We start from the raw sequence: 55,962 nt of genomic DNA, 5'->3' as shown, positions 1-55,962 counted from the left end.
CCTGGGCATCGGCGTGGGCACCCTGACCGCGCCCGCCCTGTCGGCCGCGTACGCCTGCCTGCTGCTGCTCCTGCTGCGCTCGGTGTGGGGGGAGCGCGTCCGGCGGCTGCTCGTCCCGGCGGGCCGCCTGGCGCTCACGAACTACCTGGGCCAGTCCCTGGTCATGACGTTCCTGGCCACGGCGTACGGCCTGTCCCTGTACGGGCGGCTGGGAGCGGCGGCGGTGCTGGCGCTGGCGTTCGCCGTCTACGGGCTGCAGCTCGCTGCCGGCACCGCGTGGACGCGGCGCTTCCGGCACGGGCCCGCCGAATGGCTGCTCCGCGTGATCACCCTGGCCGGACGCCCGGGCGGTACCGGCAGGGCCGGAGCGGCCGGACGCGAACCGGTCGCGCCTACTTGAGGCCGGCCTCCTGGCACGCCGTCTTGTACTTGCCCGCGCAGATGTCCGACACCGTGTAGATGTCGTCCGCGATGACCGTGTCCTTGATGTTCTCCTTGGTGAGCGCGACCACGGGCACGAGCTGGGCCGGGATGCCCTTGTGCGTCGGGCTGTCGACCTTCTCGCGGGTGAGGGCGGCGAACTGGATGTCCAGGCCCTGGACCTTCGCGATGGCCATCTCCGCGGCGTTCTCCGCCTCCTGCGGGTACGACTTGTAGACGCTCATGTACTGCTCGCCCGTGAGGATCCGCTGCACGGCGTCCAGCTCGGCGTCCTGGCCGGTGATCGGCGGCAGGTCGGTCACGCCCGCGGCCTGCAGGGCCCTGACGACGCCGCCCGCGATGCCGTCGTTGGCGGAGTAGACCGCGTCGATGTTGTCCTTGCCGATCCGCGCGATCGCCCGGGCCATGTTGGCCTCGGCGTTCTCCGGCTTCCAGTCCTTGGTGTCGAAGGACTCGGCGATCGTCACCTTGCCGTTCAGCTCGGACATCGCCCCGGCCTTGAACTGCTTGGCGTTCGGGTCCGTCGGCGAGCCGTTCATCATGACGATCTTGTTCGTCAGGCTCGGCTCCTCACTGATCGCCTCCAGCAGGGTGCGCCCCTGGACCTCGCCGACGAGTTCGTTGTCGAAGGAGATGTACGCCTCGATCGGACCCTCGGCCAGCCGGTCGTAGGCGATGACCGGGATGCCGGCCTCCTTGGCCTTCGTCACGCCGCCCGCGATCGCCCGCGAGTCGACCGCGTCCAGCAGGATCACGTCGACCCGGTCGTCGATCATCCGCTGCAGCTGGCTCGCCTGCTTGTCGGCGTCCGCCTCGGCGTTGGCGTACTCGACGCGGCCCTTGTCGTTGGTGAGGGACTCGACCTTCTGCTTGATGATCGGGTAGTCGAAGTTCTCGTAGCGCGTGTTCGCCTTCTCGGGCAGCAGCAGACCCACGGTGATGTCGTCGCCCTTGGTCGGGCTCGCGTCGTCACTGCTCCCGGTCGCGTTGAGCACGCCGCAGCCGGCGAGCGTGACGGACATCGTGGCAGCGGCCACGGATATGGAGAGACGACGACGCATGAGGGAGCTCACTTCGCGTGTGATTCGGACGTGGGCGCAGCTTTGGTGACCATGTGACTGAAAAGCCAACGCGGAGGGCACCACCGGCGTCAAGCCGAACCACTTAACGAGATGGCAACAGGACACTCCGCAGTGGTTGTGAAGGCTCTGCGGAACCGCCTTCAACTTTCGCACACCGCCCGGTCATCACCGGGACATCCGGCCACATCCCCCCCAGGGCGTACGAAAAGGGCCGGGAGCATCTCCCGGCCCTTCTGAGGCCCTTCACACGAGCCCGGACGCCGCTCGTCAGTCCGGCGCCTGCTGGCGCTTCGGCCGCCACACCACCAGCGCGCTGGTCTGCTGCACCTCCTGGTACGGCACCAGGTCCCGGCGGTACGACGCGTGCACCGCCGCCTCGCGCTGCCGCATGGCCGCCGCGGCACCGTCGAGCGCGTCCTCCAGCTCGGCGACCCGGGACTGCAGGGCCGCGACCTGGTTCTCCAGTTCGATGATGCGCTTGATTCCGGCCAGGTTGATGCCCTCGTCCTGCGACAACTGCTGCACCTGGCGGAGCAGTTCGATGTCGCGGGCCGAGTAGCGCCGGCCCCGGCCCGCGGTGCGGTCGGGCGACACCAGGCCCAGGCGGTCGTACTGGCGCAGGGTCTGCGGGTGCAGGCCGGAGAGCTGGGCAGCCACCGAGATGACGTAGACCGGGGTCTCCTCGGTCAGTTCATACGGGTTGCGTCGACGACCGTCCATCTGACTCATGCTCCCTTCGCGGCCTGGAACAGATCCGCCCGCGGATCCTCACCCGCGGTCGCCTCGCGATACGCCTCGAGCGCGTCACGAGCCTTCCCCGAAAGGTCCTTCGGAACACTCACCTCGACGGTGACCAGAAGGTCGCCGCGGGTGCCGTCCTTGCGGACCGCGCCCTTGCCGCGGGCGCGCATCGTACGGCCGTTCGGCGTGCCGGGGGGCAGCTTCAGCGTGACGGGCGGGCCGCCCAGCGTCGGCACCCGGACCTCACCGCCGAGGGCCGCCTCGGTGAACGTCACCGGGACGGTCACGGTGAGGTTGTCGTCCTTGCGGCCGAACACCGGGTGGGAGTCGACGTGCACGACCACGTACAGGTCGCCCGCCGGGCCGCCGCGCTCGCCCGGCGCCCCCTTGCCGCGCAGCCGGATCCGCTGGCCGTCGCTGACCCCCGCGGGGATGCGCACCTGCATCGTCCGCGAGGACTTGGCCCGGCCGCTGCCCTTGCAGACCTCGCAGGCGTTCTCCGCGATCAGGCCGCGGCCCTTGCAGTCCGGGCAGGGGTCGGTGAGGGAGAAGCCGCCGCCGCTGCCCCTTGCGACCTGCCCGGTGCCGACGCAGGTCGGGCACACGCGCGGGGTGCCGTTCTTGTCGCCGGTGCCCGAACAGGCCTTGCAGGGCGACTGGGACGACATCCGCAGCGGGACCGTCGCGCCCTCGATCGCCTCGGTGAAGCTGAGCGTGACCTCGGACTCGATGTCCTGGCCGCGCCGGGGCTGCGGGCGCGTCCCCGCGCCCGCGCCGCCGCGGTTGAACAGGCCCCCGAAGACGTCACCGAGTCCGCCGCCGAAGCCGCCGGCTCCCTGCCCGCCCTGGGTGCCGCCCCCGAAGAGGTCGCCCAGGTCGAAGTTGAAGGAGCCGCCGCCCGCGCCGCCGGGCCCCGGGCGGAAGCCGCCGCCCGCGAACAGGGCGCGGGCCTCGTCGTACTCCTTGCGCTTCTTGGGGTCACCGAGGATGTCGTTGGCCTCGGAGATCTCCTTGAAGCGCTCCTCCGCCTTGACGTTTCCCTTGTTGGCGTCCGGGTGGAACTCGCGGGCGAGCTTCCGGTACGCCTTCTTGATCTCGGCCTCGGTGGCGTCCTTGGGGACGCCGAGGACCTTGTAGTAGTCCTTCTCGATGAAGTCCTTGGTGCTCATCCCCGACGTCCCTCCTTCCGTTCCTGCGTCGTCACGTCAGCCCTCGTCCGGGCCACCGCTCTCCTTGTCGTCGGAGTCGGCCGACTCCTCCGACTTCACCGTCTGCGCCCCCGGCTGGGGTTCGGCCACCGCCACCCGCGCGGGGCGGATGGTGCGCTCGCCGATCCGGTAACCGGGCTGCAGGATCGCGACGCAGGTCGTCTCGGTGACGTCCGGCGCGTAGCTGTGCATGAGGGCTTCGTGGATCGTCGGGTCGAAGGGCTCGCCCTCCTTGCCGAACTGCTGCAGGCCCATCTTCGCCGCGGTGCTCTCCAGCGACTCGGCGACGGACTTGAAGCCGCCGACCAGTTCGCCGTGTTCGCGCGCGCGGCCGATGTCGTCGAGCACGGGCAGGAGCTCGGTCAGGAGGTTCGCGATGGCGATCTCCTTGACCGCGATCCGGTCGCGCTCGACCCGGCGGCGGTAGTTCTGGTACTCGGCCTGGAGGCGCTGGAGGTCCGCGGTGCGCTCACCGAGCGCGGTGCGCACCTGGTCCAGCTGGGCCACCAGACCGGCGTCCTGGCCCGTGTCCCCGGCCGGGGCCGCGCCCTCCTCGGAAGGAGAGGCGGCGGCCTTCGGCTCGGCGTCGTCGGAGGTGGCGCCGGAAGGGACGTCGGGCTGCTGCTCGTCGAAGCCCGGGGTCTCCTCCGTCACGCGGCACCGTCCTTCCGGTCCTCGTCGACGATCTCGGCGTCGACGACGTCGTCGTCCGCGGCCTTGGCACCGCCGGCGCCGGCAGCCGCGTCACCGGGGCCGCCGGCGGCCTGCGCGCCCTGGGCGTCGGCGTACATCGCCTGGCCGAGCTTCTGCGAGACGGCCGCGACCTTCTCCGTGGCGGTGCGGATCTCGGCCGTGTCCTCGCCCTTGAGCTTCTCCTTCAGCTCGGCGAGGGCCTCCTCGACGTCGGACTTGACGTCGCCGGGGACCTTGTCCTCGTTGTCCTTGAGGAACTTCTCGGTCTGGTAGACGAGCTGCTCGCCCTGGTTGCGGGACTCGGCGGCCTCGCGGCGCTTGTGGTCCTCCTCCGCGTAGCGCTCGGCCTCCTCCCGCATGCGGTCGACCTCGTCCTTCGGCAGCGAGGAGCCGCCGGTGACGGTCATCTTCTGCTCCTTGCCCGTGCCCAGGTCCTTCGCGGTCACGTGCATGATGCCGTTGGCGTCGATGTCGAAGGAGACCTCGATCTGCGGGACGCCGCGGGGCGCCGGGGGCAGACCGGTCAGCTCGAACATCCCGAGCTTCTTGTTGTACGCCGCGATCTCGCGCTCACCCTGGTAGACCTGGATCTGCACGGAGGGCTGGTTGTCCTCGGCGGTGGTGAAGATCTCGGACCGCTTGGTCGGGATCGTCGTGTTCCGCTCGATGAGCTTGGTCATGATGCCGCCCTTGGTCTCGATGCCGAGGGACAGCGGGGTGACGTCGAGGAGCAGGACGTCCTTGACCTCGCCCTTGAGGACACCGGCCTGGAGGGCGGCGCCGATGGCGACGACCTCGTCCGGGTTGACGCCCTTATTGGCGTCCTTGCCGCCGGTCAGCTCCTTGACGAGCTCGGCGACGGCGGGCATACGGGTCGAGCCGCCGACCAGGACGACGTGGTCGATCTCGCTGATGGAGATGCCGGCGTCCTTGATGACGTTGTGGAACGGCGTCTTGCAGCGCTCCAGCAGGTCCGCGGTCAGCTGCTGGAACTGGGCGCGGGTGAGCTTCTCGTCGAGGTGCAGGGGGCCCTCGGCGGAGGCGGTGATGTAGGGCAGGTTGATCGAGGTCTCGGTGGACGAGGACAGCTCGATCTTCGCCTTCTCGGCGGCCTCGCGCAGACGCTGCAGGGCCATCTTGTCCTTGCCCAGGTCCACGCCGTGGCCGGACTGGAACTGCTGGACCAGGTAGTCGACGACGCGCTGGTCCCAGTCGTCGCCACCGAGGTGGTTGTCGCCGTTGGTGGCCTTCACCTCGACGACGCCGTCGCCGATCTCCAGCAGCGAGACGTCGAACGTGCCGCCGCCGAGGTCGAAGACCAGGATGGTCTGGTCGTCCTTGTCGAGGCCGTACGCCAGCGCGGCCGCGGTGGGCTCGTTGACGATGCGCAGGACGTTCAGACCGGCGATCTCGCCGGCCTCCTTGGTGGCCTGGCGCTCGGAGTCGTTGAAGTACGCCGGGACGGTGATGACCGCGTCGGTCACCTTCTCGCCCAGGTAGGCCTCGGCGTCCCGCTTGAGCTTCTGGAGCACGAAGGCGCTGATCTGCTGCGGGTTGAAGGGCTTCCCGTCGAGCTCGATCTTCCAGTCGGTGCCCATGTGGCGCTTGACGGACCGGATGGTCCGGTCCACGTTGGTGACCGCCTGGCGCTTGGCCACCTCGCCGACCAGCACCTCGCCGTTCTTCGCGAAGGCGACGACGGACGGCGTGGTCCTGGCGCCCTCGGCGTTGGTGATGACGGTGGGCTCGCCGCCCTCCAGAACGCTGACGACGGAGTTAGTCGTGCCCAGGTCGATGCCGACCGCACGTGCCATGGTTGATTCCTCCAGCTGACTTGAGTGGAACGGACTCAAGTGTGCACGACCGCCCCCGCGTGGTCAACAGAGCTGAGTCGGGCAGGCTCAACTCTTATCCGCTCCTTACACGCAACGAGGCGCTGACCTGCTGCGACGCACTGCGTCGCGGCCCGTACACAGGAACACGGAAGAGGACGACCACTCCGGCCAGGGCCACCCCTGCCACCCACCACAGGGCGCCGCCCCCGATCCGGCCGGCGTGGGCGAGTACCCCGACGAGGGCGCCGGACGACGCGCCGATCCCCAGCAGCAGCGTCGCCCCGGGGGCGGTCAGACCGAGCCGCCGCAGCCGGTGCGCGAGGTGCTCGGGTCCGCCGCGGACGACCGGCCGACCGCCCAGCCGCCGCGCGAGCGGCACGAGGACGGCATCGGCACCCGCCAGGGCCGTCAGCGCGAAGAGCACCCCCGCGCTCTCCCCGATCCCGGACCCGGCGCGGACCTGCACGAGGCCGAGGGCGATCACGAACCCCGCGGACATGGACCCGCAGCTGCCCAGCCCCGCGCGCGCCGGATGCCAGTTGTGCAGCAGGAAGCCGGTCAGTGCCGCGGCCAGCACGCTCAGCAGCGCGGCGATCCCGTCCAGCACGTCGGCCGCCGCGCAGGCCGCCGCCCCGAAGGCGGCGACCACCGCGGCCGTCCCCGCGAGCCCGTCGCAGTGGTCGAGCCCCCGGAAGGCCAGCGTCACCCCCACGGCCCACCCGACGGCGAGCAGCCCGGTCCCCACCCCCGTCTCCCCGTACGGCACGGCACACGCGGCGGCCACGGCCGTACCGGCGGCCAGCACCCTGCGGCGCAGCCGCCACACGTCGTCGGCGAGCCCGAGCAGGGCGACGGCACCGCCGGCGACGAGCAGCCCGCCGGCCCCGCTCCCGGCCGAACCCCACTGCGCGAAACCGGCGACCGCCCCGGTGACGGCCACCACGGCCACCCCCCCGGACAGCGGCACCTCCCGCTGCCGCCGGCGTTCGACCAGCCGCAGCCGCAGCGCGGGCCGGCGGAGGGCGGCCGTGAGCAGGGCGGTGAGAAGGAGGGCGGTGGCGGCGGCGATGATCGCGGAGAGCACGGATATAAAGTAGGCGCCTCTATGACAATTAAGTATGAATAACACGACCGGATCGCGCGGGTCGCCCACCGGAATCCGGACCACCCCTGAGGCAAGCCTCAGCGATCCAGATCACCCCCCACCCGGCTACAGTGCGGCGGAAGATAGGGGTAGTCTCAGACGGACTGCATAAGTTACCGCTTAGTAATTTCGGGGTACCTGCGAGAACGCCAGGTCTTCCCGACGAAACCCCTCGCAGGCCCGAGGAGCCCCCATGCAACTCGCCGCGATCATCGTGTCGCTGGTACTGACCGTGGTCGGCGTCGCGCTGCTCGCACGCGCGATCGGCCAGTTCGTCCGGTACTTCAAGCTGGGCCAGCCGGTCCCGGCCGGAGCGCGGACCGACAACCCCTACCAGCGCAGCGTGACCCTGGTGAGGGAGTTCCTCGGCCACACGCGCATGAACCGGTGGGGCATCGTCGGCATCGCCCACTGGTTCGTCGCGATCGGCTTCCTGACGCTGCCGCCGACCCTCGCCCAGGCTTTCGGCCAGCTGTTCCAGGCCGACTGGGTGTTGCCGGTCATCGGCACCTTCCTGCCGTTCGAGATGTACATCGAGTTCATCGGCGTGATGACGGTCCTGGGCATCGCGGTGCTCATCGCCGTCCGCCTGCTGAACCTGCCGGGCCGGCCGGGCCGCAAGTCCCGCTTCGCCGGCTCGAAGATGGGCCAGGCGTACTTCGTCGAGTACGTCATCCTCACCATCGGCCTGGCGATCTACGTGCTGCGGGGCCTGGAGGGCGCGCTGCACGACGTGGACCACTACGAGGCCGCGTACTTCGCCTCGTACCCGCTGGTGCTCGCCTTCAAGGGGCTGAGCGTCACCGCGCTGCAGAACCTGGTCTACCTGGCCGCGATGATCAAGATCGGCACCTCGTTCGTCTGGATGATCGTGGTGTCGCTCAACACCAACATGGGCGTGGCCTGGCACCGCTTCCTGGCGTTCCCGAACATCTGGTTCAAGCGCGATGCCGACGGCGGGACCGCGCTGGGCGCCCTGCGGCCCATGACGTCCGGCGGCAAGCCGATCGACTTCGCCGACCCGGGCGACGACGACGTCTTCGGCGTCTCGCAGGTCGAGCAGTTCTCCTGGAAGGGCCTGCTGGACTTCTCCACGTGCACCGAGTGCGGCCGCTGCCAGTCGCAGTGCCCCGCCTGGAACACGGGCAAGCCGCTCTCCCCCAAGCTGCTGATCATGTCCCTGCGGGACCACGCGCACGCCAAGGCGCCGTACCTGCTGGCCGGCGGCGGCAAGACGATGGAGGGCGAGGAGAAGGCGTCCGAGGAGCAGCTGGCCGGCGTCCCCGCCGCGGCCCTCGCGGAGGCCGAGCGCCCGCTGATCGGCACCGCCGAGGAGAACGGCGTCATCGACCCGGACGTCCTGTGGTCCTGCACCACCTGCGGTGCCTGCGTCGAGCAGTGCCCGGTGGACATCGAGCACGTCGACCACATCGTCGACATGCGCCGCTACCAGGTGATGATCGAGTCGGCGTTCCCGTCCGAGGCGGGCACGATGCTCAAGAACCTGGAGAAGAAGGGCAACCCCTGGGGCCTGGCGAAGAAGCAGCGCCTGGAGTGGCTCAAGGAGGTCGACTTCGAGGTCCCGGTCGTCGGCAAGGACATCGAGGACCTGTCCGAGGTCGAGTACCTGTACTGGGTCGGCTGCGCCGGCGCCCTGGAGGACCGCGCCAAGAAGACCACGAAGGCCTTCGCGGAGCTGCTGCACATCGCGGGCGTCAAGTTCGCGATCATGGGCGGCGACGAGAAGTGCACCGGTGACTCCGCCCGCCGCCTGGGCAACGAGCCCCTGTTCCAGGAGCTCGGCATGGAGAACGTCATGGCGCTGAACACGGCGTTCGGAGAGGAGACGGACGACGAGGGCAAGGTCGTCCCCGAGTCGGCCAAGCCCAGGTCGGCGAAGAAGATCGTCGCCACCTGCCCGCACTGCCTGAACACGCTCGGCAACGAGTACCCGCAGCTCGGCGGCGACTACGAGGTCATCCACCACACGCAGCTGCTGCAGCACCTCGTCGACGAGGGCAAGCTGATCCCGGTCACGCCGGTCGAGGGCATCATCACGTACCACGACCCGTGCTACCTGGGCCGCCACAACAAGATCTACACGCCGCCGCGCGAGATCATCGCCGCCGTCCCCGGCGTCCGCAACGAGGAGATGCACCGCCACAAGGAGCGGGGTTTCTGCTGCGGCGCGGGTGGCGCGCGGATGTGGATGGAAGAGCGCATCGGCAAGCGCATCAACAACGAGCGCGTGGACGAGGCCCTGTCGGTCAACCCCGACATCGTCTCCACGGCATGTCCGTTCTGCCTGGTCATGCTGACCGACTCGGTCAACGGCAAGAAGAACGACGGCAAGGCCAAGGAGTCGATCCAGGTGGTCGACGTCGCCCAGCTGCTGCTGGACTCGGTCAAGACGCCGGTCCGGGCGGAGGACGAGGACGACGACGAGCCCCCGGCGGGCTCGACGGACTCGGAGAACGCGCCGGAGCCGGAGCCGGTGAAGTAGGCGGTTCCCGCGGCCCGTTCCGACCGTTTCGACGCCCCCTGTTCCGAGTCATCGGGACGGGGGGTGTCGGCATTCCAGGGCTGGTGCCGCGGGGGTGAAAGGGGCAGCCGCGGGCTGGAGCAGGATGCCGAGGGCAGGACGGGACATCTATTGCCTCTGCCCTGGCATTCCATAGAGGGCGACTTCAGTCGTTCCACTGTAGATGAAAGACAGACCGAAGCGCCTGTTCCAGGATTCCAGGTCCCCAGGTGTAGGCATTTTACCCACCTCGCCGGGCTCAGAAATAGTGTGCGCCACATACGGTTCGTCAGGATCGAGGACCCACCAGGTGGTGAGCACCCTGGGCTTTCGAGTGTAAGCCAAGACAGCGCTGCTCAACTTCATGCCGTAGGTTTGCCGTACAAACGGAAGCGGATATTCTGCAACCCATCGGGGGGCGTAATCAACTTCCTCCAGCTTCTCGTTCCATGAGTAGTGCGCCTCATTGACACGGATTGTAACCCTGTCTTTTCGGGCGATATCCGTCCAGACTGCTGCCGTCAGGGCATCGTAAGGCGCCCTCTTTGGCACTTCCACGATCTTGTCCTCGAAGAGGCTCTCTCCTGGCCCCAGGTAATTACCTTCCCGAGCGATCGGCCCGGATTCAATCACAGTGCGGCGGACGTCCGCCACGTTTCTGTGGATTTCAGTCCAACCATTCAGGAGATCACTCTTCCAGTCCGACTCCTCTCGCGGCTTCCCGGTCACAACCCCTCGCATTCCCTGCACGGAATAGAGACTGCGAACAAGATAGACGGAAACCTTGCCAGAATTCTTCAACCGGATACGCAAGGGAACGAGAGTATTTCCGTCATCACTCACTGACGGAGTACCGAAGGAAGCGGTCGAATCTATGCGAGGAAGAGCGGCATACGGCTGATAGATCTGCGAGTACGAAAAGTTGGCGACAGCCAGGAGGCCGGTCACGAAGACACCGATTGCAAAGTTCCGAGGGGATTTCAGAAATCGCCACACCTTTTCTTGATGCAGCATGACCCACAGAGCCCACACGGCCCAGAGAACCAGGATGATCCACACAGGCATATACGGCGTGAAGTCGCCCCCTTGAGCCTGAACTGCCAGCATCATGAGGTTGGCGACCAGCACAGTCAGACAACCCAGCATCACGACTGCACCGGAGAGTCGCAAGTGCGCTTCTCCCGCTTTTCCCCAGTAATTGATGACTGCGATCACGGATACCAGCGCCATCGCCGCAGCAGTGAGCATGAAGAAGCCGGTCAAACGACCCAGATAAGAGAGCGCACCGGCCGCATCCGCAAGGCCGATCCTGCCGATGACGCACCCGCCGACCAGAAATCCTGCGGCAATTCCGGCAACCTTGATTCGGTCTTTGACGGATCGAGGCCACCTCGTGTCATCAGAGGAGTCGTCCACGTAACAAGGAAAGATCTCTCCCACGGGGACATGCTCGTGGCTGTATCGCTGCGGAACCCGCTTTACTCCGCCCGTGGGCGGGTCTCGTGTAAACGCGCGACGTCAAAAAGATCATGGTGATCTTCTCTGACTCGGCAGGGCAGCGACTGACAACAGCCACATGTGCGCTTCCCAGTGCCGATACGGTGAGTGGCCTTATCGGCAGGTGTCAATTCGGGTGGCAGCACCGTACGTACAGCGATCGTCGCGCTCTTGTCGAAGGGGCTGGGCGCGCACGGCCGGCGCTTGGACCGCCGCCACCGGCAGCCCGGTGACCGCGCGGCGGTGGCGGCCGCCGAGGACGTCAGCGGCTTGCCCGCACGGCCTTCGGCGTCGCCGCGCGGAACGACTGGCGTCCTGTCGAAGTGCGCGCGGTACGTCCTCGATCATCCCCGCGCCATGGGCGGCGATGCTGCCCGCGGAGGGGATGCGTCAAGGCCGTGTGCCACGGCCGATGCCCTTCCAGCCCACGGTGGTGACAACGGTCGCGCCACCCCGCCTCAGCGTCCGGCAGGACGCCCATACTTCAGGCACCCTCCTCCTCGGGGACGCCCCCTTCCGACGTGTGTGTCGTGGACCGGCGTCCGCACCGGGGCGGGACTCGTGCAGGGCCTTGGCCATGCGCCTCGTCCACCGCCAGGAAGAGTCGCCGCTGCGCAGCCTCGGCGGCTGACCGGTCCTGCTCGTCCCCGCCATCAGCGGCACGACGCCGGTCTGGCGCACCCCACCTGGTCTGATCGGCGACAGCCGCATCAGCGACCGGGTCTCACACGAGGCGGATCCCCCGTGCCCTGCCCGGCTCGCGCGCGATGCTGCCCTTCGTCTCCAGCTCGCGCAGCTGGTAGTGCACCGACGAGGGGCGCAGCCCGACCGTCGCGGCGATCTCCGCGACGGTCGGCGCCTCGCCCCGGTCGGCGATGGCCGTGCGGATACAGCGCAGGATCTGCTCCTGCCGGTCCGTGAGGTACTCGACCCGATGCCTGGCCACCTCTCGATGGGATCACGTGTTCGAATATTGGTGCAAGCTGGAACCGTGACCGACCTGCCGCCCGACCTGCTCCGCCTGCGGACCCTGGAGACCTTCCTCGGGCTCCTCCTCGCCGAGGTGCGTCAGGCCATCGCGCGGGCCGAGCAGCGGCAGGCCGAGCAGCGGCACGGTGAGAAGCGCCGGCCCTCCGCGCCGGACTGGCTGCTGGAGCAGGGGCTGAACCGTGACGCCCCGCCCGTGCAGGTGCACACGGGCGGCTGCTGGAACAGGGGCAAGCGGTCCAGGGGCGTCAGCCGGGCCGAGGCACTGCGGGCCCTCACCGACGGTGTGAAGGCCTGCGGGGCGTGCAGACCGGACAGCGCGCTGGGCTATCTGGAGGGCTAGGGGTGCCCCCCGGGGCTCACGCGACGAGTTTCGGGGACCGGCCCGGCCCACCTCTCCGCATGGGTTATCCGAGCCCCGACCCCCGAGCCCCGAGCCCCGAGCCCCGCGCCCCGAGCCCCGAGCCCCGAGCACGAGGACATGCGATGACCTCCGTGGTGATGCGCAACGGCGTACCTGGCTCGGTCGGCTCCCAGCACCTCCTGGAGGACCCGCACGGTGATCCAGGGCGACCGCGTCCCGCATCTGCGCCACCGGGTCCGTCGTACGCAGCCGTGAGCACCCACGCACAGCCGTGGGCCGGAGAGAAGGGGCCGGTCATGAACGACATGCCACCACAGACCGCCGCCGGGAAGGTGCTCTGGCACTTCTCCATGTCCCCGGACGGCTTCGTGGCGGGGCCGAACCACGCGATGGACCGGGTGACGGCCGCGACCGACCACCCCGGACTCGTCGAGGCGTACACGGAGACCACCGGGGCCGTGCTGGGCGGCCGGACCGGCTGGGACGCCTTCCCCGACCCCGGCACGATCTACGGCGGCGCCTGGCAGGGTCCCCTCTTCGTGCTCACGCACCACCCGGAGGACGCCCACCCCACCCCCGGCGTGACGTTCCTGAACTGCGACGTCGCCGAAGCGGTCCGGATCGCGCTGAAGGCGGCCGGCCGCAAGAACGTCGAGGTCTTCTCGCCGACCATCGGCCGGCAGCTCCTGGAGCACGGGCTGCACGACGTGCCCGTGCTGCTCGGCGACGGCATCCGGCTCTTCCTCGGCGACGGCATCCGGCTCTTCGACGACCCCGGAGGCCTGCCCGTACCACTGGAGTTCCGCAACGGTGACGACCGGAGGGCCGCCGTGAACGTGCGCTACCGGCCGACACCGACCGGCTGAGGCCCCGGCGGCTCCCGGGCACCACCTCGGTGCGCCGTCCCGACCGCCCGCGAGACCAACCGAACTCGCGTACAACCCTTGCTCACCCACAGGGGTCTCCTGATCGCCGACCACCCGTGAACCACCGGACGACTCCCGGCGAACACGGACGGTCCGGCCCTCCGTCGACAAGACACGCACCTCACCCGCCTCACCCGCCTCACCTGCCTCACCTGCCTCACCCGCCTCACCCACACCCGCCTCACCCGCCTCACCCGCCTCACCCGCCTCACCCGCCTCACCCGCCAGGCTCTCGACACCCGGACGACGGGCCACCCGACGCTCCGCCCGCACCCCGGCGGCTGAACCACCCCGCCCCGCTGCCGGCCGCGGCCGAAGGTCCCGGCCCGCCTCCCCTTCCCACCCGGAGCCCTTCCTTGCGCAAGCGCACCCTCCTCCTGGCCACCGCCCTCACCACCGGCCTGCTTTCCGCGACCCTCGCCACCCCGACCGCCACCGCCGCCCCGTCCGGCCTCACCGGTGACTTCAACGGCGACGGGTACCGGGATGTCGCCATCGGCGCCATGAGCGCCGACGTCGGCACGGTGCAGAACGCCGGTGCCGTCGTCGTGCTCTACGGCTCGTCGACCGGCGTCTCGGCGGCCCGCAAGACCGTGATCACCCAGAACTCCGCCGGCGTTCCCGGCACCGCCGAGTACGGCGACCGCTTCGGCAGCAGCCTCGCCACCGCCGACCTGGACCGCGACGGCTACTCCGACCTGGTCGTGGGCGCGCCGCACGAGGCCATCGGCGACCGGGACGGCGTCGGCTCGGCCACCGTCATCTGGGGCGGCAGGTCCGGCCTGTACGGCGGCAAGGGGCTGCCCCAGCCGTCCGACCTGTCCGAGTGGGGCGGCTTCTCCTCCGGCGCCGCGACCGGCGACTTCGACGGCGACGGCGCCCCGGACGTGACCCTCACCGGCCAGTCCCGCACCCGCCTCTACAAGGGCCCCTTCACCCGCACCGGCGGCCCCGCCAGCCACACCAGCCTCGGGCTGTTCGGCTCGACGTACGAGGTGTTCGCCGGCGACCTCGACCGGGACGGCGACGCCGAGCGCGTCTACCCCTTCCTCGTCGACGGCGACGAGGGCGGCGAGATCAGCTACCACGGCTGGACCGGCACCAAGTACGCCGCCACCGGCATGCCCCTGGCCGACGGCGAGGAGGGCGCCGTCGCGGACGTCGACGGCGACGGCTACGGCGACCTGGTCCTCGGCGACCACCAGGACCCGCGCGCCGGGAAGCCCGGCGGCCACAAGGGCGGCCAGATCACCGTCTGGTACGGCGGCCCCTCCGGCCCCGACCCGGCGCAGACGCCCACCGTCATCCACCAGGACACCGAGGGCGTCCCCGGCGCCGGCGAGACCGACGACGTGTTCGGCTCGGCGCTCAGCGCGGGCGACGTCAACGGCGACGGCTACGCCGACATCGCCGTCGGCGCCTGGGGCGAGGACCTCGGCTCCGTGAAGGACGCCGGCTCGGTCACGATCCTCTTCGGCTCGGCGTCCGGGCTCACCGGCAGGAACGCCGAGTCCTACACCCAGGACACCGCCGGCGTCCCCGGCAGCAGCGAGACCATGGACGCCTTCGGCATGACCGTCCGCCTGGCCGACCTCGACAAGAACGGCAAGGCCGACCTGGTCACCGGCGCGGGCTACGAGAACGGCTACGGCGCGGTCACCGTCCTGCGCGGCACCTCCACCGGACTGACCACCTCCGGCGCGACGTTCGTCTCCGCCCGCGACGTCTCCCTCAAGGGCGGCGCCGACTTCGCCTGGGCCATCGCCCAGTGACCCCCCGACGACACCCCAGCGAGGCACCCACCGCCATGCGGACCCGTATCACCGCCGTCCTGCTCGCCACCGCCCTGACCCCGCTCACCCTCACCCTCACCGCCCCGGCCCACGCCGCCGGCGCCGCCGCCCCCTGGGACTTCAACGGCGACGGCCGCACCGACCTCGCGATCGGCGCGCCCGGCGCCACGGTCTCGGGGAAGACGAAGGCGGGCGCGGTGTCCGTCGTCTACGGCAGCACGAGCGGACCGAAGACCTCCACGCGCACGCTCCTCACCCAGAACGCGGCCGGCATCCCCGGCACCGCCGAGGACGGCGACGCCTTCGGCTCCGCCCTGGCCTCGGCAGACCTCAACACCGACGGCTACGCCGACCTGCTGGTCGGCGTGCCCGGCGAGGACTCCTACGACACCAACAACGGCACCGTCACCATCGTCTGGGGCGCCAGCACCGGCCTGAGCGGCGCCCGTTCGCTCTACAGCCCGTTCGACACCGACTACGACCGCTACGGCCGGACCCTCGCCGCCGGCGACTTCGACAACGACGGCGACCTCGACGTGGTGGCCGGCTCCACCGGCCCGGTCACCCTCACGCTCGTCAACGGCCCGATCACCCAGACCGGTTCGCCGAACGGCGCCTCGGGCGGCCGCAACAGCTGGTGGTCCTCGTCGTACGGCACCACCCACGTCTCCTCCGGCGACGTCACCGGCGACGGCCACCCCCGCGCGGTCCTGCACGGCCGTACCGCGCACGACGGCGCCGCCGCCACCGGCCTGGCCGACCTGGAGATCGGCAACTACAACGACTGGCTGCAGGACCTGCCCGGCGGGTTCGTCTCCGCCGTGGGCGACATCGACGGCGACGGCCACGCCGACATCGCCGTGGGCAACGACCGTGAGGCCTCGGCCGACCCGGGCGGCGCCCTCGGCGGCAAGGTCACCGTCGTCTACGGCGGCCCCGGCGGCAAGGCCACCGACCGCGCACCCCTCGTCCTCACCCAGGACACCGCCGGGGTGCCCGGCGCCTCCGAGAAGGGCGACCGCTTCGGCAGTGACGTCGCGCTCGGCGACGTCAACGGCGACGGCCACGCCGACCTGGTCGTGGGCACCGCGGGCGAGAACGGCTCCGCGGGCGCCGTCACCGTCCTGTACGGCTCGGCGTCAGGCCTGACCACCAAGGGCGCCACCTCGTACACCCAGAACACCTCCGGCGTGCCCGGCACCTCGGAGAGCGGCGACCGGTTCGGCGAGCGCGTCACGCTCGGTGACCACACCGGTGACCGCCGCGCCGACCTGTCCGTCTCCGCGCCCGGCGAGAACGCCGCCGACGGCGCGGTCTGGTCCCTGCGCGCCACGTCCACCGGCCTCACGACCACCGGCTCGACGAGCTTCGGCCCGGCCACGACCGGCATCTCGACGACCGGCACACCGGGCTACGGCACCGCCCTCAACTCCTGATCACCCCGACCCGGGCGGGCCCCTCGGGTAACCCGTACGGCCCAACCCCGACGACAAACGGATCCCCAAGGCCCCTGCCCCTTAAGGGATGTCACAGCTCGGCCGCAAAGCCGGGCCCACGAGCCCGGGCCCGGCACACCGCCGTCCGGGACCAGGTACGTTCGAAGACGTGGCTGGATTCAGGATCGGACGCGGCCGTGACAACGGCGCTCCTCAGACGCGACCGCAACACCCCCCGTACGGGCAGCAGACGCCGCAGGGGCCGTCGTACGGCTCCCCGCAGGCGCCGCAGCCGTATCCGCAGCAGCAGCCGTACGGCAGCGGCGGCGGCCCCTCCTGGCCGCCGCAGTCGCATGCCGCCCCCGGCCGCGGTTACGGCGACCGGGGCGAGCCGGAGTACTTCGGCGACGGCGCGTCCCCACCCGGCCCCCAGGGTCCGCAGGACCCGTACGCGGCGAACAACCCGGGCCACACCCAGGCCTTCTCCGTCGGCGAGGACCCCTACACCCAGGGCGACACCTACCGCGCCGGCGCGGCCGCCCCGCCGCCCGGCCCGGTCGGCCCGCGCCTGCCCTGGAAGGCCCTGCTGAAGGGCATCGTCCTCTCCCCGAGCCAGACGTTCCTGCAGATGCGGGACTACACGATGTGGGGCCCGGCCCTCATCGTCACGTTCCTCTACGGCCTGCTCGCCGTCTTCGGCTTCGACGGCGCCCGCGAGGACGCGATCAACGCCACCCTGTCGAACGCGGTGCCGATCGTCCTGACGACGGCCGTGGCGATGGTGCTGAGCGCGTTCATCCTGGGCGTGGTCACCCACACGCTGGCCCGCCAGCTCGGCGGCGACGGCGCCTGGCAGCCCACGGTCGGCCTCTCCATGCTGATCATGTCCTTCACGGACGCGCCCCGCCTGATCTTCGCGATGTTCGCCGGCGGCGACGCGACGTTCGTGCAGATCCTGGGCTGGGCGACGTGGGTCGCGGGCGGCGCGCTGCTGACCCTGATGGTCAGCCGCTCCCACGACCTGCCCTGGCCGAAGGCACTGGGCGCGTCGGCGATCCAGCTGATCGCGCTGCTGTCGATCGTGAAGCTGGGCACCGTCTGAGGCTCCAGGCACGCGAGGAAGGGGTTCCCCTCGCGGAGCCCCTTTTTCCGGCCCTCCTCCGGCCTGATCCCGGCCCGGCCCCTGTCCGGCCCGTTCCCGGCCCGTTCCCGGCCGGGCGATCCACCGCCGATCGGCAAGCGGTCCGGGAGCGATTCGGGGGCGATCGGGGGCGATCAGCGGTCGATTCGGCCCGAGTCTTGGTATCGCGTCGACGCCCGGGTCACACTGAAGATCCGGCCGTTCCGCCGTATACGATCCGGAGCGGCCGTCGTCCTGCGCGCGGCAACGGTGCCGAGCGCCCGTCCCCGGTCACCGTACCGGTGTCAGCCGCGCCAGAAAGAGACCCCGTGAGCTCACCGACGTCCTCCCCGTTCTCGCTCGACCTGCTGCGCGCCGAGATCGAGCGCCGCAACCCCGCGGAACCCGAGTTCCACCAGGCCGCACGCGAAGTGCTGGACACCCTCGCCCCGGTGCTCGGGGCACGCCCCGAGTACGCCGTGCCCGGCCTCCTCGCACGGCTGGTCGAACCGGAGCGGCAGATCCTCTTCCGGGTGCCGTGGGAGGACGACCAGGGCCGGGTCCACGTCAACCGCGGCTTCCGGGTCGAGTACAACAGCGCCCTCGGCCCCTACAAGGGCGGTCTGCGTTTCCACCCGTCGGTGAACCTCGGCATCATCAAGTTCCTGGGCTTCGAGCAGATCTTCAAGAACGCCCTGACCGGCCTCGGCATCGGCGGCGGCAAGGGCGGCAGCGACTTCGACCCGCAGGGCCGCAGCGACGCGGAGGTCATGCGGTTCTGCCAGTCCTTCATGACGGAGCTGCACCGGCACATCGGCGAGTACACCGACGTACCGGCCGGCGACATCGGCGTGGGCGGCCGCGAGATCGGCTACCTCTTCGGCCAGTACCGGCGGATCACCAACCGCTGGGAGGGCGGCGTCCTCACCGGCAAGAGCGCCGGCTGGGGCGGCTCACTGATCCGGCCCGAGGCGACCGGATACGGCAACGTCCTGTTCGCGGAGGCGATGCTGCGCGAGCGCGGCGAGGACCTCGAGGGGCAGACGGCCGTCGTCTCCGGCTCCGGCAACGTCGCGATCCACACCATCCAGAAGCTGGCCGCCCTCGGCGCCAACCCGGTGACCTGCTCCGACTCCAGCGGCTACGTCGTCGACGAGAAGGGCGTCGACCTCGACCTGCTGCGCGAGATCAAGGAGGTCGAGCGGGGCCGGGTGAGCACCTACGCCGAGCGCCGCGGCGCCTCCGCGCGATTCGTGCCCGGCGGCAGGGTCTGGGAGGTCCCGGCCGATGTCGCCCTCCCGTCGGCCACCCAGAACGAGCTGAACGCCGCCGACGCCGCCACCCTCGTCCGCAACGGCGTGAAGGCGGTCTCCGAGGGCGCCAACATGCCCACGACGCCCGAGGCGGTCGACCTGCTCCAGCAGGCGGGCGTCGCCTTCGGCCCGGGCAAGGCGGCCAACGCCGGCGGAGTCGCGGTCAGCGCCCTGGAGATGACGCAGAACGCGGCCCGTACGTCATGGAAGGCGGACCAGGTCGAGAACGAACTGGCGCGCATCATGACCGACATCCACACCACCTGCGCCGAGACCGCCGAACGCTACGGCGCCCCGGGCGACTACGTGACCGGCGCGAACATCGCCGGCTTCGAGCGGGTGGCGGACGCGATGCTGGCACAGGGCGTCATCTGACCCACCCCTCGCACCATCGACCACGGGCGTGCCGTGCCCGCCGGGAGGGCGGGCACGGCCCTCCCGGCGGGCCCGGGGGCCACGGACTCGCCGCGGCGGAAGACCCGCCCGGCGCACGCACAGGCGACCGAACCCGGGAGGCACGGAGCGAGCACTCGGGGGGTGGGGCACACCCGCCGGGCCGACGGGACGGACGAACGGACCACCATGCCTCCCACTCGTACCCCACGCGGCCCTGGTCACCGCCCGGTCCTCACGGGAAGGCTGACGCCATGCAGAAGACGCTCTCCCTCGACGCCCTCGCCCGCGAACACCTGGAACAGGCCCACGCCACGCGCAACGGCCGCAGCGCCACCACCGTCCACGGCGGCCGCGAGCACACCCTGCGCCAGACCCTCCTCGCACTGACCGCCGGCACGGCCCTCGCCGAGCACGAGAACCCCGGTGAGGCGACCCTGCTGATCCTGCGCGGACACGTCCGCCTCACCAGTGGCGACACCGAGCGGGAGGGCCGCGCCGGCGACCTGATCGTCATCCCGCCCGCCCGGCACGGCCTGGAGGCACTGGAGGACGCGGCGGTGCTTCTCACGGTCGTCGCACAGGGCTGACGACCGGGACTCAGGCGTCCAGCACCTGCCCCGCGCGCTTGATCACCGGCGGTTGAACCGACCAGGGGAAGTTGATCCACTCATCGGTCCGCTTCCACACGTACTCGCACTTCACGAGCGACTGGGACTTCTCGTAGACGACGGCGCTGCGCACCTCGGCGACGGTGTCGAGGCAGAAGTCGCGCACCAGCTTCAGCGTCCTGCCCGTGTCGGCGACGTCGTCGGTGATCAGCACTTTCTTCTGGGAGAAGTCGATCACGTTCGGGACCGGCGCGAGCATGACGGGCATCTCCAGCGTGGTCCCCACCCCCGTGTAGAACTCCACGTTCACCAGGTGGATGTTCTTGCAGTCGAGGGCGTAGGCGAGCCCGCCGGCCACGAAGACGCCGCCGCGGGCGATGCTGAGCACGATGTCGGGCTGGTAGCCGTCGTCGGCGATGGTCTGCGCGAGCTCGCGCACCGCGACGCCGAAGGCCTCGTAGGTCAGGTTCTCCCGCACACCGCTCACGTCTTCTATGCCGCTCACGTCCGGCTCCCGCTGTCCGTGCCCCCGCTGTCCGCGCCGCTCACACCTGGGTCCGGTGGAAGTTGAGGAAGGACCGGGAGGCGGTCGGCCCCCGCTGCCCCTGGTACCGCGACCCGTACCGCTCACTGCCGTAGGGGAAGTCGGCGGGCGAGCTGAGCCGGAACATGCACAGCTGCCCGATCTTCATGCCCGGCCAGAGCTTGATGGGCAGGGTGGCGAGGTTGGACAGCTCCAGGGTGACGTGCCCGCTGAAGCCGGGGTCGATGAACCCGGCGGTGGAGTGCGTGACGAGCCCCAGGCGCCCGAGCGAGCTCTTCCCCTCCAGCCGGGAGGCGAGATCGTCGGGCAGGCTGATGACCTCGTAGGTGCTGGCGAGCACGAACTCACCGGGGTGCAGGATGAACGGTTCGTCCCCCTCCGGCTCGACGAGCCGGGTCAGGTCGGCCTGCTCGATGGCGGGGTCGATGTGGGGGTACCGGTGATTCTCGAACACCCGGAAGAAGCGGTCGAGGCGCACGTCGATGCTCGACGGCTGCACCATCGCGTCGTCGTAGGGATCGATCCGCACCCGTCCGGCGTCGATCTCGGCCCGGATGTCTTTGTCTGAGAGAAGCACGCCCCGAGGATACGCAAGGCGCGCGGAGCGCCCACAACCGGACGACTCCACGCGCCTGCGCACGTACTCCCGTGTACTTGTCCGTCCTCGCGTCGCTCTGCCCGCTACCGCTTCTGCAAGCTCACGGGCACGACGCTCCGGAGCCGCGCACAGCGCGGACACCGGAGCAGCCGCCCGGGGCCGAGCCGCTCGGCCTGCTGCATCGGGAACGAAGCGGTGCTGAACACGTGCCCATCGGCACAACGGACGACGGTGCGCTCCATCAAGTCCAAGAGTCCCTTCCCCAAGAGGCGCGTCGGGCTGCTGCTCGCCTGACGACAAATGCCACAGTAATGGATCAAAGGGACGACCCTCAGGCGGCATGCCCGACCCGCCCGGGCCCTCCGCGAGGCCCCCACCGTACGCCCCAACTCCGCTCCCCCGCAGCCGCATCCCATCCCTGAGACATCATCAGGCCCCGCGGCGCGAACACCGGGGGCCTGGCATGAGGTAGAGTGGCTGAGCATTCGGACACCGACTCGGTCGGAGTCTTGCGCGGGTGTAGTTTAATGGTAGAACATCAGCTTCCCAAGCTGAGAGCGCGAGTTCGATTCTCGTCACCCGCTCCATGCGAAACCCCCAGGTCAGAGGCCCGGGGGTTCTTTGTTGCCTAGACCGGTGAGTGGTCGCCCGCACCCCAAACGCACCGGGCGTACGTACCCCTCCCCGTCCCCCGCAGCTACCGGGCCACGGTGTGGGCCTCCGGGCCGGTCACACCCCCGCCTCCGGACTCGTCGGTGATCCCGGTGACCTCGAAGCCGGCGAGCGTGGCGTACAACTCCAGCTCGCGTGGCCCGACGTGGCGCCGAGGCCGGTGGCGACCTCGTGCCGGTGCTCCTCGCCCGAGTGCCGACAGATCAGCGCGGCCTTCTCGGACGACGGCCGGCGCGCACCACCGTGTCCTTCAGGGTGGGTCCGGAGGGAGCGCATGTGCCCGGTGTGCCGCAGGTCCTGGAACCGGAAGCTCTCCGGGGTGCCGGCGCGGAACAGGGGGCTGTGAGGCGAACGTCGGCGACCGGACAACCCGCAGCCGCTGGAGGAGGCACGCGAGATCCCCCGGGAGGCGGCGGCTGGCGGCAGTCGGCCGTTCCTCTCGGATCGGCAGGAGTGACCGGGGAATCCACCCGGTGCCTGCTGTCAACCGGATCGCACAGCAGGACAACTCTTATGCAAAGCCCCCCAGTGGCCTGCGGACGACACCTCGCGTGAGGCGGGGACGCCGTTGACACAGACAGGCTGCGTTCACCCCTCTGCGAGCCCGCTATGTCCATCCTCGGCACTGACGTGTCCCGTACCGCGTGCACCAGCAAGTGGATCCTCCCCGCGACGCTCGAATCGCCGCGGCAGGCACGGCGACAGGTGACGGACGAGCTTCGCCGCAGGTGTCACTCCCAGTGTGCCGAGGAAGCCGCACTGGTCATCTCCGAACTGGTCACCAATGCGGTCCTGCATGGCGCGAGTCCCGTCTGGCACATCCTGAAGGTCGTGTGCGACGGAGCCTCCTCGTGCGTCATCCGTGTCGAAGTCGGGGATCACGGGCTCGGCTGGGACGGCAGTCTGACGCCTCGGAGCACGGGAGGCGACGCATGCGGCGGACGCGGTCTCCACCTGGTCGAGGCTCTCAGCTCCCGGTGGGGCACCTGCCGCCTCCCTCACGGCCAGCTCGTATGGGCCGAACTCACGACGGCGTCCCCCCACGGCTTCTCGAGTGTCTGATTGACCAAGACATCACCGGTCGAGCGAACCGGTGCGATACCGGTGGGGCGAGGCTCGGCAGCGCCCGCGCGGCGGACCAGCCGCGTGCTGTTCGTCCCGACGTCGGAAAGGTGCCCCGGTCAACCGCGGTCGGAGGCACACGGATCCGTCGCAGTCCGCCTTTCCTGAGCCGTACCGCCCTGCGGCGGATCAGCGTCACGGGCGGGTGAAGCACCGTTCGACGACGTCGCGCGCTCTGATCCGGGCAGCGGCGGCTGCGCGAACGCCGCCTCGGGGCCGGGCAGTCCATGGGACCCGTCACCCGACCGTGATCCCCGGCCGCCGATCGTTCGGCGACGGATCCAGCGCGGCGCGAGTCACCGGGCAGTCAGGCCACGACCGCCGAGAACGACGTCCCGCAGATGGAACCGGCGATGGGCGGGAACACCTTCAGCCGGCCGGCTCAGTGGCCGCTCCAGTAGCGGAAGGTGCGTTCCGGATCGGGCAGGAGATCCCAGGGATGGGAGGTCATGTAACGCCCTGTCCGTGTGAGGACCCGCCGGGCGTCGGCGGGCCGGTGCGTCTGGACCAGGGCGAAGGCGAGGATGTTGAGGTCCATCAGTGCCTCGGCATGCGGGGTGGCACGGGAGTCGAACCACTGCTTCAGGGCCGTGTCGATCTCCTCGGTCACGTGTGGTTCGTTCCACAGGAGCCCCGCCCCCGGCACCGACTGCCGCAGCCGGTGGGCGACGATCTCCACGTGAGCCGCGACGGGCAGCAGCGCGACCGGGGATCCGTACGGTGCCCGGGCGGCGCTCTGCCGGGCGAAGTCCAGCATGTCGGCGACGGTTCCCCGGCCGCGCGGGGATAGGTACCTCAGCAGGTCGTGGTAGGCCGTCCGGTGCCACGGGGCTCGGGAGACGGCCTCGGTCCAGACGGGAACGGCGTCGTGGACGGGTACCGCGAAGGAACGCATCAGGTCCAGCAGAGCCAGCCACGGTGTCGGGTCCGCGGAACAGACGTCGGCGGCGCGCAGGCACGCCTGCTCGGCCGGGCCCGCAGCGGCCCGCCCCTCGGCCGCGGCTCTGGTGACCTGGACGAAGGCGCTCAGGACCAGGGCGTCCCCGTCGCCGGGACGGTCGGCGGCCCAGCGCGCGCAGACCGCGGGGGGCAGGTGCCGGGCCAGTACGGAGATCCGGTGCACACGCCGGTCCCAGTCCCGCCCCGTGGCGCGCAGCAACTCGGCGACCGGCTCCCACACGGGGCGCGTGGTGCCCGCGCCGAGACCGTGGAGCTGTCCCGTGGGGCGGAGCCGGGCCAGGGTCACGCGGAGGGGCTGATCGTCGAGTTCGGGGCGGGCCTGCAGGGCTGTGCGGCGTCTGAACATCTTGGTTCCGGTCGGGTACGAAAGGGTGGTGCGGGGCGGGCGCGCCGGTCAGGGCTGGTCGGCGCGCCCGCCCCGCGGTCGTCGCCGCGGCGTCAGCAGCAGCGGCTCTGGGGGTGGGTCTCCTGGTGCAGAGCGCGCTGCACCTGGTACTCCCGGCGGGTCGGTACCGGCGCTTGCGGGTGGTGGCGTCGGTACCGCTCGCAGTAGCGGTCGTACTCCGCCTCTCCGGTCAGCTCCCGCACGTACCAGTGCACGGTCCGCAGCCAGCGTGCGGCCCTCATGCCCGCACCTCCGACAGGGGCTCCTCCCGCTCCGCCGGCACGTCGATGCGGGAGGCCACGTACGGGACCTCGCTCGTCGGCAGCGGCTCGGAGGTCCGGACGGCGCGGACGCAGACGACCGCGCAGTTGACCAGCACGATGAGGACCAGCAGGAGGAAGATGGCCATGATCACGCCGTCGACCGTGTTGTTGAGCACGATGGTGTGCATGTCGTCCATGTTCGTGGCCCCCGGCAGGAGCTGGCCGGCGTCGATGGCCTGCGCGTACTTGTCCCGCAGGGCGAAGAAGCCGATCTTCGGGTCGTCGGAGAAGATCTTCTGCCAGCCCGCGGTGAAGGTGACGGCCACGTCCCAGGCCAGCGGAATGCCGGTGACCCACGCCCAGCGCAGTTTGCCGGACTTGATCAGTACGGTGGTGGTGACGGCCAGGGCCACCGCGGCCAGCAGCTGGTTGGCGATGCCGAACAGCGGGAACAGCTGCTTGATGCCGCCCAGCGGGTCGGTGACACCGGCGTACAGGAAGTAGCCCCAGGCGCCCACGACCAGAGCGCTGGTGATCCAGATGCCCGGCTTCCAGGTGACGCGGCCGATCGGCTTCCAGACGTTGCCCAGCATGTCCTGGAGCATGAAGCGGCCCACTCGGGTGCCCGCGTCCACCGTGGTGAGGATGAACAGGGCCTCGAACATGATGGCGAAGTGGTACCAGAAGGCCTTCATCCCCGCCCCGCCGAACACCCCGGCGAAGATCTCCGACATCCCGACGGCCAGCGTGGGCGCACCACCGGAGCGGCCGACCAGCGTTTCCTCCTCGACGGCCTTGGCAGCCGCGGCGAGCTGGTCCGGGGTGATGCTGAAGCCGAGGTTCTTCACCGCTTCCGCCGCGGTATCCACCGTCGGGCCGAGCAGCGCGGCGGGGGAGTTCATGGCGTAGAACAGGCCCGGTTCCAGCACGCAGGCCGCGATCAGGGCCATGATGGCGACGAAGGACTCCGTGAGCATGGAGCCGTACCCGATCAGCCGGACCTGGGACTCCTTCTGGATCAGCTTGGGGGTGGTGCCGGAGGAGACCAGCGCGTGGAAGCCCGACAGGGCGCCGCAGGCGATGGTGATGAACAGGAACGGGAACAGTGATCCGGCGAAGACCGGTCCGGCGCCCGTCGAGGCGAACTCGGTCACCGGCTCCGCCCTGAGGTTCGGAGCGGCGATCACCACACCCACGGCCATCAGGGCGATGGTGCCGACCTTCATGAACGTCGACAGGTAGTCACGGGGCGCCAGCAGCATCCACACCGGGAGCACGGAGGCCACGAAGCCGTAGCCGATGAGGCAGAAGACCAGGGTCTCGGGACTCCAGACGAAGTACTGGGCCAGCGAGGAGTCCTGGATCCAGCCGCCGCCGAGGATGGCGAGCAGCAGCAGTACCACGCCGATGAAGCTGGTCTCCACGACCTGGCCCGGCCGCAGGTAGCGCAGGTAGAAGCCCATGAAGAGGGCGATGGGGATGGTCATGGCGACCGAGAAGGTGCCCCAGGGCGACTCGGCCAGTGCGTTGACGACGACCATGGCCAGCACCGCGAGCAGGATGATCATGATGGCGAAGACACCGATCAGTGCCGCCGCACCGCCCACTCTGCCGATCTCGTCCCGGGCCATCTGGCCGAGGCTCTTGCCGTCCCGGCGCATGGAGAGGAACAGGACGATCATGTCCTGGACCGCGCCGGCGAAGATCACGCCCACGATGATCCAGATCGTGCCCGGCAGATAGCCCATCTGCGCGGCCAGCACCGGACCCACGAGCGGACCGGCGCCGGCGATCGCCGCGAAGTGGTGGCCGAACAGCACCCGGCGGTCCGTCGGGTGGTAGTCGACTCCGTCCTCCAGCCGCTCGGCCGGGGTGGCGCGGGTGTCGTCGACCTCCAGGACCCGGCGGGCGATGAACCGTGAGTAGAAGCGGTAGCCGATGGCGTACGAACCGAGGGCCGCCATCACCAGCCACACGGCGGAGATCTCCTCGCCGCGGGAGAGCGCGAGGACTCCCCAGCCGACCGCGCCGGCCAGCGCGACGGCCGTCCAGGTGAGGATCGAACCGGGGGTCGTGCGGGACCGCCGGGACGGCGGGCCGCCCGCCGCCGGCGGAGCGGATCCGGGCGTGGCTGACGTAGGCATGGCGACTCCTCACCTGGAGGTGTGTGGGATGGTTCGCGAGATGTTCCGAAGCGGTACGCGGAGCGATACGGGGAGGGGAGGCGGCGCCGATCAAGGGCCGTGACGGTCGTCGTGCCTGTTCAGCACGTAGGCCGCCAGCAGGCAGAGGCCGCACCCCGGTACCCAGGCGAGCTGGTACCAGTAGAAGAACGGCGTCCCCGCCAGCCTTGGGCCCTCGCCGGCGTACCAGGGGATCCACAGCAGTCCCGCGGCGGGAGCGAGCAGCAGCAGGCTGACGGCTACGCTTCGTAGCCGTGGACGTCCGGTCCGTGCCATGACCTGCACTCCTCTCTCCCTCGCTGTGGGTCTGTGCAAGAGTTGCCCATACGCCTGAACCGGTTGACAGCGGATGTCCAGAAGATTTCCTGCTGTTTCTCCGCCCTCCTCTGTCCTCCGAACCGGCCTCCTGCGCAACCAGGAGGCGAGGGTCCAGGCACACCAGGGAAGGTGACCCATGGCGGATGGCGCCATGACCACAACGTTCCTCGCCGTGATCGGCGGAGCGTCGCTGCTCGCCGTCACCGCGCGCCGCCTGCACCCCGTCGACCGGCTGCCCTCGCTGGACGGCTGGGCGCTCGCCGACCGCAGCCTCGGCCCCGTATGGACCTGGTTGCTGCTGGGCGGCACGATCTTCACCGCCTACACCTTCACCGCCGTACCCGGTCTGGCTTACGGCAACGGCGCCGCCGCCTTCTTCGCGGTGCCGTACACGGTGATCGTCTGCCCGATCGCCTTCGTCCTGCTGACCCGGCTCTGGTCGGTGGCCCGCCGCCACGGATACGTCACGGTCGCCGACTTCGTGCGCGGACGCTACGGTTCACCGCCGCTGGCGCTCGTGGTCGCGCTGACCGGGATACTCGCGACGATGCCGTACCTCGCGCTGCAACTGCTCGGCATACGGGCCGTGCTCACGGCCGGGGGCCTCTACCCCCGGGGCGCGGCAGGCGACCTGGTGATGGTGGCGCTCTTCGCGGGGCTGGCCGTGGCCACCTACCGGCACGGGCTGCGCGCGCCCACCGTCATCTCCGCGCTGAAGGCGGTGGCGGTCTTCGTCTCGCTGACCGCCGTCACCTGGCTGGTCCTGGAGCGGCTCGGCGGGCCCGGTGCCGTGTTCGAGGGCGCGGCCCGGCGGCTCGGCGGCACGGACGTGGCCCACTCCCCTTTGGTCCTCTCCCCGGAACAGCAGCCCCCGTACGCCACGCTCGCCCTCGGTTCCGCGCTGGCCCTGCTGATGTATCCGCACGTGCTCACCGCCGGGTTCGCCGCCGACAGCCCGCGCACCCTGCGCAAGGCGTGCGTGGCGCTGCCTGCCTGGACGGGCCTCCTCGCGCTCTTCGGCTTCCTCGGCATCGCCGCGCTCGCGGCCGGCGTCCGGGCGCCCCGGGGCGGCGCCGAGTCCGCGGTGCCCATGCTGGTCGACCGGCTGATGCCGGGTCCGCTGGCCGGGCTCGTGTTCGGCGCGATCACCGTGGGGGCGCTCGTCCCCGCCGCCGTCATGTCGATCGCGGCCGCCACCAGCTTCGTACGCAATGTGTACGTCGAGTACTTCCACCCCACGGCCACGCCCAAGCGGCAGGTGCGCACCGCGAAGGCCGTGTCGCTCACCGCGAAGGTGGGCGCGGTGGCCTTCGTGTTCGGACTGCGCGACCAGGACGCCATCAATCTCCAGCTCCTCGGCGGGGTCTGGATCCTGCAGATCTTCCCGGCAGTGGCCGTGGGGCTCTTCACCGGGCGGCTGCATCCGCGGGCGCTGCTCGCCGGATGGGGCGTGGGCATGGTGGCCGGGACTTTCATGGTCGTGCGCGAGGGGTTCTCCCCCGTCGTGCCGCTCGGTCTCGGACCAGTGGAGATCTACGCGGGGTTTGCGGCCCTGCTGCTCAATCTGACCGTCGCTGTGGCCGGAACCGCGGCCCTCGAACGCCTCGGCGTCGCGCGCAGCGCCGATCTGACCGACCTGCCGTCGCGCCTGACCGTGAGGTGGCGCCCGGAGAGTGGAGCAGACAACCCGTGAGACGCAGACAGACAACATCCGTACAGGAACCTCCCGTCGGACAGCCGGCTCAGCCCCCTGCCGAGCCCCTTTCGCCCGCGCCGACACCTCCGGCCGACCTGGAACGCGAGGCCGGTCTCGCCCGGCTGTTCGAGCTGCACTACTCCTCGATGCTGCGGCTCGCCCACCTGCTCGGTGCGGACGACCCGGAGAACGTGGTGGCCGAGGCGTACTACCAGATCTACCGCAAGTGGCAGCGCCTGCGGGACGTCGAGGCGGCCGAGGCCTATCTGCGGTCCACCGTGTGCAACCTGATCCGCATGCGGATACGTCACCTCCAGGTCGCCCGCAAGCACGCGGAGACCGAACCGGACGAGACCGCCGCGTCCGCCGAGAGCACCGCGCTGCTCCGCGACGACCAGCGCGTTCTGGTCGACGCGCTCCAGCAACTACCACCACGCCAGCGCGAAGCGCTCGTACTGCGGCACTGGCTCGGACTGAAAGAGAGCGAGATCGCCGCCACGATGGGCATCTCCTGCGGTTCGGTGAAAACACACATGTCACGCGGCACCACCGCTCTGACCCAAGCTATGGAGGCCCGGCGATGAACCGCACCAGCCCGGATCACACGGAGCGGGAGCTGCGCGAGGCCCTGCAGGCGCTGGCCGACGGGGTCCAGGCCGCCCCCGACGCCTATTCCACGGCACGTGGCGAGTGGCTGCGCCGCGAACGCCGGCGGCGGCTCATCCTCGCGGTGCTGATCGCCATCGTCTTCGCCGTGGCCACCCTGATCGGCCTGTGGGTGCTCAACCAGGCCCCGTCCGGCCCGAGCGTGATCTTCTCACTCGGCCGGACATCACTGTATTCACCCTTCCCGGCGTAGGAGGCAGTGTGGGGCCGGTGGTGTCCCTGCGCCCGACGGGATGGTCAGGGTCGCGGCCGTGCGGTTCTCCGTGGGGAGGACCGCACGGCGTGTACGTGGGTCAGCCCGACAGGACGTCGCCGAAGTACGCCAGGCCCGACGGTCCACCCGGTGTCGTGCTGCCTAGGGACCTGGCGCCGGTGGCCGTGATGCCGGTGGAGGTGCCGCGCAGGACCCAGGCCGCGCCCGCGCCGCCGTTCTCGCCGCGGGCGCCGCTGATCAACTCGGCGCGGCCGTCCTTGTCGACGTCGGCGATGACCGCGGCGTAACCGCCGGCGACCTCGGGGCCCGCCGTGAGGCCGGAGGCCGTGCCCTTGTAGAGGACGCCGCGGGTGCGGTGGCCGCCGGTGATCTCCTCCTGGCCCAGGACGAGCAGGTCCGACCTGCCGTCGCCGGCGACGTCGCCCGCGGTGATCTGTTCGGTGCTGACGCCGGTCCGGTCCTGGGTGTCGATGCCGCTGAGGCCCGCGGCCACGCCGGTGCGGGAGCGGGGGCCCTTGAGGACGTTCAGGCCGGGAGCGGCGATGTTCACCGCGGCCAGGTCGGTGGCGCCGTCGCCGTCGAAGTCGCCGGTGGCGACGGACCAGCCGAGCTCGTAGCGGTTCTCGGGGAGCGGCGAGCTGATGTCGGTGCCGCCCTGCAGGGACACGTCGGCGGCCGTGATGTTCTTGGCGCCCTGGGTGGTCAGGCCGGTGGAGGTGCCGCGCAGATGGGTGACCATGCCGTAGCCGTTCTCGTGGGCGGTGCCCGCGATGAGGTCCGCCTTGCCGGTCCGGTCGAGGTCGACCGGGCGCACGGCCTTGCGAAGGCGTCGCCGGCCTCCGCGGTGCCGGGGACGCCGGAGGTGTTCTGGCTGTAGGCCTTGGCGCCGTCGGTGGTCAGACCCGAGGCCGGGATACGCCGGGCGGTCAAGCGGCCCGGATACACCGGGCGGTCGACCAACCGACCCGTACGCACCGGGCGGTCACCCAACCCGGACGCACCGGGCCGTCAGTCGACCCGGACACGCCGAGCCGTCAGTCGACCCGGACACGCCGAGCCGTCAGTCGACCCGGACACGCCGAGCCGTCAGTCGACCCGGACACGCCGAGCCGTCAGTCGGCCGGGATGCGCCGAGCCGTCAGTCGACCCGGACACGCCGAGCCGTCAGTCGGCCGGGATGCGCCGAGCCGTCAAGCAGCCGACCACCGCCAGCGCGGCCATCCCCGCGGCCGACACCGTCAGTGCCTGCTCCCTCGCCCGGGCGTTGATGCGTACCAGTTCGTCCGCCGCCGGTCCCGTGACGCCGCGTGCCGTCAGCCGCGCGCGCAGGGCGTCGTCGGAGGCGGCCGTGATCTGGACCTGCTGTTGCAGCGTCCGCGTCGCCGTGTCCTTCTGGCCGGCGGTCAGGACGGCGCTGTCCCGCACCCCCGTCTCGAACGCGTACAGCAGCGTCGCCGTCATCAGGGCACCGGCGAGCGCGACCCCGAAGGAGCTGCCCAGGTAGCCGGCCGTGCGCGACAGGCCCGTCACGTCGCCCACCTCGTCCGGCGGGGGCGCCGACTGGACGAGGTCCGTGATCGTCGTGGCCATGCCCCGGCCGATCCCGATGAGGAGGATGCCGGGTGCGAGGGCCAGACCCACTGCCGTCACCCCCTGGGCGTCGGGGGTGAACAGGAGGGCGACGGCGGCGCAGCCGGCGGCCATGAAGACGAACGCCCCCCGTGCGGCCGCGCGGTGGGTCATCCGCCCGCGGCCGACGCGCCGGGCCGTCGGGCCCGCGGCCAGCATCAGGCCCAGCGCCGTCGGGAGCAGGACGACTCCGCAGCGCAGCGCGTCGAGTCCGAGGGTCGTCTGCAGGAACACCGGGATCAGGAAGAGCACACCGCCGGGCACCAGGATCTGCATCAGCTGGGCCCAGGTCCCGGTCCGGACGGTGCGGTCGCGCAGGACCGACAGCCGGACCAGCGGGTCCCTGCCGCCACGGACGAGGTGGCGCTCCCAGCCGGCGAAGGCGGTCAGGACGAGCAGCCCGACGGCCGACAGGAGGGGGACCGGCGACACACCGCCGCGCTCCAGGAGCGTCTGCCCGAACAGTACGAAGTCCTGGCGGGCCTTCAGGAGGCCGTAGCGCCCCGCCAGCAGGCTCGCGACGACCAGCAGGGCCAGGCCGGTCGTGGACAGCACCACCCCCAGGACGTCGGAGCGCTGTGCGGTGGGGGCGGGGGAAGGCCGGGCGTCGGCCGTCTGCCGCAGGAGCCAGGTGACCGCGAGGGTGATCACGGCCGTGAGGAGGAAGGACACGCGCCAGTTCAGGTAGGCGGTGATCAGGCCGCCGAGGACGGGACCGGCCGTCGCGCCGACCCCGGACGTCATGGCCAGGGTGGACAGCGCCTTCGTGCGGACGGCTCCGGTGAAGGCCGTGGTGAGCATCGCCAGGAGGGCCGGCAGCATCGCGGCCACGCCGAGCCCCTGGAGCAGGGACCAGCCGAGCAGCGCGAACGGCAGGCTCGGGGCGAAGGCGGTGACCAGCGCCCCCAGCGCGAAGACCGCGCCGCCGAGACGGAAGGTCCGCCGGTACCCGTGGCGGACGCCGGCCTTGCTCCCCGTGATCAGGAACGCGGCGACGACCAGGGCGTAGAGCGAGATCACCGCCTGCACGCCGGTCAGCGTGGTGTGCAGGTCCCGGACGAGGTCCGACAGCGCCACGTTCATGGCGGTGGAGGTGTAGTTGATCAGCAGGTTCTCGGTGGCGAGGAGGAGGAAGAGGGTTCTGGCGGCCGGTGACGCCCTCTGCTCGGCCGGGCCCCTGGTCCGCCGCCCTCGGTTTCGCCACCGCACGAATGTGCCCCGCCGTTCGCTCGCTCCGCCCGGGCGGGCGACCGTCCGCCGCCGGGACCGACCACGGTTGCCGCCCGCCGGGGTTCAGAGTGCACGCCCGTGCGCACCACGGGCCCGCGGGGCGCGCGGCGCTGGCCCATGCGGGCGACACCGCACCCGCAGGGGGCTCGCCGGGCACCGGCCGGGTCGCCGAGATGCGTCCGCCGGAGGGGTGTGCTGACCTGGGTGAAGGGCGTGAACGCGGCGCTGCGGCGCGGCGTTGCGCGGCCCCGCCCGCCGCGCCGGGGCGGGACTCCCGGGCAGAGAGCGAGGCCGGCACGGCGACGCCCCGACCGCGTCCGGACGGCGGAGATGGTGCCGATGAACAGGCAGGCGACGACACCCCGCAGGGCCGGGACTTCCCGGCCGCACCCGTCGCCGGCCCCTTTCCCGCTCGGCGCCCGGCCCGTGCTGAGGGTCGGGACGTTCCTGCCGCCCGCCCTCTCCCACGGCGGGGTCCCGCCGGGCGCCCGTGCCGAGGCCGGCCGGATCCCGGCCGGAGAGCAGGCGCTGCTGAGGGAGCTGCTGGCCGGTCTGACGGGCGTGGAGTTCGTGCACGACCTGGACATCCGCCGCTCCTGCATCCGCAACGGCAGGGTGCACTGCGGTGAGGTCTGCCTGCACGACCTCGACCTGTACGTCTGGCACGCGGAGATCGCACGGGACCCCGGCGGCTACACCCAGGAGGCGCTGCGCACGCTCAGCCTGGACGTCCCCGTCGTCCCCGACCCGGAGCGCTTCGCGACGTGCCTCGACAAGTACCGGGCCCACCTCGCGCTGTCCCGGGCCGGACTGCCGGTGCCCGACACGCTCCTCGTCGGCCACCACAACACGGAAGCCGCCGCCCCCGTCCTCGCGGAGTGGGGCCGCGCCCTGCTGAAGCCCCGGCTCGGTTCCTACGGGCAAGGGGTCCTGCTGGTGGAGGACTTCGCGACGCTGCGCGACCTCGTGGGCTTCCTGGACCACGAGGTCGCGGCCCGTTCGGACGGCACCCTGCTGCTGGAGCGGATCTGCCCGAGCAGCGGCCCCGGGGACTGGCTCGGCACGACCCTCCTCGACGGCAGACTGATGTACGGCTACCGCAAGCGCACCCACCGGTTCACCCGCCTGTCCACCGATGTGTGGAAGGTGTACGACCCTCGGGGTGCGGGAGGTGACGTCGACGGGTGCGACGTGCCGCCGGCCCACGCCCGGCTCGTCCGGCGGGCCCAGCGGATCCTGGGTCTGCCCCTGGTCGGGTTCGACCTGATCGTGAGCGAGGGCCGGCCGGTCATCGTGGACGAGAACACCTTCCCCGGCCTCTACCCCGACCTCTTCGCCGCCACGGGACGCTCGCTCGGCCACGAACTGTGCGCCTTCGTAGCGGGGGTGGTCGGCGACCTCGGCGGGAGACGCCCGGAGCGCGCGCGGGCTCCGGGGAATCCGGACGTACCGACGCTCGCCCGGTGACCGGGGCGGAGCCCTTCCGGCCCCGGCTACACGCCGTAGTAGGAGATCGAGATCGTCGTGCCGGACCCCGCCGGGCTGACCTGCACGGTCAGGCCGTCGTCGCCCTTGCGGGCCAGCAGGTGCACGCTGGTCTCCCCCTCGTACTTGGAGAGGATGTCCCAGCCCTCGTCCTCCAGCAGGCGGATGTAGAAGTCGCCCACCCTCTCCACCGAGTCGTCGGTGCGCAGCATGGTGAACCCCTTGGCCTCGGTGACGACCTCGGCACCCGGGTAGGTGCGGACCGGCCCCGTGCCCTCGTCCTCGTCCGGCCGGCTCGTCGTCGCGGCGGGGCCGGTGGTCGTCTCGGTGACCGTCCGGGTGCCCCGCGGCTCCCCGCCCGAGTCGCCGCAGCCCGTGGTGAGGACGGCGAGGGACACGAGGCCGCTCGCCGCGGCGAGGACGGACCGTCCGTGCGTACGGGTCATCCGGTCAGTCTGTGAGCGGCCCCGGGCCGCTGCAAACGGAACGTGTACGCACGGTCACGACCCTCCGGGGGAAGGAGACGAAGGCCACACGAGGGCGGCGGGCGGGGTGTTCACGCCGTGCGGCGTCGACACCCGGCACGGGGGCCTGCGGGCGAGGTCACAGCGGTGCGGGCGAGGGAACCGGGCGGTAGCACTGCACCCCGGGGAGTCAATATCTGTCACGGCGGCATGAGAAATCGAAGCGGCGCGCTTCGAATATTCCCACCGGCCCGGACGGCCGGAATTAACGTACCGCACACGGGCGAAGCCAACGTGCTACTGTCCTCATCAGTTGTTGCAGGTGTGGTTGCCAGAAGGTTTTTCCGACGGCTGATCAACACGGCGACACGGAATACGCACAGGGCGTTTTCCTGACCCCGCCTCCGAAGGAGAAACAAAATGGCTACCGGTACCGTGAAGTGGTTCAACGCGGAAAAGGGCTTCGGCTTCATCGAGCAGGACGGCGGCGGCGCCGACGTCTTCGCCCACTACTCGAACATCGCCTCCCAGGGCTTCCGCGAGCTGCTCGAAGGCCAGAAGGTGTCGTTCGACATCGCGCAGGGCCAGAAGGGCCTGACGGCCGAGAACATCGTTCCCGCCTGACGCACCAGCACTGACGCATTTTTCGCAGCTGGGGCCCGCACTTTCGGGTGCGGGCCCCAGCTCGCTTTGTCCTCAGGGTGATTCGACCCTGTCATTTCCGGCCCGTTCTCGCGATTCCCTGCGCCGCTCTTTCTGCTGCGGAAATTCCTTGATACGTGCCTGCATCGAGGAAGGTTCCCCATGAACCGCACACGTTCCCCTCGCGGACGCAGCAATCGCTCGTACGACCGCTCCACCGGAGGCTCCACCGGAGGCGCGGCCGCAGGCCGCTCCAACGGCCCGCGCCGCTCCGGCGGGTACGCGAACCGCCGCCCGGCCGGCGGGGAGTTCGCGCTCCCGAAGACCGTCACGCCCCCGCTGCCCGCCTCCGAGTCGTTCGCCGACCTGGAGATGCCGGCGCCCCTGCTGGCCACGCTCGGCCGCGAAGGCGTGACCGTGCCGTTCCCCATCCAGGCGGCGACCCTGCCGAACTCCCTGGCCGGGCGTGACGTCCTCGGGCGCGGCCGCACCGGATCGGGCAAGACCCTGGCCTTCGGCCTCGCGGTCCTGGCCCGTACGGCGGGCCAGCGCGCCGAGCCGCACCGCCCGCTGGCCCTGGTCCTCGTCCCCACCCGGGAGCTGGCCCAGCAGGTCACCGACGCGCTCACCCCGTACGCCCGCTCCGTGCGGCTGCGGCTCGCCACCGTCGTCGGCGGGATGTCCATCGGCCGGCAGGCCCACGCGCTGCGCGCGGGCACCGAGGTGGTCGTCGCGACGCCCGGCCGGCTGAAGGACCTCATCGACCGGGGTGACTGCCGGCTCGACGACGTCGCCGTCACGGTGCTCGACGAGGCCGACCAGATGGCCGACATGGGCTTCATGCCCCAGGTCACCGCCCTGCTCGACCAGGTGCGCCCCGAGGGGCAGCGGCTGCTGTTCTCGGCCACCCTGGACCGCAACGTCGACCTGCTGGTGCGCCGCTACCTGACCGACCCGGTGGTCCACTCCGTCGACCCGTCGGCCGGCGCCGTCGACACGATGGAGCACCACGTCCTGCACGTGCACGACACGGACAAGCACCGCACGACCACCGAGATCGCGGCCCGGGACGGCCGGGTCATCATGTTCCTCGACACCAAGCACGCCGTGGACCGGCTGACCAAGCACCTGCTGAGCAGCGGCGTCCGCGCCGCCGCCCTGCACGGTGGCCGCTCGCAGCCGCAGCGCACCCGGACCCTGGCGCAGTTCAAGGACGGTCACGTCACCGTCCTGGTGGCCACCAACGTGGCCGCCCGCGGCATCCACGTCGACAGCCTCGACCTGGTCGTCAACGTGGACCCGCCCACCGACCACAAGGACTACCTGCACCGCGGCGGCCGTACCGCCCGCGCCGGGGAGTCCGGCAGCGTCGTCACCCTGGTCACCCCCGCCCAGCGCCGCGGCATGACCCGGCTGATGGCCGCAGCCGGCATCACCCCGTCCGTCACCCCGGTCCGCTCGGGCGAGGCGGAGCTGAGCCGCATCACCGGCGCCCAGGCGCCCTCCGGCGTCCCGGTGGTCCTCACCGAGCCCGCCGCGGAGCGCCCCCGCCGGGCCTCTTCGCCGTCCCGGGGCAGCCGGGGCGCCCGGGGCCGCAGCGGCCAGGGCCGGCCCGCCGGCGCGAGCGGGCACCCCAGGGCGCAGCGGCGTTCCGGGAACGGCTCCGCCGCCTGAGGGCTGTCGTCCCCCCGGCTGCCTCCGGGCGGCCGTCCAGCCGACCATCCCCCTGCGAAGGAGACCCCCCTTGACGCCAACGCGGACGCAGTACCGCACGCCGGGCCCGGCCCCCGTGACCGTGGTCGAGGACCACGGGCCCCGGGTCGGTGACGACATGACCGTCGAGGTGGCTCTGGCCGTCATGGCGGGTGCCGGGGTCGCGTACCTGACCGTGTGCGACGAGGACGACCAGCGCACGGGTCTGGTGACCCTCGTCCGGCTCACCGATCTGCGCGCCGGCTCCGCGTACACGGACCGGATCCGGCTGCGGGAGGTCCTCGACGGACCGCCGTCCTCGTCCGGGCCCCGCCCCGGCGGCGGGACGAGTGCGCCCCGGGCCGCGTGGCGGCCCGTGACAGCGGCCTGCTGAGAACGGGCGGGAAACCGCCCACAGGGACCCGACGGGGGCCCTGCCGACGCGCGTCGGCAGGGCCCCCGTCGTCATGTGACGGGACGGGGACGGCTCCTCAGCGGTCGGAGTAGCTGACGTCCCCCACCGTCCAGGCGCTGACGTCCTCGATCGCCACGCGGTACATGCCGCCCGTCTCCGGGATGCCGAGGCTTCCCTGCAGGATGCGGGCGAGGTGGAAGTGCAGATGCGTGGGCGCCTCACCGCGGCCGGAGCGGTCTCTGCGCGGGCCGCGGGCGAAGACGTCCGAGAACGGGCCGAGCCGGTCGGAGTCCTTCAGCACCTCCGCCACCCGCTCCCTCCACACGGCCTCCGGAGCCAGCCGGCCGGTGATGACGGCACCGCCGACGACCACGGTCAGCGACATCTGATTGCTCCGCTCGGACTCCACAGCGGCGGAGATGGCGACGAGCAGCTCATCAGGGTTCGACATGACAGCAGAGCTTATTCGGCCCACCGCCCCCTGGGCCGCCCCCGGGGTGGAAACAGGACCGGCGAGGTCCCGGCACGTCAGGGTTCCTTCCGCACGAGGTCCGAGAAATCTACTCCGGCGACAGTAGACTTTTGTTGGCGACAGGGGTACTGTCTGTCTTGCAGACAAGGTCGAACGAAACCCGCCAGAGACGGGACGGGCGGGTAGCCGGATACGAAGTACGCAGGTCAGGGCAGCTCGCCTGGTGTGGAGCCGCCCACAGCAGTACCAGTTCGTTCAGTGGTTGGTTCGGAAAGAAACGGAGGAGCAGACGCCATCAGGATCGCCCGGGAGCGAGGAACACTCGGCCCGGGTACCGCAAGACCCCGGATTGGATGGTGGTCCCCGGTCACGCAGCTGCGATCCCCCGCTCCGCCCTGCCGGGCCGGGTAGCGGAAACAGAAGGTCGGCCAGGCAGTAGGGCCGACGGATGGTGTTGAATTTCCTTCGGGGCCCTGGTGCCGTACGGCACCAGGGCCCCTCGACGCGTTTCACAGCGAGGTGACATGACATCGGACAACCCCCTGAATGACCGTCTGGACGACGACGACTACCCCGCGTACACCATGGGGCGGGCCGCCGAGATGCTCGGCACCACCCCGGCCTTCCTGCGAGCCATCGGGGAGGCTCGCCTGATCACTCCCCTCCGCTCGGAGGGAGGGCACCGCCGGTACTCGCGCTACCAGTTGCGGATCGCCGCGCGCGCCCGGGAACTCGTCGACCAGGGGACGCCGATCGAGGCCGCGTGCCGCATCGTCATCCTCGAGGACCAGCTCGAGGAAGCGCAGCGCATCAACGCCGAGTACCGCCGTGCGGCCCGTGAGGCGGCAGGCCGGTCCGGCGCCGGTGCCGGCTGAGTCCGGGGGCACGGGCCGTGGCCGCGGCGCCGTCGGGGGCGGCGGCCGGCCCGGAACGGGCACAGTGCTGCACCGACTTTCCGCGCATCGGTTCGCGAAACCGCAGGTCAGGGAGGTGACCCGGCGGTGCCGGCCCGAATCTGTGCCGAGAGCCACATCACGCGGGTCACTCAGAGGCGCATACTGAGACATGACCAAACCCGCGGCGCAGAAGCGTCATCTGCCCACCAGCCCCTTCAAGGCCCCCGTCGCACCGGCCCCCAAGCACTTCGCCATGGGCGACCAGGTCACACACGACGTGTACGGCCTCGGACGGGTCATCGGCATCGAGGACGGGATCGCCGCACTCGTGGACTTCGGATCGACGCGGATGCGCATCCTGAGCCCGTACGCGAAGATGACCAAGCTGTAGAAGCGCTGTGCCCGGCCAGGGCACCTTCAGGCCCCTTCGGTGGGGCCGCTACGAAAGAGAGACCTCTCATCGACCTGACGCCGTCGTTCTCCGCCCCGGAGGGGCAGCCCCGCTCCTCCCACACGGCCTCGCCCACTCCGGCCACGAACCCCTTCCAGGCCCCCGACTTCGGGCCGGACGAGACCCTGCCGTCCGAGGGCGCACCGGGGCTCGCCGCCCCGGGCACGTCGGCCGCGGCCTGACCCCCGGGCCGGTCACCGGCCCGTGTTCACCGTGCCGCGGCCGGGGACGGACGCGGCCCTCCCGTGGGGGCCGAGTCGTCGTCCAGGGTCCGGGCGCGCGGTCCGGTCGTCCTCACGTAGCCGTAGATCACCGAGATCATCGCCAGGACGAGCAGGGGCCCGGACAGCTCCGGGCGGGCGGCCATCTCCGTCGGCAGGTGGCGGTACGCCACCAGGAGCGCGGCGAAGACCGCGGTGCCGTAGGCGACCAGCCGGATGTCCGGCCGGTCCCAGCCGTGTGCGTGCGCGCGCAGCGCGGCCTCGATGGTGAGCGCGAACACCACGCCCGCGATGAGGTCCACGCCGTAGTGGTAGCCGAAACCCAGTGTCGCCGCGAGGGTGGCGACCAGCCAGAACGTGCCCGCGTACCGCAGGGCGCGCGGGGCCCGGCGGGTGTGGACGTAGATCGCGACGGCCCACGCCGTGTGCAGACTGGGCATGCAGTTGCGGGGCGTGATCCCGTCGTACGGCATCGGGAGCGGGGTGCCGACCGGTAGCGGGGTGTGCGGCCACAGGTTGGCCGCCGCCCACTCGGGCCCGCCGGTGCCGGAGGCGCCCGGGCCGTAGGCGAAGACCGGTCCGACGACCGGGAAGAGCATGTAGATGCCCGGCCCGAGCAGGCCTATCACCACGAAGGTGCGCACCAGGTGGTGCCTGGGGAAACGGCCCTCGGCCGCCACGTCGCGCAGCTGGTGGAAGGCGACCACGACAGCGGCCACCGCCAGCTGAGCGTAGACGAGTTGGAGGACCTGGGTGCTGAACGGGTCCGTGGCCTCGACGATCCGGCCGGCCAGCCACGAGGGATTGCCCAGCGCGTGGTCGGCGGTGGCCACGTACTGGTCGAGCACCGTCGGATGCGTCTTCGCGGTGATGAGCAGCCAGGTGTCGCCCGTCTTGCGCGCGGCGACCAGCAACAGGCCCAGCCCGACGCCCTTCAGCAGCAGGGCGCGGTCACGGCCGGTGCGGCGTGTGAGGGCGAGGACCGCCGTGCCGAGCATCACCCACAGCGCGCCGGTGCCGAAGGGATGGCCGTCGGTCATCCGGACGTCGAGGGCCCATCGCACCGGCAGCAGGACGATGTCGATTCCGAGCGCGGCACCGGCCGCGATGAACCGCTGCCGCCAGGTGAGCACCACCATCATCAGCACCAGACCGCCGTACAGCGGACCGGCCTTGGGGGCGAGGACCAGGGCCTGCACCTGGTTGGTGATCGGGCCCGCTTCTCCGTAGTGGCGGGCGGCGATCTCCAGGGCGACGAGGAAACCGCACGCCACCACGCCCGCGGTGGCCCACAGCATCACGCGCCAGGAACGCCACGCGGCCGAAGAGGTCGTGCCGCCTATTCGCGCAATCACCCGCGATGCTCCAGCTGTCGGTCTGTCGGCCGCTTCATCGGAATGGCTCGGTGGTCGCCAAGCGATGGGAACCCCATCGCGAGTTCGAACATGTTATCGGAGTGCCGGGGATCGGTGGATGTGTCGCCCGAAACGGTCAGGGAGACGGCCGAAAACCCCGCAGTACGAGGGCCCGGGGGTCGAGCCGTCGGCCCCCTTCCGTGTCTGCCGGTACCCGCCCGAAGGTACCTGGCCGCCCCCGGGGTTCAGACGCGGCCCGTGACCGTCACCGTGAGGCGTGGGGCCGGGCGGTCGGGCACGAGGGCGGCCAGCAGGGTCCCGACGGCGCCGCGGACGGCACGGGCCACGTCCAGGGCCCGCGCCCGGCGGTCCACGACGACGTCTATCTCGATGTGCCAGGAGCCGCCGTCGTCCGGGCCGGTCAGCCGCACACCGGAGGGCCGTTCCCGGGCGGGGTGCTGCCCCGCCGGGCGGGACAGCGCGGAGCGCAGCCGTCCGGCCAGACCCGGCTTCAGGAAGGCCACCCCGGCCACGGCCTCCACGGTCCGGGCGACCTCCTCGGCGAGCGCCGGGGGCGGGGTGTTCGGGCGGTGGGCGGTCATGGCGTACGGCCTTCCTGCTCAGCGTCGCCCGGGGCGGGGACGACGTCGGTGACACGGATGTCCACGGCCGCCACGGGCATGCCCAGCTGCCGGTCCACGGCCTCCCGGACCCGCTCACGCACCCGCGCGGCGACGTCCGGCAGGGAGAGGCCGGCCGGGGCGTGGACGTCCAGCCGGATCACGACGGCGCCGCCGGTCCCTGCTTTGGGCGGGGCGGCTCCGGCGTCCTCGCCCGCCGCGACGGGGACCAGGCGGCAGGAGCCGGCCCGCACCCCGGGGACCGTCTCGGCGGCCGCGAGCACCGTACGGGCCGCGACCGCCTCCGTGATCCACAGGTCCTCCGCGGGGTCGCCGAGGGGCAGGGGGCGGCCCGGGCGCAGTTCGAGGCGCACCAGGTCCATGACGCGCCGGGTCAGCGACTCGGTGTCGTGGGCGGCGGAGCCGGCCGTCTCCCGCAGGCCGCGCACGGCGGACTCCAGCGCGTCCAGTCCGCTCACGGCCTGGCGGCAGGAGGGGCAGGACCGGACGTGGGGGTCGTCGGTGCGCTGCTCCCAGGCGTCCCAGGTCTGCGACAGCAGCCGTCCGCACGGCAGGAGCTCGTCGTCGCCGCCGGGGTCGAAGGCGGGCGGGTCGGTGCGGGCGTTCATCGCCAGGCCCCCAGGGCTCGTGTCAGACAACGGCGTGCGCGGAAGACACGGGCGCGGGCGGCCTCCTGGCTGATGCCGACCGCGTCCGCGACGAAGCCGTAGGGGCGGCCGTCCAGTTCCCGCAGCACCCAGCAGGCACGCTGCTCGGGCGACAGCAGGCCGAGGGCCTCCCGCAGTTCGCGGACCGCGTCCCTCGCCTCGGTGATACGGGCCGGGGACGTGCTGTGCTCGGCCGCGGCCACGTCGCCCACCGCCTCCAGCGGGGTCACGGGTCTGCGCGCCCGCAGCACGTTCAGGCAGCGGTTGGTAACGATCCGGTACATCCAGGTGCCGAAGGAGGAGCGACCCTGGAACTCCGGCAGCCGCCGCCAGGCGCTGAGGAAGGCCTCCTGCACGGCGTCCTCCGCCTCGCTCGCGGTGCCGAGCAGGCCCGTGGCGAGCCGGATCAGCGCCGGGGCGTGGCGCTGGACGAGCAGGGCGAAGGCGTCCTCGTCGCCCTCCGCGGCGCGCACCACGAGCAGGCCGTCGTCCGTGCCGCCGCTGGCGTGGCCGGTGCTGTCCGGTGGTGCGTTCGGGGTGCGGGCGCCCGCCACTGGGCGGCTCCTCTCGTCCGGTCTCCTGGAGGTTCGGCACCGCCGGGCCGCCGCCGTGACGCGGCCGTTCCGCGGGGCGGGGCGATCGCGCGCGACCGCGGGGGCGAAGGCGCCTCGGCGCGCCGTTGCTCAGCGGTTTTTCTTGTGATCCGTAGCCGGAGGGGGGCACGGATGGGTCCCTGAAAAGAATTCATCCGATCGTGGGAACGACCAATCCGCCCGGGCTTCGGGACCGGATTCCCCACGTGACCGAGAACGGGACCGAGAACGAGGAACCACACCGGATTCCCGCGCTCGGAATTCCTGCTTAAGCGCTGCCAGTGAAGCTGTTTCCACCAACAGGAGCCACAGATGAACACCCGTATCCGCCGTACCGCCGTCACCCTGGCCGCCGCCGCCGTCCTGCCGCTGGCACTGAGCGCCTGCTCCGACAGCGGCAGCGACTCGGCCTCGTCCGAGACCTCGTCGAAGGCGTCGGCGTCCGCCTCCACGTCGGACGACGGCATGGCCGGGTCGGAGAGCGGCTCCTCGGCGGACGAGCCGTTCGGTGAGGCCTGCTCGGCGGTGCCCAAGACCGGTGCCGGTTCCTTCGACGGCATGGCCCAGGACCCGGTCGCCACCGCCGCCTCCAACAACCCGGCCCTGTCGACGCTGGTGTCCGCGGTGAAGAAGGCCGGCCTGGTCGACACCCTCAACAACGCCGAGAACATCACCGTCTTCGCCCCGACCAACGACGCCTTCGCCAAGATCCCCAAGGCCACGCTGGACAAGGTGCTCGACGACAAGGAGCAGCTGACGAAGATCCTCACGTACCACGTCGTCGGCCAGAAGCTCGCGCCGAAGGACCTGGAGAACGGCTCCTTCGAGACGCTGGAGAAGTCGAAGCTCACCACGTCCGGCTCCGGCGAGTCGTACACCGTCAACGACTCCGCCAAGGTCGTCTGCGGCAACGTCAAGACCGCCAACGCCAACGTCTACATCATCGACAGCGTGCTGATGCCCAGCAGCTGACGCGCAGCGGCTGACGCCGGCCACGACTGCCGGGCCCCCCACGAGGGTGCCCGGCAGTCGTGCTGACGGGACGGACCCGGCACCCGGAAACCGCCCCGGCAACCGCGCCCCGGATCCGGACGGGGCGGGTCGAAGAACGGAGAGCGACGGCCCTGTTGCCGTACATCGGCTGACGGGCATGCGGCGGACCGGGAGGCAGGCGAACGGCCCCGGAGAACCGGGGCCGTTGAAGGGAGCTCCAGGACCATGGAGTCACGTCCCGCTCGCACCGCCGGGAGGCCGGGGCGCGGCCCGGGGGCGGGCGGCGAGGAGAGGTCCGTGGGGGAGGGCGGGGTGTCAGTCGCCGCCCTCGAGGTCGCCCTCCGTCTCCAGGTACACCTGCCGCAGCGCCTGCAGCACCGCCGGGTCCGGCTTCTCCCACATGCCGCGCGACTCCGCCTCCAGCAGCCGCTCGGCGATGCCGTGCAGCGCCCAGGGGTTGGCCTGCTGGAGGAACTCCCGGTTGGCCGGGTCCAGGACGTACGCCTCGGTGAGCTTGTCGTACATCCAGTCGGCGACCACGCCGGTCGTGGCGTCGTAGCCGAACAGGTAGTCCACCGTCGCGGCGAGTTCGAAGGCGCCCTTGTAGCCGTGGCGGCGCATCGCCTCGATCCACTTGGGGTTGACGACCCGGGCGCGGAAGACCCGGGAGGTCTCCTCGACGAGGGTGCGGGTGCGGACCGTCTCGGGGCGCGTGGAGTCGCCGATGTACGCCTCGGGGGCGGTACCGCGCAGGGCGCGGACGGTGGCGACCATGCCGCCGTGGTACTGGAAGTAGTCGTCCGAGTCGGCGATGTCGTGCTCGCGGGTGTCGGTGTTCTTCGCCGCGACCGCGATCCGCTTGTACGCCGTCTCCATCTCGTCCCGGGCCGGGCGGCCGTCGAGTTCGCGGCCGTAGGCGTAGCCGCCCCACACCGTGTAGACCTCGGCGAGGTCGGCGTCGGTGCGCCAGTCGCGGGAGTCGATGAGCTGCAGCAGGCCGGCTCCGTAGGTGCCGGGGCGGGAGCCGAAGATGCGGGTGGTGGCGCGGCGTTCGTCGCCGTGGGCGGCCAGGTCCGCCTGCACGTGCGCCCGGACGTGGTTGGCCTCGGCGGGCTCCTCCAGCGAGGCCGCGAGGCGGACCGCGTCGTCGAGCAGGCCGATCACGTGCGGGAAGGCGTCCCGGAAGAAGCCCGAGATGCGCAGCGTCACGTCGATGCGGGGGCGGCCCAGCGCCTCGTGCGGGATCGGCTCCAGGCCCGTCACGCGGCGGGAGGCGTCGTCCCAGACGGGGCGGACACCCAGCAGGGCGAGCGCCTCGGCCACGTCGTCGCCGGCCGTGCGCATCGCGCTGGTGCCCCACAGCGACAGGCCCACGGAGGTGGGCCACGCGCCGTGGTCGGTGCGGTAGCGCTCCAGGAGGGAGTCCGCGAGGGCCTGGCCGGTCTCCCAGGCCAGCCGGGAGGGGACGGCCTTGGGGTCGACGGAGTAGAAGTTGCGGCCGGTCGGCAGCACGTTGACCAGGCCGCGCAGCGGGGAGCCGGACGGGCCGGCGGGGACGAAGCCGCCGTTCAGGGCGTGCACCGCGTGGTCGAGTTCGCCGGTGGTCCCCGACAGGCGCGGGACGACCTCGCGGGCCGCGAACCGGAGGATGGCCGCGACCTGTTCGGCGCGCTCGGCGGGGACACCCGCCGCCACGGCGGGGACGGCGGCCGGGTCCCAGTCCGCGTCCTCCATCGCCTGCACCAGCGCGCGGGCCTTCTCCTCCGCCTCGTCGGCGGTGGTGCGGGTCGCGGCGGACTCGTCCAGGCCGAGCGCCTCGCGCAGTCCGGGCAGGGCCGTCGTACCGCCCCAGATCTGGCGGGCGCGCAGGATCGCGAGGACGAGGTTGACGCGGTCGGCGCCGGCGGGCGGGTTGCCCAGGACGTGCAGGCCGTCGCGGATCTGGGCGTCCTTGACCTCGCAGAGCCAGCCGTCGACGTGCAGCAGGAAGTCGTCGAAGCCGTCGTCGTCGGGGCGGTCCTCCAGGCCCAGGTCGTGGTCGAGCCGGGCGGCCTGGATCAGGGTCCAGATCTGGGCGCGGATCGCCGGGAGCTTCGCCGGGTCCATGGCGGAGATCTGCGCGTACTCGTCGAGGAGCTGCTCCAGGCGCGCGATGTCGCCGTAGGAGTCGGCGCGGGCCATGGGCGGCACGAGGTGGTCGACGAGGGTGGCGTGCACACGGCGCTTGGCCTGGGTGCCCTCGCCCGGGTCGTTCACCAGGAACGGGTAGATCAGCGGCAGGTCGCCGAGGGCGGCGTCGGGGCCGCAGGCGGCGGACAGGCCGGCGTTCTTGCCGGGCAGCCACTCCAGGTTGCCGTGCTTGCCGAGGTGGATCATCGCGTCGGCGCCGAAGCCGCCGTCCTCGGCACGGGCCGCGATCCAGCGGTAGGCGGCCAGGTAGTGGTGGGACGGCGGCAGGTCCGGGTCGTGGTAGATCGCGATCGGGTTCTCGCCGAAGCCGCGCGGGGGCTGGATGAGGACGAGCAGGTTGCCGAAGCGCAGGGCGGCGAGGACGATGTCGCCCTCCGCGTTGCGGCTGCGGTCGACGAACATCTCGCCGGGCGCCGGGCCCCAGTGCTCCTCGACCGCCGTGCGCAGTTCCTTCGGGAGCGTGGCGAACCAGCGGCGGTAGTCGGCCGCCGGGATGCGGACCGGGTTGCGGGCGAGCTGCTCCTCGGTGAGCCACTCCTGGTCGTGGCCGCCGGCCTCGATGAGGGCGCGGATCAGCTCGTCGCCGTCGCCGGAGGCCATGCCCGGCACGTCGTCGAAGACGTACCCCTCCGCCCTGAGCCGGCGCAGCAGGGCGATCGCGCTGGCGGGGGTGTCCAGGCCGACCGCGTTGCCGATCCGGGAGTGCTTGGTCGGGTAGGCGGACAGCACCAGGGCCACGCGCTTGTCGGCGGCCGGGATGTGCCGCAGCCGGGCGTGGCGTACGGCGATGCCGGCGACGCGGGCGGCGCGCTCCGGGTCGGGGACGTAGGCGGGCAGGCCGTCGGCGTCGATCTCCTTGAAGGAGAACGGGACGGTGATGAGGCGGCCGTCGAACTCGGGGACGGCGATCTGGGTGGCCACGTCGAGCGGGGAGACGCCCTCGTCGTTCTCCTCCCAGGCGGCGCGCGAGCCGGTCAGGCACAGGGCCTGCAGGATCGGCACGTCCAGGGCGGCGAGCGCGCCCGCGTCCCAGGACTCGTCGTCGCCGCCGGCGGACGCCTGGGCCGGCTTGGTGCCGCCGGCGGCCAGGACGGTCGTGACGATGGCGTCGGCGGCCCGGAGCTCCTCGACGAGCTCGGGCTCCGGGGCCCGCAGGGACGCCACGTACAGCGGCAGCGCCCGGCCGCCCGCGTCCTCGATCGCGTCGCACAGGGCGGCCACGAACGCGGTGTTGCCGCTCATGTGGTGGGCGCGGTAGTAGAGGACGGCGACCGTGGGGCCGTCGCCGCCCCGGGAGGCGCGCTCCAGCGGTCCCCAACTCGGCGCCGGCGCCGGGGCCTCGAAGCCGTGGCCGGTCAGCAGGACCGTGTCGGACAGGAAGCGGGCGAGCTGCTCCAGGTTGGCCGGGCCGCCGTGGGCGAGGTAGGCGTGGGCCTCGGCGGCGATGCCGACCGGGACGGTGGAGGCGGCCATCAGCTGGGCGTCCGGGGCCTGTTCGCCGGTGAGCACGACCACCGGGCGGCCGTCGGCGAGGAGCAGGTCGAGTCCGTCCTGCCAGGCGCGGATGCCGCCGAGGAGGCGGACGACGACCAGGTCGGCGCCGTCGAGGAGACCGGGCAGGTCGTCGAGCGGGAGGCGGGCCGGGTTGGCGAAGCGGTAGGGCACCGGGCCGTCGGCCGCACGGGCGCTCAGCAGGTCGGTGTCGGACGTCGACAGCAGGAGGATCATGCGGCGTCGGCCTTCCTCGGGGTGTCCGCGCCCCGGGTGGTGGTGTGGGGTCCCTGGCTCCTGCGGAGGGGGGAGCCGGGGGAAGGGAGTTCCTGACTTGCCCGGTCTGTGGCCGGGTTCACAGTGGCGGGACCGCGCCGGAATCTCACCGGGCTTCCTCCCCTGGTCGCCGTGTGGCGGTGGTGACGGACCTGATGATCCGCCCGAAGCATAGTAAGGGGCGCGGGAAAAGGGCAGAGCGTACAGCCGATGTGATGGTCGGTATGCTCGCCGCCATGTCCACGGCTGCCCCTCGTCCATCGCCCCAGGCCACAGTGGCCTCACGGGTGCGCGGCGACGCCTGCCCGGGGACGCTGCGGCTGCACACGGCGGACGACGGCGCCCTGGCCCGGGTCCGCGTGCCCGGCGGTGTGGTGACGGTCCGCCAGGCCGAGGTCCTCGCGGACGCGGCGCGGCGGCTGGGCGACGGCGAGCTGCATCTGACCTCGCGCGGCAACGTGCAGCTGCGCGGGCTGCGTCAGGCGTGCGGCGGCGAACTGGCCGGGCTGCTGGACGCGGCCGGTCTGCTGCCGTCGTACACGCACGAGCGGGTCCGCAACGTGGTGGCCTCGCCGCTGTCGGGGCTCGACGGGCGGGGCCTGCGCGAGGTGCGGCCCTGGCTGACGGACCTGGACGCGGCGCTGTGCGCGAGCCAGGCGGCTCCCGGGCTGTCGGGGCGGTTCCTGTTCGCGCTCGACGACGGGCGCGGGGACGTGGCCGGGCTCGGCGCCGACGTGACCGTGCGGGCGGCGGCGGACGGCGCCGCGCTGCTCGGGCTGGGCTCGGGCGGCGAGGTGCTGCGCGTCCCCGCCGGCGACGCGGCGCGGGCCGCGGTGCTGGCGGCGGAGGCGTTCCTCGACCTCGTGCGCGAGAGCGGCTCCCGCGCCTGGCGGGTGGACGAACTCGACGTGCCTCCCGGCGAGTTGCCCCGGGCGGTACGGCGGCGGCTGGACGCCGCGGGAGTCGGCTGCGCGGCCGGGACCTCGGTGGCCGCCGAGAGCAGCGCGGGACCGCCCCCGGGGGCCGCCGGATCCGCCCTGTCCGTCCACGTCCCGCTGGGCCGTCTCACGCCGCCGCAGTGGCGGGAGCTGACCCGGGCGGCCGACGGCGAACTGCGGCTGACGCCGTGGCGCGGGGTGGTCGTGCCCCTCTCCCCGCAGGCCGACGCCGCGGATCTCCTGGCCGGCCTCGCCGCCACCGGTCTCGTCACCGATCCCGCCTCGCCCTGGCTGCGGGTCGGGGCGTGCATCGGCCGGCCGGGATGCGCCAAGTCCCGGGCCGACGTACGGGCGGACGCGGAACGCGCCCTCGCGGCGGCGGGCCGGTCCCCGCTCCCCCTGTACTGGTCGGGATGCGAGCGCCGCTGCGGGCACCCCGCGGGCGACCGGGCCGACGTGGTCGCCGTGGCCGGCGGCGGGTACGAACTGTCCGCCGTCACCGCACGGCGACCGCCGCGCACCGCACCGCTGGACCACCCGTCCCACCTCGCCACCGCCCTGGCGGCGATCAGCCCATGAGCCGTAAGACGACCGAGAGCAGCGAGAACACCACCGTGACCACGTACGACTACGAGAAGGACGGCGCGGCCATCTACCGCCAGTCCTTCGCCACCATCCGCGCGGAGTCGGACCTCGGGGGCCTGCCCGCCGACGTCAGCCAGGTCGCGGTCCGGATGATCCACGCCTGCGGCATGGTCGACCTGGTACGGGACCTGTCCTACACGCCCGCGGTGGTGGCCCGGGCCCGGGAGGCCCTGCGCGCGGGTGCGCCCGTCCTCTGCGACGTGCAGATGGTGGCCAGCGGCGTGACGCGCAGGCGGCTGCCCGCGGGCAACGACGTGCTGTGCACCCTGTCCGACCCGTCGGTCCCGGAGCTGGCGGCGAAGCTCGGCACCACGCGCAGCGCCGCCGCGCTGGAGCTGTGGCGGGACCGGCTGGAGGGCTCCGTCGTCGCCGTGGGCAACGCGCCCACCGCCCTGTTCCGGCTCCTGGAGATGATCGAGGAGGGGGCGCCCCGGCCGGCCGCCGTCATCGGCGTCCCGGTCGGTTTCATCGGGGCCGCCGAGTCCAAGGACGCCCTGGCCGCGCACCCGTCCGGCCTGGAGCACCTGGTCGTCCGCGGCCGTCGCGGGGGCAGCGCCATCGCCGCCGCCGCGCTCAACGCGATCGCGAGCGAGGAAGAATGAGCGGCAAGCTGTACGGGGTGGGGCTCGGCCCCGGCGACCCGTCCCTGATGACCGTACGGGCCGTCGAGGTCATCGCCGCGGCGGACGTGATCGCGTATCACAGCGCCCGGCACGGGCGGTCCATCGCCCGCTCGATCGCGGCGCAGCACATCCGTGCCGACCACATCGAGGAGAAGCTGGTCTACCCGGTCACCACCGAGACCACCGACCACCCCGGCGGCTACCAGGGCGCCATGGACGACTTCTACGCCGAGGCGTCCGCGCGGCTCGGGGCGCATCTCGACGCCGGGCGGACGGTCGCGGTCCTCGCGGAGGGCGACCCGCTGTTCTACGGCTCGTACATGCACATGCACAAGCGGCTCGTGGACCGCTACGACACCGAGGTGATCCCCGGGGTCACGTCGGTGTCGGCCGCCGCGGCCCGGCTGGGCACGCCGCTCGCCGAGGGCGAGGAGGTGCTGACGATCCTGCCGGGCACGCTGCCGGAGGAGGAGCTGACCGCCCGGCTCGCCGCGACGGACGTGGCGGTGGTGATGAAGCTGGGGCGCACCTTCCCCAAGGTGCGCCGGGCGCTGGAGGGTTCGGGCCGGCTGGGCGAGACCCGGTACGTCGAGCGGGCCACCATGAGCGGGGAGCGGCTGGCCGGACTGGCGGACGTGGAACCGGAGTCGGTGCCGTACTTCTCGGTCGCCGTGCTGCCGAGCCAGGTCGACGCGGAGCCCCCGGTGCGGGAGCGGGGCGAGGTCGTGCTGGTCGGCACCGGGCCGGCCGGACCGCTGTGGCTGACGCCCGAGTCGCGGGGCGCCCTCGCCGCCGCCGACGACCTCGTCGGCTACACGACCTACCTGGACCGGGTGCCGGTGCGTCCCGGGCAGCTCCGGCACGGCTCGGACAACCGGGTGGAGTCCGAGCGGGCCGAGTTCGCGCTGCAACTGGCGCGGCGGGGGCGGCGGGTGGCCGTCGTCTCCGGGGGCGACCCGGGCGTCTTCGCGATGGCCACGGCCGTGCTGGAGGTCGCCTCGGAGGCGGAGTACGCGGACATCCCGGTACGGGTCCTGCCCGGTGTGACCGCCGCGAACGCCGCTGCGGCCCGGGCCGGAGCGCCGCTCGGGCACGACTACGCCACCCTCTCCCTGTCCGACCGGCTCAAGCCCTGGGAGGTCATCGCCGAGCGGCTGCGCGCGGCGGCCTCGGCGGACCTGGTGCTGGCCCTGTACAACCCCGGTTCCCGCAGCCGCACCTGGCAGGTGGGCAAGGCCCGCGACCTGCTGCTGGAGTACCGGGACCCGGACACCCCGGTCGTGGTCGCCCGGGACGTCGGCGGCCCCGGCGAGCAGGTCCGGATCGTACGGCTCGGCACCCTCGACCCGGCCGAGGTCGACATGCGCACGATCCTGCTGGTCGGCTCGTCCCAGACGCGTGCGGTACGGCGCGGCGACGGCGAGGAGATCGTCTGGACGCCTCGGCGGTACCCGGAGGAGTGAGCCGGGGCGGCCCCCGGCCGCCGCGTCCGTGGGGGTGAGGGACTCGCGGGCCGTGCGGGGAGTGCCCTGCGGGCGGAGTCACGCCCCCGCCCGTCGGCCCGGTCACGGCTCAAGCGGGCCGTGACCCGATGCCGGGCCCCGTTCCGCGCGGGGCGGGACTTCCCAGGCCCGCGAGCCATGTCACCGCCTCCGCGGCGGTGGCCACGGCCGGTACCTCCCGCGGTGCCGGTGGGCGGCGGACCACGACCACCGGCAGGCCCGCCTCGCGGGCCGCGGTCAGTTTCGGGGCGGTGGCCGTGCCGCCGCTGTCCTTCGTCACCACGACGTCGATGCGGTGCCGGCGCAGCAGTGCGCGTTCGCCGTCGAGGGTGAAGGGGCCGCGGTCGAGCAGGACCTCCATGCGGGGAGGGGCGGGAGGCTCGGGCGGGTCGACGGACCGTACGAGGAACCACCGGTCGCGTACGTCCGCGAAGGCGGCGAGGCCCATCCGGCCGGTGGTGAGGAACACCCGCCGGCCGAGGGCGGGCAGGAGTCCGGCGGCTTCCCGCAGGGAGCCCGTCTCGTGCCAGCGGTCGCCCGGTTCCGGGACCCAGCCGGGCCGGCGCAGGGCGAGCAGGGGAACATGGGCGGTGGCGGCGGCCCGCGCCGCGTGGAAACTGATGGTCCCGGCGAAAGGGTGGGTGGCGTCGATGAGCGCGTCCACCTCATGCGCGCGCAGCCAGGCGGTAAGACCCTCCGCCCCGCCGAAGCCGCCCACCCGTACCTCGCCGGGCGGCAGCCGGGGCGCGGCGACCCGCCCGGCCAGGGAGTTCGTGACCCGCGTTCCGGGCAGCGGCCCGGCCGCCAGGAGCTCGGCGAGGCGACGGGCCTCCGTGGTCCCGCCGAGGATCAGTACGTGCACGGCAGTCCGGTCCCTTCCGAAGAGCGAGTCATGACGAGCGAGGCCAGGGGCGGTCGCAGCGCCCAACTCAAGCACACCGGTCTGCGGCCGGGCTGGACGACCGGCGCCTGCGCGACGGCGGCCACGACCGCCGCGTACACCGCCCTGCTGACCGGCGAGTTTCCGGACCCGGTGACGATCACGCTGCCGAAGGGCCAGACGCCGGCGTTCGCGCTGGCGGCCGAGGAGCTGACGGGCGCGGGGGCGATGGCGGGGATCGTGAAGGACGCCGGCGACGACCCGGACGTCACGCACGGCGCGCTGGTCCGGGCGACCGTGCGGCGGCTGCCGGCCGGGTCCGGGGTCGTGTTCCGGGCGGGGCCGGGGGTGGGCACGGTCACCCGCCCGGGGCTGCCGCTGGCCGTCGGCGAACCGGCCGTGAACCCGGTGCCGCGGCAGATGATGCGCGATCACGTCGCCGAGGTCGCCGGGCGGTACGGCGGCACCGGTGACGTCGAGATCACCGTCTCGGTCGACCACGGCGAGGAGATCGCCCGCTCCACCTGGAACCCCCGCCTGGGCATCCTGGGCGGGCTGTCGATCCTGGGCACGACCGGCGTCGTCGTCCCCTACTCCTGCTCGGCCTGGATCGACTCCATCCGGCGCGGCGTGGACGTGGCGCGGGCGGCGGGCCGTACGCACGTGGCCGGGTGCACCGGCTCCACGTCGGAGAGGACGGTCGTCGCCGAGTACGGGCTGCCCGAGGACGCCCTGCTGGACATGGGCGACTTCGCGGGCGCGGTGCTGAAGTACGTGCGCCGCCACCCGGTGGGGCGCCTCACCGTCTGCGGGGGTTTCGCCAAGCTGTCCAAGCTGGCCGCGGGCCATCTGGACCTGCACTCGTCCCGCTCCCAGGTCGACAAGGGCTTCCTGGCCTCACTGGCCCGCGCGGGCGGGGCGGACGAGGCACTGGCCGCCGAGGTGGCCGCCGCCAACACCGGGCTCGCCGCGCTCCAGCTGTGCGGGGCGGCGGGGGTCCCGCTGGGCGACCTGGTCGCGACGAGGGCCCGCGACGAGGCGCTGGCCGTCCTGCGCGGGGCGCCGGTCGCGGTCGACGTCCTCTGCATCGACCGGGCGGGGACGGTGGTGGGGCGCAGCGGGGTGGCGGGTCCGCGCAGCGGCCCGGCCTGATCCCGGCCGCCGGCCGCCGTCTCGGCAGACGTGCCGCTGCCGGCCGCCGTCTCGGCAGACGTGCCGCTGCCGGCCGCCGTCTCGGCAGACGTGCCGCTGCCGGCCGCAGTCTCAGCAGACGTGCCGTTCCCGCTCCGGCGAGTACAGGTGGCTGTCGCGGAACTGCTCCGCGCCGAGCGTCCGGCCGACCATGACGACGGCCGTGCGCAGCACCCCGGCCTCCTTCACCTGCCCGGCGATCTCGTCGAGGGTGCCGCGCAGGACCAGCTCCTCGGGGCGGGAGGCGTAGGCGACGACGGCGGCGGGGCAGTCGGCGCCGTAGTGCGGGAGCAGCTCCTCGACGACGCGGTCCACGTACCGGGCGGCCAGGTGCAGCACGATGAGGGCGCCGCTGCGGCCGAGGGTGGCGAGGTCCTCGCCCTCCGGCATGGCGGTGGCCTGCTGGGCGATCCGGGTGAGGATGACGGTCTGGCCGACGGTCGGCACCGTCAGCTCCCGCTTCAGCGCGGCCGCGGCGGCGGCGAAGGCGGGCACGCCCGGCACCACCTCGTACGGCACCCCGGCCGCGTCGAGGCGCCGCATCTGCTCGGCGACGGCGCTGAACACGGACGGGTCGCCGGAGTGCAGCCGGGCCACGTCGTGGCCCTCCTCGTGGGCGCGGACCAGTTCGGCGGTGATCCGGTCGAGGTCGAGCTGCGCGGTGTCCACCAGCCGGGCGTCCGGCGGGCACTCGGCCAGCAGCTCGCGCGGCACCAGGCTGCCCGCGTACAGGCAGACCCGGCAGGCGGCGAGCGTCCGGGCGCCGCGCACCGTGATCAGGTCGGCGGCACCGGGGCCGGCCCCGATGAAGTACACGGTCATCTGATCGCTCCTGGAAAGGGGGGTGAGGGTTTGCTACGCGTCCTTCTGCACGGCCCACTGGGTCACCGGCATCGCCTGGCGCCACCCGGTGAAGCCGCCCACGGGCACCGCGTGGGACACGGCGAGCCGCACCAGCTCGCCGCCGCGGCGCCGGCAGGCGTCGGCGAGCACCGCCTCCGACTCCAGCGTGACGGTGTTGGCGACCAGGCGGCCGCCGGGGGGCAGCGCCGCCCAGCAGGTGTCGAGGAGCCCGGGCGCGGTGAGGCCGCCGCCGATGAACACCGCGTCGGGGCGCGGCAGTCCGGCCAGTGCTTCGGGCGCCGCCCCGGTGACGACGCGCAGGCCCGGAACGCCCAGGCGGGCGGCGTTGCGCCCGATCCGCCCGGCGCGCACCGGGTCCCGTTCCACGCTCACCGCACGGCAGGAGGGGTGCGTGCGCATCCACTCGACGGCGATCGAGCCGGAGCCGCCGCCGACGTCCCACAGCAGTTCGCCGGGCGCGGGCGCGAGCACGCCCAGCGTGACGGACCGCACGTGCCGTTTGGTCAGCTGCCCGTCGTGCTCGTACGCCGTGTCCGGCAGCCCGGGCGCGGCGCCCAGGCGCGGGGCGTCCGGGGCGCGGCGGCACTCGACGGCGACGAGGTTGAGGGGGTCGCCGGGCGGGTGCCGCCAGTCGTCGGCGGCGGCCGCGGCGGCGGTGTGCTCGCCGGGGCCGCCGAGCTGCTCCAGGACCCGCATCCGGCTCGGGCCGAACCCGCGGTCGCGCAGCAGGGCGGCGACCTCGGCGGGGGTGCTCGCGCCGGCGCTGAGCACCAGGAGGCGCCGGCCGTCGTGCAGGGCCGCGGCGAGCCGGTCCGCCGGGCGGCCGACCAGGGTCACGACCTCGGTGTCCTCGACGGGCCAGCCGAGCCGCGCGCACGCGTACGACACGGAGGACGGGTGCGGCAGGACGCGCACGGGGCCGAGCACCTCGGTGAGGGTCCGGCCGATGCCGTGGAACATGGGGTCGCCGCTGGCCGGCACGGCGATGCGGCGGCCGGTGTGCGCGGCGAACAGGCCGGGGATCGCGGGGCGCAGCGGCGAGGGCCAGGCGATCCGCTCCCCGGCGCACTCGGGGGGCAGCAGGTCCAGCTGGCGCGGACCGCCGACCAGGACCTCGGCGTCCCGGAGCACGGCGCGCGAAGTCTCCGGGAGCCCCGCCCAGCCGTCGGCCCCGATCCCGACGACGGTCACGTCGGCCGGCGCGGCGGGGTCGGCGGGGCGTACGCGGGTCACGGCTCGGTACCTCGGGGCTCGGGGGACGACACCGACGCACTTTACGGGGCGCCGGGCGGCGTCCCCCTGCTCGGGGTGGACCCCGGCAGCCGGCCCCGGAACGGGCGGAATCCACGCCGCGGGATTCATGGACATGGCAAGACGGCGAGGGGGCATGCGAAGAAGCAAGTCGAGAAGTGAGAAGAGTGCGGGCGGTCGGGTTCGCACCGTGGACAACTGGGAGGCCCACCATGGCGAGTTACGGCAGCTCCTCCGCCGCGTCCGGATCGCGTGCCAACGGCCTGGCGATCGCGAGTCTGTGCTGCGGCATCATCGGGCTGTTCTTCCTGAACATCGTCCTGGGCCCGCTGGCCGTCATCTTCGGCGCCGTGGCCCGCCGTCAGGGCGGCGCCGGGAACGGCATGGCGAAGGCCGGCATCGTCCTCGGCGTCGTCGACGTGGTCCTGTGGCTCGTGCTGCTGCTCGTCGCCGCCAACAACGGCGGTTTCAGCTGGTACGTGGGCGGCTGACGGCCGCCCGGGGACGGGAACGCGACGGGGACGGACTGCGTCGGCCGGCGGCCCACCGTGCCGCCGGC

The 55,962-nt window shown here is 72.2% G+C and carries 51 protein-coding genes, 1 tRNA gene and 1 riboswitch (1 of these 53 only partly in view); of the genes, 26 read left to right on the top strand and 26 right to left on the bottom strand.

Features of this window, described 5'->3' with window-relative positions:
• On the top strand, window positions 1-400 hold the final stretch of the coding sequence (locus ACFW6P_RS11830) for a DUF418 domain-containing protein (protein ID WP_386351870.1). 815 nt of this gene lie to the left of the window's left edge; the window shows 400 of its 1,215 coding nt (coding positions 816-1,215); the start codon falls outside the window, past its left edge; the stop codon is at window positions 398-400.
• Here the strand turns inward: ACFW6P_RS11830 and ACFW6P_RS11825 are convergent.
• The 6 genes from ACFW6P_RS11825 to ACFW6P_RS11800 all read right to left on the bottom strand — a co-directional run bounded on the left by ACFW6P_RS11825 (window position 393) and on the right by ACFW6P_RS11800 (window position 7,084).
• A complete protein-coding gene (locus tag ACFW6P_RS11825) occupies window positions 393-1,502 on the bottom strand; it encodes a sugar ABC transporter substrate-binding protein (RefSeq protein WP_386351873.1) in 1,110 nt (369 codons plus the stop codon). The two genes, ACFW6P_RS11830 and ACFW6P_RS11825, sit on opposite strands and share 8 nt — an antisense overlap.
• Window positions 1,503-1,790: 288 nt before the next feature.
• On the bottom strand, window positions 1,791-2,243 hold the full coding sequence (locus tag ACFW6P_RS11820; protein WP_386351876.1) for a heat shock protein transcriptional repressor HspR: 453 nt from the start codon (window positions 2,241-2,243) through the stop codon (window positions 1,791-1,793).
• A gap of 5 nt (window positions 2,244-2,248) precedes the next feature.
• Entirely contained in the window at window positions 2,249-3,433 is a 1,185-nt protein-coding gene (gene dnaJ, locus ACFW6P_RS11815) for a molecular chaperone DnaJ (RefSeq protein ID WP_386351878.1), read from the bottom strand.
• 36 nt (window positions 3,434-3,469) lie between these two features.
• Window positions 3,470-4,126, bottom strand: a complete 657-nt coding sequence (gene grpE, locus ACFW6P_RS11810; RefSeq protein WP_386351881.1) for a nucleotide exchange factor GrpE — start codon at window positions 4,124-4,126, stop codon at window positions 3,470-3,472.
• Window positions 4,123-5,979 (bottom strand): molecular chaperone DnaK, encoded by a 1,857-nt coding sequence (gene dnaK, locus ACFW6P_RS11805; protein WP_386351884.1) that lies wholly within the window; start codon window positions 5,977-5,979, stop codon window positions 4,123-4,125. Before dnaK ends, grpE begins: the two co-directional genes overlap by 4 nt.
• Window positions 5,980-6,073: 94 nt before the next feature.
• Window positions 6,074-7,084 (bottom strand): undecaprenyl/decaprenyl-phosphate alpha-N-acetylglucosaminyl 1-phosphate transferase, encoded by a 1,011-nt coding sequence (locus tag ACFW6P_RS11800; RefSeq protein WP_386351887.1) that lies wholly within the window; start codon window positions 7,082-7,084, stop codon window positions 6,074-6,076.
• Between the two features lie 253 nt (window positions 7,085-7,337).
• Here ACFW6P_RS11800 and ACFW6P_RS11795 point away from each other — a divergent pair, with 253 nt between their 5' ends.
• Window positions 7,338-9,647 carry a heterodisulfide reductase-related iron-sulfur binding cluster gene (locus ACFW6P_RS11795; protein WP_386351890.1) on the top strand — a complete coding sequence of 770 codons (2,310 nt, stop codon included), beginning with the start codon at window positions 7,338-7,340 and terminating at the stop codon, window positions 9,645-9,647.
• Window positions 9,648-9,794: 147 nt separating this feature from the next.
• Here the strand turns inward: ACFW6P_RS11795 and ACFW6P_RS11790 are convergent, their stop codons facing one another.
• Window positions 9,795-11,105: a hypothetical protein gene (locus ACFW6P_RS11790; protein WP_386423549.1), complete on the bottom strand. Its 1,311-nt coding sequence runs from the start codon at window positions 11,103-11,105 to the stop codon at window positions 9,795-9,797.
• Window positions 11,106-11,886: 781 nt separating this feature from the next.
• Complete coding sequence (locus tag ACFW6P_RS11785; protein WP_386351896.1) at window positions 11,887-12,108, bottom strand: LexA family protein; 222 nt, start codon at window positions 12,106-12,108, stop codon at window positions 11,887-11,889.
• 45 nt (window positions 12,109-12,153) lie between these two features.
• Here ACFW6P_RS11785 and ACFW6P_RS11780 point away from each other — a divergent pair, with 45 nt between their 5' ends.
• The 7 genes from ACFW6P_RS11780 (at window position 12,154) to ACFW6P_RS11750 (ending at window position 20,084) form a co-directional block, all read left to right on the top strand.
• Window positions 12,154-12,492, top strand: a complete 339-nt coding sequence (locus ACFW6P_RS11780) for a DUF6233 domain-containing protein (protein ID WP_386351899.1) — start codon at window positions 12,154-12,156, stop codon at window positions 12,490-12,492.
• Between the two features lie 317 nt (window positions 12,493-12,809).
• Entirely contained in the window at window positions 12,810-13,379 is a 570-nt protein-coding gene (locus ACFW6P_RS11775) for a dihydrofolate reductase family protein (RefSeq protein WP_386351902.1), read from the top strand.
• A gap of 416 nt (window positions 13,380-13,795) precedes the next feature.
• The gene (locus ACFW6P_RS11770; protein ID WP_386423547.1) at window positions 13,796-15,211 is read left to right on the top strand and encodes an FG-GAP-like repeat-containing protein; all 1,416 of its coding nucleotides are present in this window, start codon (window positions 13,796-13,798) and stop codon (window positions 15,209-15,211) included.
• 35 nt (window positions 15,212-15,246) lie between these two features.
• Window positions 15,247-16,668 carry an FG-GAP-like repeat-containing protein gene (locus ACFW6P_RS11765; RefSeq protein WP_386351907.1) on the top strand — a complete coding sequence of 474 codons (1,422 nt, stop codon included), beginning with the start codon at window positions 15,247-15,249 and terminating at the stop codon, window positions 16,666-16,668.
• Window positions 16,669-16,756: 88 nt separating this feature from the next.
• On the top strand, window positions 16,757-17,770 hold the full coding sequence (locus ACFW6P_RS11760) for a Yip1 family protein (protein WP_386351910.1): 1,014 nt from the start codon (window positions 16,757-16,759) through the stop codon (window positions 17,768-17,770).
• Window positions 17,771-18,117: 347 nt separating this feature from the next.
• Entirely contained in the window at window positions 18,118-19,476 is a 1,359-nt protein-coding gene (gdhA, locus tag ACFW6P_RS11755; RefSeq protein WP_386423545.1) for an NADP-specific glutamate dehydrogenase, read from the top strand.
• Between the two features lie 272 nt (window positions 19,477-19,748).
• The gene (locus ACFW6P_RS11750) at window positions 19,749-20,084 is read left to right on the top strand and encodes a cupin domain-containing protein (RefSeq protein ID WP_386423543.1); all 336 of its coding nucleotides are present in this window, start codon (window positions 19,749-19,751) and stop codon (window positions 20,082-20,084) included.
• Between the two features lie 10 nt (window positions 20,085-20,094).
• On the opposite strand, the gene ACFW6P_RS11745 is transcribed toward ACFW6P_RS11750, so the two are convergent.
• Together ACFW6P_RS11745 and dcd are read right to left on the bottom strand one after the other, a co-directional pair.
• Window positions 20,095-20,592 (bottom strand): phosphoribosyltransferase, encoded by a 498-nt coding sequence (locus ACFW6P_RS11745; protein WP_386423606.1) that lies wholly within the window; start codon window positions 20,590-20,592, stop codon window positions 20,095-20,097.
• Between the two features lie 58 nt (window positions 20,593-20,650).
• On the bottom strand, window positions 20,651-21,226 hold the full coding sequence (dcd, locus tag ACFW6P_RS11740; RefSeq protein WP_386351916.1) for a dCTP deaminase: 576 nt from the start codon (window positions 21,224-21,226) through the stop codon (window positions 20,651-20,653).
• A gap of 534 nt (window positions 21,227-21,760) precedes the next feature.
• On the opposite strand from dcd, the gene ACFW6P_RS11735 reads away from it, so the two are divergent.
• Together ACFW6P_RS11735 and ACFW6P_RS11730 are read left to right on the top strand one after the other, a co-directional pair.
• Window positions 21,761-21,834 (top strand) — tRNA-Gly (locus tag ACFW6P_RS11735).
• Between the two features lie 694 nt (window positions 21,835-22,528).
• A complete protein-coding gene (locus ACFW6P_RS11730) occupies window positions 22,529-22,981 on the top strand; it encodes an ATP-binding protein (protein ID WP_386423541.1) in 453 nt (150 codons plus the stop codon).
• 442 nt (window positions 22,982-23,423) lie between these two features.
• Here the strand turns inward: ACFW6P_RS11730 and ACFW6P_RS11725 are convergent, their stop codons facing one another.
• From ACFW6P_RS11725 to ACFW6P_RS11710, 4 genes are all read right to left on the bottom strand, one after another.
• Entirely contained in the window at window positions 23,424-24,347 is a 924-nt protein-coding gene (locus ACFW6P_RS11725; protein ID WP_386351949.1) for a hypothetical protein, read from the bottom strand.
• 92 nt (window positions 24,348-24,439) lie between these two features.
• Entirely contained in the window at window positions 24,440-24,628 is a 189-nt protein-coding gene (locus ACFW6P_RS11720; RefSeq protein ID WP_386351952.1) for a YbdD/YjiX family protein, read from the bottom strand.
• On the bottom strand, window positions 24,625-26,793 hold the full coding sequence (locus ACFW6P_RS11715; protein ID WP_386351955.1) for a carbon starvation CstA family protein: 2,169 nt from the start codon (window positions 26,791-26,793) through the stop codon (window positions 24,625-24,627). Before ACFW6P_RS11715 ends, ACFW6P_RS11720 begins: the two co-directional genes overlap by 4 nt.
• Window positions 26,794-26,883: 90 nt before the next feature.
• Window positions 26,884-27,108 (bottom strand): DUF3311 domain-containing protein, encoded by a 225-nt coding sequence (locus ACFW6P_RS11710; RefSeq protein WP_386351957.1) that lies wholly within the window; start codon window positions 27,106-27,108, stop codon window positions 26,884-26,886.
• 178 nt (window positions 27,109-27,286) lie between these two features.
• On the opposite strand from ACFW6P_RS11710, the gene ACFW6P_RS11705 reads away from it, so the two are divergent.
• Genes ACFW6P_RS11705 through ACFW6P_RS11695 form a run of 3 tightly spaced genes read left to right on the top strand, consistent with a single transcriptional unit; the run spans window position 27,287 to window position 29,705 of the window.
• The gene (locus ACFW6P_RS11705; protein ID WP_386351960.1) at window positions 27,287-28,843 is read left to right on the top strand and encodes a sodium:solute symporter; all 1,557 of its coding nucleotides are present in this window, start codon (window positions 27,287-27,289) and stop codon (window positions 28,841-28,843) included.
• On the top strand, window positions 28,840-29,430 hold the full coding sequence (locus ACFW6P_RS11700) for an RNA polymerase sigma factor (RefSeq protein WP_386351963.1): 591 nt from the start codon (window positions 28,840-28,842) through the stop codon (window positions 29,428-29,430). Before ACFW6P_RS11705 ends, ACFW6P_RS11700 begins: the two co-directional genes overlap by 4 nt.
• On the top strand, window positions 29,427-29,705 hold the full coding sequence (locus tag ACFW6P_RS11695; RefSeq protein WP_386351966.1) for a hypothetical protein: 279 nt from the start codon (window positions 29,427-29,429) through the stop codon (window positions 29,703-29,705). Before ACFW6P_RS11700 ends, ACFW6P_RS11695 begins: the two co-directional genes overlap by 4 nt.
• A gap of 100 nt (window positions 29,706-29,805) precedes the next feature.
• Here the strand turns inward: ACFW6P_RS11695 and ACFW6P_RS11690 are convergent, their stop codons facing one another.
• Together ACFW6P_RS11690 and ACFW6P_RS11685 are read right to left on the bottom strand one after the other, a co-directional pair.
• Window positions 29,806-30,540, bottom strand: a complete 735-nt coding sequence (locus ACFW6P_RS11690) for an FG-GAP repeat domain-containing protein (RefSeq protein WP_386423540.1) — start codon at window positions 30,538-30,540, stop codon at window positions 29,806-29,808.
• A gap of 350 nt (window positions 30,541-30,890) precedes the next feature.
• A complete protein-coding gene (locus ACFW6P_RS11685; protein ID WP_386351969.1) occupies window positions 30,891-32,564 on the bottom strand; it encodes an MFS transporter in 1,674 nt (557 codons plus the stop codon).
• A gap of 360 nt (window positions 32,565-32,924) precedes the next feature.
• Here ACFW6P_RS11685 and ACFW6P_RS11680 point away from each other — a divergent pair, with 360 nt between their 5' ends.
• Window positions 32,925-34,052 (top strand): RimK family alpha-L-glutamate ligase, encoded by a 1,128-nt coding sequence (locus ACFW6P_RS11680; protein ID WP_386351972.1) that lies wholly within the window; start codon window positions 32,925-32,927, stop codon window positions 34,050-34,052.
• Between the two features lie 26 nt (window positions 34,053-34,078).
• Here ACFW6P_RS11680 and ACFW6P_RS11675 read toward each other — a convergent pair whose 3' ends face one another.
• Complete coding sequence (locus ACFW6P_RS11675; protein ID WP_386351974.1) at window positions 34,079-34,516, bottom strand: hypothetical protein; 438 nt, start codon at window positions 34,514-34,516, stop codon at window positions 34,079-34,081.
• Between the two features lie 438 nt (window positions 34,517-34,954).
• Between ACFW6P_RS11675 and ACFW6P_RS11670 the strand changes: the two genes are divergently transcribed.
• The 3 genes from ACFW6P_RS11670 (at window position 34,955) to ACFW6P_RS11660 (ending at window position 37,262) form a co-directional block, all read left to right on the top strand.
• Window positions 34,955-35,158, top strand: a complete 204-nt coding sequence (locus tag ACFW6P_RS11670) for a cold-shock protein (RefSeq protein ID WP_073941483.1) — start codon at window positions 34,955-34,957, stop codon at window positions 35,156-35,158.
• A 180-nt stretch (window positions 35,159-35,338) separates the two neighbouring features.
• Entirely contained in the window at window positions 35,339-36,850 is a 1,512-nt protein-coding gene (locus ACFW6P_RS11665; protein WP_386351978.1) for a DEAD/DEAH box helicase, read from the top strand.
• A 70-nt stretch (window positions 36,851-36,920) separates the two neighbouring features.
• A complete protein-coding gene (locus tag ACFW6P_RS11660) occupies window positions 36,921-37,262 on the top strand; it encodes a CBS domain-containing protein (protein ID WP_386351981.1) in 342 nt (113 codons plus the stop codon).
• Window positions 37,263-37,359: 97 nt separating this feature from the next.
• Here ACFW6P_RS11660 and ACFW6P_RS11655 read toward each other — a convergent pair whose 3' ends face one another.
• Window positions 37,360-37,734 (bottom strand): hypothetical protein, encoded by a 375-nt coding sequence (locus ACFW6P_RS11655; RefSeq protein ID WP_386351984.1) that lies wholly within the window; start codon window positions 37,732-37,734, stop codon window positions 37,360-37,362.
• A 545-nt stretch (window positions 37,735-38,279) separates the two neighbouring features.
• Between ACFW6P_RS11655 and ACFW6P_RS11650 the strand changes: the two genes are divergently transcribed.
• Both ACFW6P_RS11650 and ACFW6P_RS11645 read left to right on the top strand, forming a co-directional pair.
• Window positions 38,280-38,630 (top strand): MerR family transcriptional regulator, encoded by a 351-nt coding sequence (locus ACFW6P_RS11650; RefSeq protein WP_386351987.1) that lies wholly within the window; start codon window positions 38,280-38,282, stop codon window positions 38,628-38,630.
• A gap of 190 nt (window positions 38,631-38,820) precedes the next feature.
• Window positions 38,821-39,042, top strand: a complete 222-nt coding sequence (locus ACFW6P_RS11645; RefSeq protein WP_386351990.1) for a hypothetical protein — start codon at window positions 38,821-38,823, stop codon at window positions 39,040-39,042.
• A 268-nt stretch (window positions 39,043-39,310) separates the two neighbouring features.
• Here ACFW6P_RS11645 and ACFW6P_RS11640 read toward each other — a convergent pair whose 3' ends face one another.
• The 4 genes from ACFW6P_RS11640 to ACFW6P_RS11625 all read right to left on the bottom strand — a co-directional run bounded on the left by ACFW6P_RS11640 (window position 39,311) and on the right by ACFW6P_RS11625 (window position 42,520).
• Window positions 39,311-40,621: a phosphatase PAP2 family protein gene (locus ACFW6P_RS11640; RefSeq protein WP_386352036.1), complete on the bottom strand. Its 1,311-nt coding sequence runs from the start codon at window positions 40,619-40,621 to the stop codon at window positions 39,311-39,313.
• Window positions 40,622-40,923: 302 nt separating this feature from the next.
• Window positions 40,924-41,280 carry a hypothetical protein gene (locus ACFW6P_RS11635; protein ID WP_386351993.1) on the bottom strand — a complete coding sequence of 119 codons (357 nt, stop codon included), beginning with the start codon at window positions 41,278-41,280 and terminating at the stop codon, window positions 40,924-40,926.
• Entirely contained in the window at window positions 41,277-41,927 is a 651-nt protein-coding gene (locus tag ACFW6P_RS11630) for an Asp23/Gls24 family envelope stress response protein (RefSeq protein WP_386351996.1), read from the bottom strand. Before ACFW6P_RS11630 ends, ACFW6P_RS11635 begins: the two co-directional genes overlap by 4 nt.
• The gene (locus ACFW6P_RS11625; RefSeq protein WP_386351998.1) at window positions 41,924-42,520 is read right to left on the bottom strand and encodes an RNA polymerase sigma factor; all 597 of its coding nucleotides are present in this window, start codon (window positions 42,518-42,520) and stop codon (window positions 41,924-41,926) included. The genes ACFW6P_RS11630 and ACFW6P_RS11625 overlap by 4 nt, the downstream gene beginning before the upstream one ends.
• A 351-nt stretch (window positions 42,521-42,871) precedes the next feature.
• Here ACFW6P_RS11625 and ACFW6P_RS11620 point away from each other — a divergent pair, with 351 nt between their 5' ends.
• Window positions 42,872-43,531 (top strand): fasciclin domain-containing protein, encoded by a 660-nt coding sequence (locus ACFW6P_RS11620; RefSeq protein ID WP_386423538.1) that lies wholly within the window; start codon window positions 42,872-42,874, stop codon window positions 43,529-43,531.
• Between the two features lie 336 nt (window positions 43,532-43,867).
• Here ACFW6P_RS11620 and cobN read toward each other — a convergent pair whose 3' ends face one another.
• Complete coding sequence (gene cobN, locus ACFW6P_RS11615; protein ID WP_386423536.1) at window positions 43,868-47,470, bottom strand: cobaltochelatase subunit CobN; 3,603 nt, start codon at window positions 47,468-47,470, stop codon at window positions 43,868-43,870.
• An 86-nt stretch (window positions 47,471-47,556) separates the two neighbouring features.
• A riboswitch (cobalamin riboswitch) is annotated at window positions 47,557-47,630 on the bottom strand.
• A 103-nt stretch (window positions 47,631-47,733) separates the two neighbouring features.
• Between cobN and cobG the strand changes: the two genes are divergently transcribed.
• From cobG to ACFW6P_RS11600, 3 genes are read left to right on the top strand one after another with little or no spacing between them, the layout of a single operon-like run.
• Complete coding sequence (cobG, locus tag ACFW6P_RS11610) at window positions 47,734-49,026, top strand: precorrin-3B synthase (protein ID WP_386423604.1); 1,293 nt, start codon at window positions 47,734-47,736, stop codon at window positions 49,024-49,026.
• Window positions 49,023-49,694, top strand: a complete 672-nt coding sequence (locus tag ACFW6P_RS11605) for a precorrin-8X methylmutase (RefSeq protein ID WP_386423534.1) — start codon at window positions 49,023-49,025, stop codon at window positions 49,692-49,694. The genes cobG and ACFW6P_RS11605 overlap by 4 nt, the downstream gene beginning before the upstream one ends.
• On the top strand, window positions 49,691-51,178 hold the full coding sequence (locus ACFW6P_RS11600; protein ID WP_386352009.1) for a precorrin-2 C(20)-methyltransferase: 1,488 nt from the start codon (window positions 49,691-49,693) through the stop codon (window positions 51,176-51,178). Before ACFW6P_RS11605 ends, ACFW6P_RS11600 begins: the two co-directional genes overlap by 4 nt.
• Before the next feature lie 109 nt (window positions 51,179-51,287).
• Here ACFW6P_RS11600 and ACFW6P_RS11595 read toward each other — a convergent pair whose 3' ends face one another.
• Entirely contained in the window at window positions 51,288-52,079 is a 792-nt protein-coding gene (locus tag ACFW6P_RS11595; protein WP_386352012.1) for a cobalt-precorrin-6A reductase, read from the bottom strand.
• A gap of 30 nt (window positions 52,080-52,109) precedes the next feature.
• On the opposite strand from ACFW6P_RS11595, the gene ACFW6P_RS11590 reads away from it, so the two are divergent.
• Entirely contained in the window at window positions 52,110-53,249 is a 1,140-nt protein-coding gene (locus ACFW6P_RS11590) for a cobalt-precorrin-5B (C(1))-methyltransferase (RefSeq protein ID WP_386352015.1), read from the top strand.
• A 111-nt stretch (window positions 53,250-53,360) separates the two neighbouring features.
• Here the strand turns inward: ACFW6P_RS11590 and cobM are convergent, their stop codons facing one another.
• The gene (gene cobM / locus ACFW6P_RS11585) at window positions 53,361-54,110 is read right to left on the bottom strand and encodes a precorrin-4 C(11)-methyltransferase (protein ID WP_386352018.1); all 750 of its coding nucleotides are present in this window, start codon (window positions 54,108-54,110) and stop codon (window positions 53,361-53,363) included.
• Window positions 54,111-54,143: 33 nt separating this feature from the next.
• Window positions 54,144-55,385 carry a precorrin-6y C5,15-methyltransferase (decarboxylating) subunit CbiE gene (gene cbiE, locus ACFW6P_RS11580; RefSeq protein ID WP_386352021.1) on the bottom strand — a complete coding sequence of 414 codons (1,242 nt, stop codon included), beginning with the start codon at window positions 55,383-55,385 and terminating at the stop codon, window positions 54,144-54,146.
• Window positions 55,386-55,615: 230 nt separating this feature from the next.
• On the opposite strand from cbiE, the gene ACFW6P_RS11575 reads away from it, so the two are divergent.
• The gene (locus ACFW6P_RS11575) at window positions 55,616-55,894 is read left to right on the top strand and encodes a DUF4190 domain-containing protein (protein WP_386352022.1); all 279 of its coding nucleotides are present in this window, start codon (window positions 55,616-55,618) and stop codon (window positions 55,892-55,894) included.
• Window positions 55,895-55,962: the final 68 nt, after the last annotated feature.

The organism is Streptomyces sp. NPDC058741, from assembly GCF_042746715.1.
Taxonomy (GTDB): Bacteria; Actinomycetota; Actinomycetes; order Streptomycetales; family Streptomycetaceae; genus Streptomyces.
This window is presented reverse-complemented; position numbering and strand designations above follow the sequence as displayed.

Excerpts from the sequence above, each read along its gene's own strand:
- ACFW6P_RS11825 (WP_386351873.1), bottom strand. The coding sequence starts at position 1,502 with ATGCGTCGTCGTCTCTCCATATCCGTGGCCGCTGCCACGATGTCCGTC.
- ACFW6P_RS11820 (WP_386351876.1), bottom strand. The coding sequence starts at position 2,243 with ATGGACGGTCGTCGACGCAACCCGTATGAACTGACCGAGGAGACCCCG.
- dnaJ (WP_386351878.1), bottom strand. The coding sequence starts at position 3,433 with ATGAGCACCAAGGACTTCATCGAGAAGGACTACTACAAGGTCCTCGGC.
- dnaK (WP_386351884.1), bottom strand. The coding sequence starts at position 5,979 with ATGGCACGTGCGGTCGGCATCGACCTGGGCACGACTAACTCCGTCGTC.
- ACFW6P_RS11795 (WP_386351890.1), top strand. The coding sequence starts at position 7,338 with ATGCAACTCGCCGCGATCATCGTGTCGCTGGTACTGACCGTGGTCGGC.
- ACFW6P_RS11775 (WP_386351902.1), top strand. The coding sequence starts at position 12,810 with ATGAACGACATGCCACCACAGACCGCCGCCGGGAAGGTGCTCTGGCAC.
- ACFW6P_RS11765 (WP_386351907.1), top strand. The coding sequence starts at position 15,247 with ATGCGGACCCGTATCACCGCCGTCCTGCTCGCCACCGCCCTGACCCCG.
- ACFW6P_RS11760 (WP_386351910.1), top strand. The coding sequence starts at position 16,757 with ATGTCACAGCTCGGCCGCAAAGCCGGGCCCACGAGCCCGGGCCCGGCA.
- ACFW6P_RS11750 (WP_386423543.1), top strand. The coding sequence starts at position 19,749 with ATGCAGAAGACGCTCTCCCTCGACGCCCTCGCCCGCGAACACCTGGAA.
- ACFW6P_RS11730 (WP_386423541.1), top strand. The coding sequence starts at position 22,529 with ATGTCCATCCTCGGCACTGACGTGTCCCGTACCGCGTGCACCAGCAAG.
- ACFW6P_RS11725 (WP_386351949.1), bottom strand. The coding sequence starts at position 24,347 with ATGTTCAGACGCCGCACAGCCCTGCAGGCCCGCCCCGAACTCGACGAT.
- ACFW6P_RS11720 (WP_386351952.1), bottom strand. The coding sequence starts at position 24,628 with ATGAGGGCCGCACGCTGGCTGCGGACCGTGCACTGGTACGTGCGGGAG.
- ACFW6P_RS11715 (WP_386351955.1), bottom strand. The coding sequence starts at position 26,793 with ATGCCTACGTCAGCCACGCCCGGATCCGCTCCGCCGGCGGCGGGCGGC.
- ACFW6P_RS11710 (WP_386351957.1), bottom strand. The coding sequence starts at position 27,108 with ATGGCACGGACCGGACGTCCACGGCTACGAAGCGTAGCCGTCAGCCTG.
- ACFW6P_RS11705 (WP_386351960.1), top strand. The coding sequence starts at position 27,287 with ATGGCGGATGGCGCCATGACCACAACGTTCCTCGCCGTGATCGGCGGA.
- ACFW6P_RS11695 (WP_386351966.1), top strand. The coding sequence starts at position 29,427 with ATGAACCGCACCAGCCCGGATCACACGGAGCGGGAGCTGCGCGAGGCC.
- ACFW6P_RS11680 (WP_386351972.1), top strand. The coding sequence starts at position 32,925 with ATGAACAGGCAGGCGACGACACCCCGCAGGGCCGGGACTTCCCGGCCG.
- ACFW6P_RS11675 (WP_386351974.1), bottom strand. The coding sequence starts at position 34,516 with ATGACCCGTACGCACGGACGGTCCGTCCTCGCCGCGGCGAGCGGCCTC.
- ACFW6P_RS11670 (WP_073941483.1), top strand. The coding sequence starts at position 34,955 with ATGGCTACCGGTACCGTGAAGTGGTTCAACGCGGAAAAGGGCTTCGGC.
- ACFW6P_RS11665 (WP_386351978.1), top strand. The coding sequence starts at position 35,339 with ATGAACCGCACACGTTCCCCTCGCGGACGCAGCAATCGCTCGTACGAC.
- ACFW6P_RS11655 (WP_386351984.1), bottom strand. The coding sequence starts at position 37,734 with ATGTCGAACCCTGATGAGCTGCTCGTCGCCATCTCCGCCGCTGTGGAG.
- ACFW6P_RS11650 (WP_386351987.1), top strand. The coding sequence starts at position 38,280 with ATGACATCGGACAACCCCCTGAATGACCGTCTGGACGACGACGACTAC.
- ACFW6P_RS11645 (WP_386351990.1), top strand. The coding sequence starts at position 38,821 with ATGACCAAACCCGCGGCGCAGAAGCGTCATCTGCCCACCAGCCCCTTC.
- ACFW6P_RS11640 (WP_386352036.1), bottom strand. The coding sequence starts at position 40,621 with ATGCTGTGGGCCACCGCGGGCGTGGTGGCGTGCGGTTTCCTCGTCGCC.
- ACFW6P_RS11635 (WP_386351993.1), bottom strand. The coding sequence starts at position 41,280 with ATGACCGCCCACCGCCCGAACACCCCGCCCCCGGCGCTCGCCGAGGAG.
- ACFW6P_RS11630 (WP_386351996.1), bottom strand. The coding sequence starts at position 41,927 with ATGAACGCCCGCACCGACCCGCCCGCCTTCGACCCCGGCGGCGACGAC.
- ACFW6P_RS11620 (WP_386423538.1), top strand. The coding sequence starts at position 42,872 with ATGAACACCCGTATCCGCCGTACCGCCGTCACCCTGGCCGCCGCCGCC.
- cobN (WP_386423536.1), bottom strand. The coding sequence starts at position 47,470 with ATGATCCTCCTGCTGTCGACGTCCGACACCGACCTGCTGAGCGCCCGT.
- cobG (WP_386423604.1), top strand. The coding sequence starts at position 47,734 with ATGCTCGCCGCCATGTCCACGGCTGCCCCTCGTCCATCGCCCCAGGCC.
- ACFW6P_RS11605 (WP_386423534.1), top strand. The coding sequence starts at position 49,023 with ATGAGCCGTAAGACGACCGAGAGCAGCGAGAACACCACCGTGACCACG.
- ACFW6P_RS11600 (WP_386352009.1), top strand. The coding sequence starts at position 49,691 with ATGAGCGGCAAGCTGTACGGGGTGGGGCTCGGCCCCGGCGACCCGTCC.
- ACFW6P_RS11590 (WP_386352015.1), top strand. The coding sequence starts at position 52,110 with ATGACGAGCGAGGCCAGGGGCGGTCGCAGCGCCCAACTCAAGCACACC.
- cobM (WP_386352018.1), bottom strand. The coding sequence starts at position 54,110 with ATGACCGTGTACTTCATCGGGGCCGGCCCCGGTGCCGCCGACCTGATC.
- ACFW6P_RS11575 (WP_386352022.1), top strand. The coding sequence starts at position 55,616 with ATGGCGAGTTACGGCAGCTCCTCCGCCGCGTCCGGATCGCGTGCCAAC.